Raw genomic sequence first — 57,039 nt, 5'->3', positions numbered from 1 at the left:
GAGCTGTGGTTCGTTCAGCGCCGGGAGTATTTCCGTATTTCCGCGCCTTTGCATCCCCCCTACTACTGCCAGGCGAAAATGCCGGACGACAACACGCTACGTTTTCGCTTGTTCGATCTCTCGCTGGGCGGCATGGGCGCATTGCTGGAAGCGACAAAACCCGCCGGATTAACCGAAGGCATGCGCTTTTCGCAAATTGAGCTGAACATGGGGCAATGGGGCGTTTTCCACTTTGACGCCCAGCTTATTTCCATCAGCGAACGCAGAGTGATTGACGGGAAAAATGAGACGATTACCACTCCCCGCCTGAGCTTTCGTTTTCTCAACGTCAGTCCGGCGGTGGAGCGGGAATTACAGCGGATTATTTTCTCTCTTGAACGGGAAGCGCGGGAAAAATCCAATAAAGTGCGTGAATAACCCCCGTGTGGGTTACATCGCATCCAGCGCTTGCTGGAGTTTCCAGATATAACGCGGCGCCTGTGGCGCAGGATGATTTTTGGCAACGTGCTCGAAAAACTCATCCGCGCTCAGATCGTTGATTTTCTCAATCGCTTTTTTGCGATCGGAAGAGAACGTGCGCAGCAGCGCGCCCGCGCCATTGGCATAAGAGACCACCAGCGCGTACTGCATCACCTGCGGATCGTTAATACCGGCCAGCGACCCGTGTTCCAGAATACTCAGGTACGCCGTCCCCATTGAGATATTCCGCTCCGGGTTTTTCAGTTCGCTGGTCGACGGTTCGCCGCTCCAGCCCATATGACGATAAACATCGCGCCCGGACGTCGAGGCCTTCAGTTGCATTAACCCAACCGCCCCGGATTTACTGACCACCGTCGGATTACCGCCCGATTCAATCGCGATGATCGCGGTAATCAGACGCGGGCTGACGCCCCAGGCTTCCCCGGCTTTTTCACTTATCGGCATCCACTGCATTGCCCGTTTAACCGGGACTTCAGCGTTCCAGGGCGGATTCTTGTAATCCTGCTTTGAACTACAGCCCGCCAGCAATACAACCAAAAAAGCAAACCATCTCAATTTCACGTCATCTATCCTTATAGCCGGAATTCGCCGCTGCGAGTGACAACGACATGCTCAATCGGCATGATATACATTTGGTTTTAGATGTCAGCAAGGAATTGCCATGTCCCTGTTTCACTTAATCGCCCCATCGGGTTACTGCATCAATCAGCAAGCGGCTTTACGCGGCGTACAACGGCTGATCGAATCTGGCCACCAGGTGGATAACGCCGCCGTCATTGGCCGCCGTGACCAGCGTTTTGCCGGTTCAGACGCCGAGCGTCTGGCGGATGTTAACGGCCTCGCCCGCCTGACGACGCCCGATACCATTGTGATGCCGGTTCGCGGCGGTTACGGCGCCAGTCGTCTGCTGGAGAGCATTGACTGGCTGGCGCTCATCGCACGGCAGCAGGCGAACCCGCTGCTGATCTGCGGCCACAGCGATTTTACGGTGATTCAGTCCGCCCTGCTGGCGCTGGGCAAGGTGATAACGTTTAGCGGCCCCATGCTGGCGGCGAATTTCGGCGCGGAGGAGATGAACACCTTCACCGAGCGCCATTTCTGGCGGGCCTTGTGCAACGCGCAGTTCACGGTGGAGTGGCAAGGTAACGGCCCGACATGTGAAACGGAAGGCACGCTGTGGGGCGGCAATCTGGCCATGCTGGTCTCCCTTATCGGCACCCCGTGGATGCCCGCCATTGAAAATGGCGTACTGGTGCTGGAGGATATTAACGAGCATCCTTTCCGCGTTGAGCGAATGCTTCTGCAACTGTATCACGCGGGGATTCTGGCCCGGCAGAACGCGCTGATATTGGGCAGTTTCAGCGGTAGCGCGCCGAATGATTACGATGCCGGTTACGATCTTGACGCGGTTTACACGTTTCTGCGTTCCCGTCTCTCCATCCCCGTCGTGACCGGTCTGGATTTTGGTCATGAGCAACGCACCGTTACGCTGCCGCTCGGCGCCCACGCGGTGCTAAAGAATGGCGAAAATGGCAGCCAACTCACACTCTCCGGCCATCCTGTCCTCAAATCATAAAAAAAGCCGTCGCCTGGGCTAAGTAAAACGCTGTTTCTGTCGTTATTATGTTAGGGTTTATTATTAGAAACAGCGTAATTCAGGAGTAACATAACGTTGGATGCCGCAGCCATTATTAGTCTTTTCATTTTGGGTTCAGTCCTCGTAACCTGTAGTATTTTATTAAGTTCATTCTCATCTCGTCTTGGCATCCCTATTCTGGTTATCTTTCTCGCGATTGGCATGCTCGCGGGTGTTGATGGCGTTGGCGGTATCCCGTTTGATAATTATCCTTTCGCGTACATGGTGAGTAACCTCGCGCTGGCAATTATTCTGCTGGATGGCGGGATGCGTACCCAGGCCAGCTCCTTTCGCGTCGCCCTGGGCCCGGCGCTCTCGCTCGCGACGGTAGGGGTACTGATTACCTCCGGTCTCACCGGCATGATGGCCGCCTGGCTCTTTCATTTGAATCTCATTGAAGGGCTGCTGATTGGCGCCATTGTCGGTTCAACGGATGCGGCTGCCGTTTTTTCTCTGCTGGGTGGTAAAGGGCTTAACGAACGCGTCGGTTCGACGCTGGAAATCGAATCCGGGAGTAACGACCCGATGGCGGTTTTCCTGACCATCACGCTGATAGAGATGATTCAGAAACATGAGACCGGCCTGAGCTGGCTCTTCGTGCTCGATATCATCCAGCAGTTTGGACTGGGGATCATGCTGGGGTTAGGCGGCGGATATCTGCTTCAGCAAATGATTAACCGGATTGCCTTGCCCACCGGGTTATATCCGCTGCTGGCGCTGAGCGGGGGAATTCTCGTTTTCGCCGTAACCACCGCGCTGGAAGGCAGCGGCATTCTGGCCGTTTACCTGTGTGGATTCCTGCTGGGCAACCGCCCTATCCGCAACCGGTTTGGCATCCTGCAAAACTTTGACGGTCTGGCCTGGCTGGCGCAAATCGCCATGTTCCTCGTGCTGGGACTGCTCGTTACGCCATCCGATCTGCTGCCTATCGCCGTTCCGGCGCTGGTGCTGTCGGTCTGGATGATTCTGGTGGCTCGCCCGCTCTCCGTTTTCGCGGGCCTGCTGCCGTTTCGGGGCTTTAATCTGCGTGAGCGGATCTTCATCAGTTGGGTAGGGCTGCGTGGCGCCGTGCCTATCATCCTGGCGGTTTTCCCGATGATGGCCGGGCTGGAGAATGCCCGACTGTTTTTTAATGTCGCATTCTTTGTGGTGCTGATATCGCTGCTGTTCCAGGGAACGTCCCTGACCTGGGCGGCCAAAAAAGCCAAAGTGGTGGTGCCTCCCGTCGGCTGGCCGGTTTCGCGTATCGGGCTGGATATTCACCCGGAAAACCCCTGGGAGCAGTTTGTCTACCAGTTGAGTGAAGATAAGTGGTGCGTCGGCGCCGCACTGCGCGATCTGCACATGCCGCAGGAGACCCGCATCGCCGCCCTGTTTCGCGACAACGTGCTGTTCCATCCGACCGGAAGCACCCGTTTACGCGAAGGCGACGTTCTGTGCGTTATTGGACGTGAGCGCGACCTTCCGGCGCTGGGCAAACTGTTCAGCCAGTCGCCGCCGGTCGCGCTGGATCAGCGTTTTTTCGGCGATTTTATTCTCGAAGCCAATGCGAAATTTGCTGACGTCGCCCTGATTTACGGTCTGGACGAGGGAACGGAATATCGCGATAAACAGCAGACGCTGGGGGAAATCGTGCAGCAGTTGCTGGGCGCTGCGCCGGTTGTGGGCGACCAGGTGGAGTTTGCCGGCATGATCTGGACGGTCGCAGAGAAAGAAGACAACGCCGTGCGTAAGGTCGGGGTTCGCGTCGCGGGGGATGAAATGGAATAATGGAGACGCTGCCGGATGGCGGCGTTGACACGCCTTATCCGGCCTACACTCTGTCTTCTGTAGGCCGGATAAGCACTGGCGCCATCCTACGGCGCCACAAAAAAGTTACGCCGTCACAACCGGAACACGCGGCGCCAGCGCGCACATCAGTTCATACCCCACCGTTCCCGCCGCAGAGGCGACATCATCAATCTTGATCTCTTTCCCCCACAGTTCCACAGACGTACCGATACCCGCCTGCGGACACGGCGTCAGATCCACCGCCAGCATATCCATCGACACGGTGCCAACCGTTCCGGTACGCACACCGTCCACCAGCACTGGCGTGCCGTTTGGCGCATGACGGGGATAACCATCCGCGTAGCCCGCCGCCACAATCCCGATGCGCTGCTCCTGAGTCGCGGTATAGCGTCCGCCATACCCAACCCGATCGTCCGCTTTCAGCGTCTGTACGCCAATAATCTGGCTGCTCAGGGTCATAACCGGTTTCAGCCCGGTATTGGCGATATCCCGCCACTGTCCTGACGGCGATGCGCCATACAGAATAATTCCGGGTCGCACCCAGTCAAAATGGGCTTCAGGATGCCACAGCGTAGCCGCTGAATTCGACAGCGAGCGACGGCATTCAAGCCCTTCCGTCGCATGGGCGATTTTCGTCATCGCCTGGTCGATCCCTTCCGGGTGCTCAGCATCGGCAAAATGCGACATTAACGTCATTTCGCCCACATTCGGCAGCGCCCGCAGTTGCTGCCAGACGGTCTGTACCCGCTCGGGTAAAAAACCCAGCCGGTTCATGCCGCTATTCACTTTGAGATAAACATCCAGCGGCGCGTTCAGGCGCGCGTTTTGCAACACTTTGAGCTGCCAGTTGCTGTGTATGCAGGTTGTCAGACGGTATGTGTCATATATGGCCAGCTCGTCGGCATGGAAGAACCCTTCCAGCATTAAGATCGGCCCTTTCCATCCCCGCTCTCGCAGCGTAATCGCCTCTTCGAGATTGAGCATGGCAAAGCCGTCGGTCGCCCCCAACGCCGTCCAGATACGCTCGATACCATGTCCGTAGGCATTGGCTTTCACCACCGACCAGACGCGAGCGTCCGGGGCGGCCTGGCGCACAATGCCAAGATTTTGTTTCATCGCCTGCAGGTCAAGGCTGGCCAGTATAGGGCGGGTCATCTCGCTTCCTTATTAGTTATGCGCGCCATGAAGATGCTGGGGTCGTGACGGCGTAAAGCCAGGGCTGTACCGCGCGACGCTCAGGTCGTCATAAGGAATAGCAGGTGTACGACCTGAAAGAATATCGCTCAGTAATTGCCCTGAACCGCAGGCCATTGTCCAGCCCAGCGTCCCATGCCCGGTGTTCAGCCACAGGTTTTTGAAGCGCGTCCGTCCGATCACCGGCGTACCATCCGGGGTCATTGGCCGCAGCCCGGTCCAGAACGTGGCTTGTTCCACATGCCCTCCGCGCGGGAAGAGATCGCGTACGACCATCTCCAGCGTTTCACGACGCGGTTGTAATAATTCAGTGTTAAAGCCAACAATTTCCGCCATTCCCCCCACGCGAATACGCTTATCAAAACGGGTAATGGCAATTTTGTAGGTTTCATCAAGGATAGTCGAAACTGGCGCGCCATCGTCCTGTGCGACCGGAATCGTCAGCGAATAACCTTTAAGCGGATAGACCGGAATATCGACGATCCCTTTGAGCATCGCCGTCGAGTAAGAGCCAAACGCCATCACGTAAGCATCGGCTTTGATGATGTCATCCCCGCACTTCACGCCGTAAATTTGTTCACCTTCGTACAGCAGTTTTTCCACCGGCGTGTTGAAGCGAAACGTCACGCCCGCCTGTTCCGCCATCTGCGCCAGGCGTTGAGTGAACAGCTGGCAATCTCCGGTTTCATCATTAGGCAAACGCAGGCCGCCGGTCAGTTTGTGCGCCACTTCCGCCAGCGCAGGTTCAACCTCCGCCAGGCGGCTGGATTCCAGTAGCTGATACGGTACGCCAGCATCTTCCAGAACGGCGATATCGCGGGTGGCGTTCTCATACTGTTGCGCGGTACGGAATAACTGCAATGTTCCGCCTTGACGCCCTTCATACTGAATGCCGGTTGAGGCACGCAGCGCTTTCAGGCAATCACGGCTGTACTCCGCCAGACGCACCATGCGCCCTTTGTTCTCCATGTAATGGCGGGTGTCGCAGTTACGCAACATTTGCCACATCCACTTCAACTGAAACTGCGTCCCGTCCAGGCGAACAGCCAGCGGCGCATGGCGCTGGAACATCCACTTGATGGCCTTCAGCGGCACACCCGGCGCCGCCCACGGCGCGGCATAGCCCGGAGAAATTTGTCCGGCGTTCGCCGCGCTGGTTTCCAGCGCCGGGCCAGGTTCACGATCGATGACGGTGACGTCATGCCCAGCCTGACACAGATACCAGGCGCTGGTTACGCCAACGACGCCACTTCCCAGTATGACAACTCGCATAGCCACTCCGTTAACAGTAAAAGAACAATCTTCTAATTACATCTTGATAACTCAGTTGAAAATATTATTCAACATATGGCTTTTTTATGGTGACGCACCTCACATCTGCCTCTGTTGTCAGGGATCTCTCTGCTTTGGCATCTCCTGCTGTGCGTCATTTTTATCCAGCATAAAATATCGCAGCCATGCCAGTTTCTGGCGTGCCGGCGCTGCGAAATCGCAAAGAAAAATTTTCTTCATCAGCACGTTTTTTAACACGGTGTTCTATGCTTGAAATGAGGTGCTCCAGACAGAGAGTGCCGCCAACAATGAGGGTGCGCGAATGGCTACGATTGATTCCATGAACAAGGACAGCACACGTTTGAGCGATGGACCCGACTGGACGTTTGATCTGCTGGATGTCTATCTGGCGGAGATTGACCGCGTCGCGAAACTCTACAAACTGGATACCTATCCGCACCAAATCGAGGTGATCACCTCTGAGCAGATGATGGATGCCTATTCCAGCGTCGGGATGCCGATCAACTATCCTCACTGGTCGTTTGGCAAAAAATTCATTGAAACCGAGCGCCTGTATAAGCACGGTCAGCAAGGGCTGGCCTATGAAATCGTCATTAACTCCAACCCGTGTATCGCTTATCTGATGGAAGAGAACACCATTACTATGCAGGCGCTGGTGATGGCGCACGCGTGCTATGGGCATAACTCTTTCTTCAAGAATAACTACCTGTTCCGCAGCTGGACTGATGCCAGTTCGATTGTCGATTACCTGATCTTTGCCCGTAATTACATTACCGAATGCGAAGAACGCTATGGCGTGGACGAAGTTGAAAAGCTGCTGGATTCCTGCCATGCGCTGATGAACTATGGCGTCGATCGCTACAAACGCCCGCAAAAAATTTCGTTGCAGGAGGAGAAAGCCCGGCAGAAAAGTCGCGAAGAGTATCTGCAAAGCCAGGTGAATATGCTGTGGCGTACTCTGCCGAAGAAAGAGGAAGAGAAAGCCGTCGCCGAAACGCGGCGTTACCCGTCTGAACCGCAGGAAAACCTGCTCTACTTTATGGAAAAGAACGCGCCGTTGCTGGAGTCATGGCAGCGCGAGATCCTGCGCATCGTGCGCAAGGTCAGCCAGTATTTCTATCCGCAAAAACAGACGCAGGTGATGAACGAAGGCTGGGCGACGTTCTGGCACTACACCATCCTGAATCATCTTTACGATGAAGGTAAAGTGACCGAGCGCTTTATGCTGGAGTTTTTACACAGCCACACCAATGTGGTGTTCCAGCCGCCGTACAACAGCCCGTGGTATAGCGGAATTAACCCTTATGCGCTTGGCTTCGCGATGTTCCAGGACATCAAACGCATTTGCCAGTCGCCAACGGAAGAAGACAAATACTGGTTCCCGGATATCGCCGGTTCAGACTGGCTGGAAACCCTGCATTTCGCGATGCGTGATTTTAAAGACGAGAGCTTTATCAGCCAGTTCCTGTCGCCGAAAGTGATGCGTGATTTCCGTTTCTTTACCGTGCTGGACGACGACCGGCACAACTATCTGGAAATTTCGGCCATTCACAATGAGGAAGGTTATCGCGAGATCCGTAATCGGCTTTCGTCACAGTACAACCTGAGCAATCTGGAGCCGAATATTCAGATCTGGAATGTGGATTTACGCGGCGATCGCTCTTTGACGCTACGCTATATTCCTCACAACCGCGCGCCGCTGGACAAGGGACGTAAAGAGGTGCTGAAACATGTGCATCGCCTGTGGGGGTTTGATGTCATGCTGGAGCAGCAGAATGAGGATGGCAGCGTTGAGCTGCTGGAGCGGTGTCCGCCGAGAATGAACAGCCTGTAGTTTAATTGCCGGATGGCGGTGTAAACACCTTATCCGGCCTACAAACAGCACATCACCGTAGGCCGGATAAGCAAAGCGCCATCCGGCGCAAACAAACAGCACATCACCGTAGGCCGGATAAGCGAAGCGCCATCCGGCGCAAACAATCAGCACAACCGCCGTAGGCCGGATAAGCAAAGCGCCATCCGGCGCAAACAATCAGCACACCACCGCAGACCGGATAAGCGAAGCGCCATCCGGCACAAACAAACAGCACATCACCGCAGGCCGGATAAGCGAAGCGCCATCCGGCGCGAACAAACAGCACACCACCGTAGGCCGGATAAGCGAAGCGCCATCCGGCGTATAACGATTAGCGGCCCTGAATGGCCAAATCGCCTGGCAAATTCTTCTGCATACGATGCCAAATCTCACCGCTGTCATGACCGTAACGGCGTACCGTTTCGTACACCTGGTCATGCGCGCCCTGTTCGCAAAGCGATGACAGCTTATGGTAGAAACCGAGCGCCAGGCTCCGGGCTTCCGGGTTGGCGAAATAGTGACGACCAATGCGGGTATACAGCCCTTTCATCCCGTTCAGGATCAGACCGTAAATCGGATTACCGGAGGCAAACGCCAGACCGCGGAAAATGTTGTAATCCAGCTCCGCGAACGCATCGGCGTAGTCGGCCACTTCATTCGCCGTCGCCAGTACCTCCTGCGCCTTATCAGGATGCTGACGAAACGCGGTGCGGATAAAAATCGTGGAGATATTGGTTCGCACCGACAGCAGATTATCAATCAGTTGCGGCACGCTTTCATGATCAAGACGCGCGAGCGTTTCAAGAATATTCAGCCCGGACGTTTCCCAGAAATTGTTCACCTTTGTCGGTTTGCCGTGTTGAATCGTCAACCAGCCGTCTCGCGCCAGGCGCTGCAATACTTCGCGTAACGTGGTGCGCGTCACTCCGATAAGTTCGGAGAGTTCACGTTCGGCAGGCAAAATAGTGCCAGGTGGGAAGCGGTTATTCCAGATACTTTCAATGATGTACTCTTCCGCGAAACCCGCCGGGCTCTGCGCCTTAATGACCATAGTGAGATTTCCATTACACAGCAAAACATAGTTACACTCATCATACCAGACGGGTTTCATGGCTGATAGCGGACAGGATGAAGAAAAAGGGGATCAAGGCTTCATTTTCTGGATAACGCCGCGCCATCACGTTAAGGACTTGCCTGCTTTTACCCTGACCGCTAAGCTTTGCGCCTAAACATAAAAACATGATTCTCACATTTACAGGTAAGGGAAACTGCCATGGAGCTCTCCTGGGGTCGCGCATTCTGGCGCAACTTTCTGGGCCAGTCGCCTGACTGGTATAAACTTGCATTAATCGCTTTTTTAATTGCTAATCCACTGATTTTCTTCATCAACCCATTTGTAGCGGGCTGGCTGCTGGTCGCTGAATTTATTTTCACGCTGGCGATGGCGCTGAAGTGTTATCCCCTGCTGCCAGGCGGATTACTGGCGATTGAAGCGGTCATCATTGGGATGACCAGCGCAGCGCATGTGCGCGAAGAGGTTGCCGCCAACCTCGAAGTGCTGCTGCTGCTGATGTTCATGGTCGCAGGCATCTACTTTATGAAGCAGTTGCTGCTGTTCATTTTTACCCGCCTGCTGCTTAGCATTCGTTCCAAGATGCTGCTGTCGCTCGCATTTTGTATGGCTGCCGCCTTCCTGTCCGCTTTCCTTGATGCCCTGACCGTTGTCGCGGTGGTCATCAGCGTCGCGGTCGGCTTTTATGGCATTTATCATCGCGTCGCCTCTGCGCGCGGCGAAGAGAACGATCTCCAGGATGACGACCACCTCGACCAGAACAGTAAAGCGGTGCTGGAACAGTTTCGCGGTTTCTTGCGCAGCCTGATGATGCATGCGGGCGTAGGCACCGCGCTGGGCGGCGTCATGACGATGGTCGGTGAACCGCAGAACCTGATTATCGCCAAAGCGGCGGGCTGGCATTTCGGCGATTTCTTCCTGCGCATGTCGCCGGTGACGGTTCCGGTGCTAATTTGCGGGCTGCTCACCTGCGTGCTGGTCGAGAAGCTCCGCTGGTTTGGCTATGGTGAAACGCTGCCGGAGAAAGTGCGTCATATTTTGCAGGAGTTCGACGATCAAAGCCGTCAACGTCGTACACGCCAGGACAAACTCAATCTGTTTGTACAGGCGATTATCGGCGTCTGGCTGGTGACGGCGCTGGCGCTGCATCTGGCGGAAGTGGGCTTAATTGGCCTGTCGGTCATTATTCTGGCCACGTCACTCACCGGCGTCACCGATGAACACGCGATTGGCAAAGCATTTACTGAGTCCTTGCCGTTTACCGCGCTGTTGACGGTTTTCTTCTCCATCGTGGCGGTCATTATCGATCAGCATCTTTTCGCCCCGATCATCCAGTTCGTTTTACAGGCTTCCGAACATGCGCAGTTAACGCTGTTCTACCTCTTCAATGGCCTGCTGTCGTCCATTTCCGATAACGTGTTCGTCGGGACGATTTACATCAATGAGGCCAAAGCGGCTATGGAAAGCGGCGCAATCAGCATGAAACAGTACGAACTGCTGGCGGTAGCGATCAACACCGGCACCAATTTGCCGTCCGTAGCGACGCCAAACGGCCAGGCGGCATTTTTGTTCCTGCTCACCTCTGCGCTGGCGCCGCTGATTCGTCTCTCTTATGGCCGTATGGTCTGGATGGCGTTGCCATACACGCTGGTGCTCACCCTCGTTGGTTTACTCTGCGTCGAGTTTACCCTCACCCCCATCACGGAGTGGATGACGCAATCTGGCTGGTTAGCTACATTCTCATAACATCAAACCGGGCAAATCACTGCCCGGTTTGACTTTTTGCATGATAATTATCCGATTATACTTTATTTCATTTCCCACTACTGGCGCATAAATTGAATTGGTTTACACTGCGGTGTCTACGCATGTTGCAGGGAAATAATTATGTTGCGATTTTTAAACCAGTGCTCACGGGGTCGGGGCGCGTGGTTACTGATGGCGTTAACTGCCTTTGCGCTCGAAATGGTAGCGCTGTGGTTCCAGCACGTCATGCTGCTCAAACCTTGCGTGCTATGTATTTACGAACGTAGCGCGTTATTCGGCGTGATGGGCGCGGGTCTGGTTGGCGCTGTCGCCCCTAAAACGCCGCTGCGTTATGTGGCGATAGCGATCTGGATTTACAGCGCCTGGCGCGGGTTGCAGTTGGCTTATGAACACACGATGATCCAGCTTCATCCTTCGCCGTTCATGACCTGTGATTTTGCTGCGCGCTTCCCGACGTGGCTGCCGCTGGATAAATGGCTGCCGCAGGTCTTCCTGGCTTCCGGCGACTGCGCCGAGCGTCAGTGGTCGTTTTTAACCCTGGAGATGCCGCAGTGGCTGTTGGGGATTTTTGCGGCGTATCTGGCGATCGCGATCCTGGTGTTGATTGCTCAACCGTTTAAGCCGAAAAGACGCGATCTCTTTAGTCGATAACAGAACGCTCCTTCGGGAGCGTTTTTTTCGCCTGACGGCGTTGCTTCCGGGCATCTATAAGATGTATATTAAATACATCTTATAGATGCCCCCACAAGGAGACGCCTTATGTCCCATTTACGCATCCCGGCAAACTGGAAAGTTAAACGTTCCACTCCCTTCTTCACCAAAGAGAATGTGCCAGCCGCACTGCTCTCCCACCATAACACCGCTGCGGGTGTCTTTGGGCAACTCTGCGTGATGGAAGGCACGGTCACTTACTACGGTTTCGCTAACGAAGATGCCAAAGAACCAGAACTCAAAGTGGTCATTAACGCCGGTCAGTTTGCGACCAGCCCGCCGCAATACTGGCACCGCATCGAATTAAGCGACGATGCGCAATTCAATATCAATTTCTGGGTTGAAGACGACAACCACGGCGATGAAATGTATCAGGCGAAAAAAGCGTAATTAACGCTTGCTGAACAATGGGCGGTTCAGTCCGCCCATGAAGGTTTGTTTAAGATGTGATCCTGCCAGTCCCGCACTTCAGATTCTTTCACCGCAATATGGCGCACGGAAATACGCTCGCCGTGCATCGCCGCTTTCGACCCGGTCAACAACGGATGCCAGCCCGGCAGCCCCTTTCCTTCCGCTAACAAGCGATAGGCGCAGGTCATCGGCAACCATTCAAAGGTAGGCAGATTATCGCGGGTGAGTTTAATGCAGTCTGGCTCGTACTCGAACCGACGTTCATAGTTACGACACTGGCAGGTTTTGATATTCAACTGACGACACGCCACGTTGGTGAAATAGATTTCGTCGGTGTCTTCATCCATCAGTTTGTGCAGGCAACACTGGCCGCATCCATCACACAACGACTCCCACTCGGCATCGGTCATGTCATCCAGGGTTTTACTTTGCCAGAAAGGTATGTCGCTCATCAGGGTATCCGCCATTGCTGTAAAGCTGCACCTTATAACCAGTCTGGCACGCTGATGCAAGTTTTGCCGCCCGAAAAGGCGGCAAGCAGAGATTACAGGACGCGCGTCGTCAGCGTTTGACCGTTAAAACTGACTTCCAGCTCGTCGCCGCTTTGCAACGGGCCGACGCCTTCCGGTGTGCCGGTCAGGATCACGTCTCCCGCCTTGAGCGTGAAGAAACGGCTCATGTAGGCGACGAGCGGTACGATGTGGTGGATCATCTCCGCCGTCGAGCCTTGCTGACGGATTTCGCCGTTCACTTTCAACCCGAGCGCGGTATTTTGCGGATCGCCATGAAACTCCGAAACCGGAATAAAACCTGACAGCGGGCAGGAATTATCAAACCCTTTTGCTTTTTCCCAGGGCTGACCGGCTTTTTTCATTTTGCCCTGAATATCCCGCAGCGTCAGATCGAGCGCCACGCCATAACCGGCAATCGCCTTGCGGACATGGTCTTCCGTCGCCTGGCGCAGAGTCGAGCCAATCAATATCGCCAGTTCGACTTCATGGTGAACGGCGCCCATGTCCGTCGGAATCGCCAGCGGCTGGCGCAGATCGCACAGCGCCGTTTCCGGTTTAATAAAAAGAACGGGTTCATCCGGCGTTGCGCTACCCATCTCCTTAATATGCTTTGCGTAGTTACTGCCTACACAAACCACTTTACTTACCGGGTAATCAAGCAGAGCACCTTGCCAGTTGTGATGTTGATACATTATTTTCCCCTAACGTAATCGTGGATTTCAGGAACTGCATCGGCAGGGCATTCGCGTTGCCGGATACAGTTTAACTTTTAGCGTCTGGTTTATTTTCGCCCGGCGCAGAAAGATGTTGTTTGAGTAAATCTTCCGGCGGTGGCGGCAGTTGTAAATAATACCCCTGGTCGGTTAACGCTTGTTTTACTTTCTCCAGGTCGGCATTCACTAATTTCTTACGCCCATCCAACGGCAGAATCATTGCCAGCGTTGGCTGCCCGAATCCCTTCATCAGATCTTCAGGAACCCGTGAGAAATCGTCTTTTTTTTCGACGTATAAATAGGTCTGGTCGCGTTTGCTACTTCGATAGATCACACAAAACATACTTTTACTCTGAATTAACGGGATGGTGACTTGCCTCAATATAATACTGACTATAACATGCCTTCTAGTCTTCGGAATATCGCCCCGCATTGGGGATGATAAATAGCAAATTGAGTAAGGCCAGGATGTCAAACACGCCAATCGAGCTTAAAGGCAGTAGCTTCACCTTATCAGTGGTTCATTTGCACGAAGCTGAACCCAAGGTTATTCGTCAGGCGTTGGAAGACAAAATCGCTCAGGCACCTGCTTTTTTAAAACATGCTCCCGTGGTCATTAACGTCAGCGGCCTTGAAAGTCCAGTAAACTGGCCTGCGCTGCAAGAGGTGGTGACGTCTACCGGTCTGCGTATTATCGGCGTTAGCGGCTGCAAAGACGCGGCGCTAAAAGCGGAAATTGACGAGATGGGTCTTCCTTTACTGACTGAAGGTAAAGAGAAAGTCGCTCGTTCCGCCCCGGTCGAAGCCCCGGCACCGAGCGCGCCGTCACAAAATGTTACCCCCATCACAAAAACGCGATTAATTGACGTACCGGTTCGTTCCGGTCAGCGCATTTATGCTCCACAATGTGATCTAATTGTTACAAGTCACGTCAGCGCTGGCGCAGAGTTAATCGCAGACGGCAATATCCACGTTTATGGCATGATGCGGGGTCGCGCGCTGGCAGGCGCCAGCGGCGATCGGGAAGCGCAAATTTTTTGTACCCATCTGACGGCAGAACTGGTGTCTATCGCAGGTGTTTATTGGCTGAGTGATAAAATCCCGGCAGAATTTTATGGCAAAGCGGCGCGTCTGCGGTTAGCAGATAACGCTTTGGCAGTTCAACCGTTGAATTGATCCCTTTTTAACAAGGAATTTCTATGGCACGCATTATTGTAGTTACTTCGGGTAAAGGGGGCGTTGGCAAGACCACCTCCAGCGCGGCCATCGCTACTGGTTTGGCCCAGAAGGGAAAGAAAACTGTCGTTATCGATTTCGATATCGGTCTGCGTAACCTCGACCTGATCATGGGATGTGAGCGTCGTGTCGTTTACGATTTCGTGAACGTGATTCAGGGCGATGCGACGCTAAACCAGGCGTTAATCAAAGATAAGCGCACTGAGAATCTCTTTATTCTTCCGGCATCGCAAACCCGCGATAAAGACGCGCTGACCCGTGAGGGCGTAGCAAAAGTTCTCGATGACCTGAAGACAATGGATTTCGACTTTATCGTCTGCGACTCTCCGGCGGGCATTGAAACCGGCGCGCTGATGGCGCTCTATTTTGCCGATGAAGCGATTATCACCACTAACCCGGAAGTCTCCTCAGTACGTGACTCTGACCGTATTCTGGGCATTCTGGCGTCAAAATCTCGTCGTGCTGAAAACGGCGAAGACCCGATTAAAGAGCATCTGCTGCTGACGCGTTACAACCCAGGCCGCGTTAACAGAGGCGATATGCTCAGTATGGAAGACGTGCTGGAAATCCTGCGCATCAAACTCGTGGGGGTTATCCCGGAAGATCAGTCAGTCCTGCGCGCATCCAACCAGGGAGAGCCGGTTATTCTCGACATCACTGCTGATGCGGGTAAAGCCTATGCAGATACCGTAGAACGTCTGTTGGGAGAAGAACGTCCTTTCCGCTTCATTGAAGAAGAGAAGAAAGGTTTCCTCAAACGCCTGTTCGGAGGATAAGTTATGGCATTACTGGATTTTTTTCTCTCGCGGAAAAAGAGTACAGCCAACATCGCTAAAGAGCGACTGCAAATCATTGTTGCGGAGCGCCGTCGCAGCGACGCCGAGCCGCATTATTTACCGCAGTTGAGAAAAGATATTCTCGAAGTCATCTGCAAGTATGTGCAAATTGATCCAGAAATGGTCACCGTACAGCTTGAGCAAAAAGACGGCGATATTTCAATTCTCGAGCTTAACGTGACATTACCGGAAGCCGAAGAGTCCAGATAATCTCTTTTCGGATAACGCAACGCGATAAAAAGGCAGAGTATTCTGCCTTTTATTTGCTGCTGTGCCATAAACAATAACGCGGCGGCGCTTATTCCAGGCTGAACTTCGGGTAACGCTCCTGAAAATAGCGGCGCAGAAATTCAACCGTAATGCGAATTTTTGCCGACGAGGAAAGACGGGAAGCGGAGACAGCCCAGATATTGGCAGGCTGATAATATTCCGGCAGAACCTGCACCAGATGACCGCTGGCAATGTTATCGCAGACATCCCACCACGACCGCAACGCAATGCCCTGCCCGTCCAGACACCATTGATGCACAATCTCACCGTGGTTGGAGGACAGTGACCCTGTCACTTTAATCGAATATTCCCGTTCTTTTGTGCGTAACTGCCAGATTCCAAAGGGATGGTCACGCTCTTTAATCACCAGACACGGAAAGGCTGCCAGATCGCTGAGCTGCTTCGGCGTGCCGTGCTGCGCCAGAAACGCCGGCGATGCGCATAAAATACGGTAATTGGTTCCAAGCTTATGCGCGATTAAATTAGAGGCAATCTCATCACCAATACGAATATCAAGATCGACCCCTTCATTCACCAGATCCACCAGCCGGTCCTCAACGTCGAACCGCAACTCCAGCTGTGGATACTGCTTCGCCAGCGCCGACAGCGCGGGCGCAACAATCCGCCGACCGAAGCCAAAACTGCTGATAATACGCAGCATACCTTGTGGGACTTGCCGCACGTCAGACAGCTCATCCATCATCTGATCCACATCCTGCAAAATGCGCTGCGCCCATTCGTAAATACGCTCGCCCTCTTCCGTGATCGTCACCCGCCGGGTCGTTCGGTGGAGCAGCACCACGTTCAGCGTCTGCTCCAGCAACGCCACCCGTTTGCTGATAAACGCCGGCGAAACGCCCAGCTCTTCCGCAACCGCGCTAAAACCCGCACGCCGGGCAACCCGCATAAAGACGCGTAAATCATTCAGGAGAGGCAGATTATTCATGATCTGTGTTTTATGTTTCACCAGTTGGAAGGATTAACTCTCAATCAGTCAATTATAGGATAAGGGGTAAGTCAATTTTGACTACTGATAAGTGAGAGCTGGTATGAAGAAAACCTGTCGTATTGCCGCTATTCCCGGAGACGGTATTGGTAAAGAAGTCCTGCCTGAAGGTATTCGCGTATTGCAGACCGCCGCCGAACGCTGGGATCTCTCGCTCAGCTTTGAGCCGATTGAGTGGGCCAGCTGCGAATATTATGCACATCACGGTACGATGATGCCTGACGACTGGCATGCGCAGCTAAAATCGTTTGATGCGATCTATTTCGGCGCCGTCGGCTGGCCGGATACCGTCCCGGACCATGTTTCATTGTGGGGATCGCTGCTGAAATTCCGCCGCGAATTTGACCAGTACGTTAACCTGCGTCCGGTACGTCTGTTTCCCGGCGTTCCCTGCCCGCTGGCCGGAAAAAAAGCGGGAGATATTGATTTCTACGTCGTGCGCGAGAACACCGAAGGGGAATACTCCTCGCTGGGCGGGCGCGTTAATGCCGGAACCGAGCACGAAGTGGTGATTCAGGAGTCGGTATTTACCCGGCGCGGAGTGGATCGCATTCTGCGCTACGCCTTTGAGCTGGCGCAAAGCCGACCGCGCAAAACGCTGACGTCCGCCACCAAATCCAACGGCCTGGCCATCAGTATGCCTTTCTGGGATGAACGCGTTGAAGCCATGGCGCAGCACTACCCGGAGATTCGTTGGGATAAGCAGCATATCGACATTCTGTGCGCCCGCTTTGTCATGCAGCCGGAGCGCTTTGACGTGGTTGTCGCCTCAAATCTGTTTGGCGATATTCTGTCCGATCTTGGCCCGGCCTGTACCGGCACCATCGGCATTGCGCCTTCCGCAAACCTGAACCCGGAACGCACATTCCCGTCGCTGTTTGAACCGGTACACGGCTCTGCGCCGGATATATACGGCAAGAATATCGCCAACCCTGTTGCCACCATCTGGGCGGGCGCCATGATGCTGGATTTCCTCGGCAATGGCGATACGCGCTACCGGGAGGCACATGACGGTATTCTCGCGGCCATTGAGCAAGTTATCGCCGACGGCCCGAAAACACCGGATCTGAAAGGCACCGCCTCCACCCGGCAGATGGCGGAGGCGATCTGTCAGGCGCTGCGCTAATGATGGAGCGGCCGGGTAGCGGCCATCATCCGTATTACAGCGGATATTCCTGCAACAGATTCCGCAGTTTTTCCGCCATCAGTTCCGCACGCCAGCCGGAGATAAGTTCCGGCTGCGTGGCCTGCGGTTTTAACTTCCAGTGCCAGTTAAGCAACTGGTTGATTTGCCGACGCGACGCCAGCAATTCCGCACTGACGTTGTGCCTCGCGCTAACGTCCGCCACCAGCGCTTTGATGGCTTTAAACGCCTTGCGATAGCCTGGCATATCCATCAGGTTCAGCAAGGGTTCCGGCAGCGTCTCTTCCGGCAGCGTCTGCGCCTTCTCCACTAACGCGATCAGCGTCTTACCGTGAAAACGAATTTCGCTGCCAGAAAGCCCCAGGCTGTCCAGTTCGCCCAGACTCCCCGGCATATAGCGCGCCACCGCCCACAGGTGCTCTTCGCGCACCACAAAGTTGACCGCCAGATCGCGCTCACGCGCCTTGCGCAGTCGCCAGTCGGCCAACAGTTGCAGGCAGGCCAGTTGACGGGTACGCAACTGCCAGGCATTGGTAATGTCACGCCAGGCCTCTTCCGGCGCCAGAATTTCCTGACGACGCTGCTGCATCAGACGGCACTCATCCAGCGCCGCAGGCAGCCAGCCGGATGCTTCGGTTTCGACCATCAGTTTTTTGGTGATCGGTAACAAATACCAGACGTCCGCCGCCGCATACTCGCACTGGCGTTCGGTTAACGGTCTTGCCAGCCAGTCGGTACGGGACTCGCTTTTATCCAGCGCGACGCCCGTAAACTCCTCGACCATCGCGGCAAAACCCCAGGACAAGGGGCGGCCACAAAATGCGGCAAGGATCTGCGTGTCGATCAGCGGTTGCGGTAGCTCCCCGAAGGTGTTGAGAAAAACCTCCAGATCTTCGCTGCCCGCATGCAAAAATTTGGTTATCGCGGTATCACGCAACACGGCGCGCAGAGGCGACCAGTCGGTAATGCCGTGAGGATCAATCAGGGCGACATGCTCGCCATCAAACAGCTGGATAAGCCCAAGTTGCGGGTAATAGGTACGCGTACGGACAAACTCCGTATCAAGGGCAATCGCCGGAAATGCCCGAACCGCTTCACATAACGTCGCCAGCGCGTCGTCCGTAGTGATCATTTGGTAATTCAAATCATATTCTCTTTAGTTTGCGCCAAAAAAAACGCCGGCTTAACCGGCGTCTGGCGACTTGCTTAAAGCTCAGGCTTTATTGTCTACTTTGCCACGCGCTTCGTCACGTAATTCTCGTCGTAAAATTTTTCCGACGTTCGATTTAGGCAGTTCGTCGCGAAACTCCACCAGCTTCGGCACTTTATACCCCGTCAACTGGCGACGACAGAAGGTAATCAATGCCTCGTCGGTCAACGCCGGGTCTTTCTTCACGACAAAGATTTTCACGCTTTCACCGCTGCTGCCCGAAGGCACGCCGACTGCCGCCACTTCCTGAACGCCAGGATGCTGCATCACCACGTCTTCAATTTCATTAGGATAGACGTTAAAGCCGGAAACCAGAATCATATCTTTTTTGCGATCGACGATGCGCAGGAACCCTTCGTCATCAATCACCGCGATATCCCCCGTGTAAAGCCAGCCGTCTTTGACGATTTCATCCGTCGCGTCCGGGCGCTGCCAGTATCCCAGCATCACCTGCGGCCCCTTCACGCACAGCTCGCCAGGCTCGCCTGTCGGCACCTCATTGCCCTCGTCATCCACCAGTTTTACATCGGTAGAGGGAACGGGCAACCCGATACTGCCGCTGTGATAATCGATATCATGCGGGTTCACGCTGACCAACGGCGCGCACTCGGTCAGACCGTAGCCTTCAAGCAAATATTGTCCGGTCAGTTTCACCCAACGTTCTGCAACCGCATGCTGTACCGGCATACCGCCGCCAGCAGAAAGGTGCAACGTAGAGAAGTCCAGTTGCTGGAATTCTTTGTTGTTCAGCAAGGCGTTAAACAGGGTGTTAACGCCGGTCATCGCGGTAAACGGATATTTCGCCAGCTCTTTCACCATGCCCGGAATGTCGCGCGGGTTAGTGATGAGCAGGTTTTGCCCGCCCAGTTCAATAAACAGCAGGCAGTTCATGGTCAACGCGAAAATGTGATACAGCGGCAGCGCCGTCACCACCAGCTCTTTCCCCTCATGCAGCAACGGCCCGTAGGTGCCTTTTACCTGCTCCAGGTTTGCCAGCATGTTGCGGTGCGTCAGCATCGCGCCTTTCGCTACGCCGGTTGTACCACCCGTGTATTGCAGGAACGCCAGATCTTCGGTGACCAGCTCAGGCTTCACGTACTGCATCCGATAACCTGCGTGTAGCGCGCGGCGAAAAGAGATCGCATCCGGCAGGTGATATTTCGGCACCAGACGCTTAATGTATTTCACGACAAAGTTAACCAGCGTACCTTTCGCGGTAGAAAGCTGGTCGCCCATACGCGTCAGAATTACGTGCTGTACGGACGTTTTATCGACCACTTTTTCCAGCGTGTGGGCAAAGTTAGAGACGATCACGATAGCCGCCGCTCCGCTGTCATTGAGCTGATGCTCAAGCTCACGCGGCGTATACAGCGGGTTGACATTCACGACGATCATCCCGGCGCGCAAAATACCAAACAGCGCGACCGGGTATTGCAGCAGATTCGGCATCATTAGCGCGACGCGGTCGCCTTTTTTGAGGCCCAGCCCTTCCTGCAAATAGGCCGCGAATGCCCGGCTGCGCTCTTCCAGTTTGCGGAAGGTCATCACCTCCCCCATATTGACGAACGCAGGCTGGTCGGCGTAACGCACGACGGCATGTTCAAATAATTCAACCAGGGATTGATAACGGTCAGGATTGATCTCCGCCGGGACATCAGCGGGATATCGGTTAAGCCAAACCTTCTTCAAAGCATCACCTCTAAAATGAGTGTTCGTCGTCATCGCAACCCCAGTTAATAAACAAGTCGTTAACATAATATTAACTCAGCGTACCAGTTTATTAATCACTCAACGAAAAGGTTGCGAAGCGCGTCACTATTTATTTTTCTTATGTCCGTATTAATGCAGAAACAGCGGACCAGCCGCTGTCTCTTTTATTGATAAAACAAGGGGTTATTCAGTTACGATCGTTTGAACCTGTGCGGGGCCTGGGTTATACCATCCCCAACCGCCATAGCCGTACGGCCAGCCTCGTCCACCGTAGAACCAGGGATCGATCGGCTGCGGCGGCATGACGATCTGCTGAGTAAGGTGCCAGCGTTTATAGCCCGTTGCCTGCATCAGCATAAACTTATACGGCGTACTGCCGACCTTACCGTCCACCGTGCCGGTAATCGGCCCGACGACCGTCACCAGTTGCCCACGGAAGTCTACCGGGTCAAGGAAGCCGTTCACGTCGGCATAAATCCGCCCTCGCGAAGCCTCACCGAGGATCGGACGCGCGCCGTTATCAAGCGGCACGCTGGCGATTTCCAGCCGCGTTTTTCCCTGCTGGTTTTGCACATCCACCACTTTACCGCCAAAACGCGCTTCCTGGCCGACGTACAGCTGCGGCGCATTCATAACCCGCACCAGATCCTGCTGCGGCGTGGGACTGGAACCTTTGATGGCATCCGGGACGGTAACGCAGCCACTCAGCGTTAACGCGACCACTCCCGCCAGAATTCCTTTCATTACCTGTTGTTGAACCGCCATAGTGCGACTCCTTTTTTCTCAGCACATATTCTCGTCATACTTCAAACTACCTGTGTGTAACAGCTACGTTCAAATTATTCAGGGTGATAATACTGAGATTCATTCTTTGCCCGGAAGTTTCTTCCACGCGACGTTGTTACGTAAATAAACCGGTTCGGCCTGTTCAACCGCGACGGTTTTCCCCGCTGCCAGCATCTGACTGGCGAGAGGCAGCATATCCTCCGCCGCCGGAAGCAGAACGTCGCCATCGCGCAAAGCCAAACCGCTGTCTTTACCCAGATCAGGCCATGCAGGCCAGCCTGTGCCAACAGTAGCCCACTCCCCGGAAAGCTGCTTCAACCGTTCGCTAACCAGCCCGGGATTTAACACGGCCTCGGTCTCTTCCCCGTGCCAGACGCCATTTTCATCACGCTGGTATTCCGCCCAGTAGACTTCGCCCATACGTGCGTCAATCGCCGCCAGCACGCGCGTCGCGCCGCTTTTACGCCAGGCGCCCTGCGCCATTGTCGCCAGCGTTGAAACGCCAGTCATCGGCAGGTTCGCGCCCAGCGCCAGCCCCTGCGCAATGCCAATGCCAATGCGCACGCCGGTAAAACTGCCGGGGCCGCGACCAAACGCCAGCGCGTCGATATCGGTAAGCGTAATGCTGTTGGCGGCCAGGATATCCTGCACCATCGGCAAAATACGTTGGGTATGTTCTCGTGGGCAAAGCTCAAAATGAGCGTTGATATTACCGTCATTCCACAGGGCAACGGAACACGCTTCTGTGGCGGTATCGATAGCCAGAATTCGCATGGGTCTTCGTGCTTAAATCAATAAAATGGCGCGCATCTTACCATACTCCGTAACAAATTACTCGGCCGTTGGTATGGCGAGAAATCTGACGGCGCGGGCGATGTCCCGGGTGCGCGGCGTGGGCGGCAGGCTCGCCAGGAAGGTGGCACCGTACGGTCGCATCACCAGCCGGTTATCACAAATCACCAACACCCCACGATCGTCAGAATCGCGAATCAGACGCCCCACCCCCTGTTTCAGCGTGATGACCGCGTCGGGTAGCTGCACTTCATCAAACGGATCGCCGCCGCGCAGACGACAATCCTCCATCCGCGCTTTCAGCAAGGGATCGTCAGGAGAGGTAAAAGGTAATTTATCGATAATCACCAGCGACAGCGTATCGCCGCGCACATCCACCCCTTCCCAGAAGCTGCTGGTTGCGACCAGTAGCGCATTACCGGCGCTGACGAACTGTTGCAGCAGTTGACCTTTGCTGGTTTCGCCCTGCAACAGGACGGGCAGCGTCATGGTGGCGCGGAACTGTTCCGCCAGATCGCGCATCATGGCATGCGACGTACACAGCATAAAGCAGCGGCCATTGTTGGCTTCGATGATCGGTCTTAACATTGCCGCCAGCTGTCGGGCAGAGCCCGGCTGGTTAGTTTGCGGCAGGTTACGCGGCACGCACAACAGCGCCTGGCGGGTATAGTCGAACGGACTGGGCAACAGCATCGATTCGGCCTGTTCAATGCCCAGCCGCGCCGTAAAGTGATGGAGATCGTCGTTCACCGACAGCGTGGCAGAGGTAAAAATCCAGCTGCCGGGTTTCTGCGCCATCACCTCTTTGAATTTATCCGCGACCGTAAGCGGAGTGAGCGCCAGCGTGAAATGGCGCGACGTGCATTCGTACCAGTAGCTGTACCCTGGCTGGTTGATCTCTTTTAAGCGTTTCAGCCGCGCGCGATACAAGGTCGCACGCTCGAAAGCGGCATCCAGCAATGCGGAACGCCCCAGAGAGAGTTTTGCCACGTCGTAGCAAAGCTCAAGCGTATCGTCGAGCAGCAATAGCGCGCGCTGTACCCGTGGGTCGGCCAGCAGCTCACGTAAATTTCCGCGATAGCCCGGCTCGCCCAGTTGCAGGCGAAAATCCTGCGCGCTCTGCGCCAGTCGGTCGGCGCATTTCTGCAACTGCTGAGTGTCTTTCAATTCCGTGCGGTAGGCGATGGTAAAATCTTTCGCCAGGTCGAGAAGCTGCCGGCTGGAGAGCGACTGGCCGAAATACTGGCTGGCGATATCAGGAAGCTGGTGGGCCTCATCGAAGATCATCACCTCCGCCTCCGGGATCAGTTCGCCAAACCCACTCTCTTTGACCACCATATCCGCGAGGAAAAGATGGTGGTTGACGATAACCACATCGGCGTCCATCGCCTTTTTACGCGCTTTAACCACAAAACAGTCTTTATACAGCGGGCAGTCGCTGCCCAGACAGTTATCATTGGTGCTGGTGACCAGCGGCCACGCCTGCGAGTCTTCCGCTACGCTGACGCAGGTACTGATGTCGCCGTCTTCGGTCTGATTCGACCACGAACGCAGCAAAATCACATCGCTTAAAATTTGTACCGGCAAATCGCCGCCCGCCAGCGCTTGCTGTTCGAGACGTTCCAGACAAAGATAGTTAGAGCGCCCTTTCAACAGCGCCAGTTTACCGGTGAATTTGAGGGCGTTTGAGACGGTGGGAAGATCGCGACTGTAGAGCTGATCCTGCAACGCTTTCGATCCCGTCGAGATGATCACTTTTTTTCCGGCGCGTAACGCCGGCGCGAGGTAGGCATAGGTTTTGCCTGTCCCCGTCCCGGCTTCGACAACAAGCGGTTGTGATTTTTCAATAGCATGCGTGACGGCAACGGCCATCTGCCGCTGTGGTTCGCGCGGTTTAAATCCCGGTATCGCTTTAGCCAACTGACCGTCTGCTGCAAAATCGTCCGTCACACTACCCCCTGTTGATTTGAACAGGGATTATGTCAGGACGCCGTCGCTTACGCCAGTTGAAGAGGTGACGGCAACGCAACATTATGGCAGTCTTGCCGCGTCGAACGGAAAGTTAACGAGGAATGATTTATGACTATCATACGTATTGATGCCGAAGATCGTTGGTCTGATGTAGTAATCCATAACAACACGCTTTATTACACCGGTGTGCCGGAAAACCTCGACGCCGATGCGTTTGAACAGACCGCCAACACGCTGGCGCAAATTGATGCGGCGCTGGAAAAACAGGGCACCCGTAAGTCACGTATTCTTGATGCCACTATTTTCCTGGCCGATAAAAGCGATTTTGCCGCCATGAACAAAGCCTGGGACGCGTGGGTCGTTGCCGGTCACGCGCCGGTACGTTGCACGGTGCAGGCCGGGCTGATGAACCCGAAATACAGAGTTGAGATCAAGATTATCGCCGCAGTGTAATGCGACGTTATTCGTCCTCATCCTCAAAACGCGCCACGATCCGCTCGCCGGTATGGGTGGCGCGCAGTTCATCCGCCACCTGCGCGATTGCCTGTCCGCTGCTCATTCCTTGCGACATCAGTTCCTGAATGCGCTCTACCGCTTTTTGTTGCTGCTCGTGGCTGAGTGAAGGTAAACCTGCAAACATTGTTAACTCCTGCTAAATTATCTGCGCTAATTATTTCATGCTACCCGGCACATAGCCAGTAGACCAGGACCGATGAAGACATTATCACCCGCTGTTATTATTTTACCGTGGCGCCCGGACGCCGCCGAGTACTATTTTGCCCCGCTGAGCCATCAGCCCTGGGCCATGCTGCTGCATTCCGGCCATGCTGAACATCCGCATAATCGTTTTGATATTCTGGTGGCCGACCCCGTGGCAACGCTGTCAACACACGGCGAAGAGACCCGCGTGCGCGATAAGCATGGCACAACCACGACCGCCGACGATCCCATGACCGTGTTGCAGGCGGCGCTGGCGTCTGCGGGCATCCAGCCGCCATATGACCCCAATCTGCCGTTTCAGGGCGGCGCGCTGGGGCTGTTAGGTTACGACCTTGGCCGCCGTTTTGAATCCCTGCCCACGCTCGCACAGCGCGATATCACCCTGCCGGATATGGCGATCGGCATTTACGACTGGGCCTTAATCGTCGATCATCGCAGACAGACCGTCTCTCTGCTGAGCCATACCGATGTTCACGCTCGCCTTGAGTGGCTGGCGCGCCAGCAGGTGCCGGTGCGAAAGCCCTTCGCGTTGACCTCCGCATGGCAATCAAACATGACCCGCGCGCAGTACGGTGAAAAATTCCGCCAGGTGCAGAGCTGGCTGCACAGCGGCGACTGTTATCAGGTTAACCTCGCCCAGCGTTTTCAGGCTGACTATCAGGGAGACGAATGGCTGGCCTTCGTGCGGCTTAATCACGCTAACCGCGCCCCGTTCAGCGCGTTTTTGCGCCTGGAGGACGGTGCGATTCTGAGCCTTTCTCCCGAGCGCTTTATTCAGTCCGAAGAGGGGCACATTCAGACTCGCCCAATCAAAGGCACCCTTCCCCGGCTGGACGACCCGCAGGCGGATCGCCAGCAGGCGCTAACGCTCGCGATGTCGGCAAAAGACCGCGCAGAAAACCTGATGATTGTCGATTTGATGCGTAACGACGTCGGCCGCGTTGCCGTTCCGGGGTCGGTCAAGGTTCCCGAGCTGTTTGTGGTTGAACCCTTCCCGGCGGTACATCATCTTGTCAGTACCATTACCGCCCGTTTGCCCGATAATTTACATGCCACCGATCTGCTGCGCGCCGCTTTTCCTGGCGGTTCGATTACCGGCGCGCCAAAAGTCCGGGCGATGGAGATCATTGACGCGCTGGAGCCGCACAGGCGCAACGCCTGGTGCGGCAGCATCGGCTACCTGAGTTTTTGCGGCAACATGGACACCAGCATCACGATCCGCACGCTTACCGCTGTAGACGGGCATCTCTATTGCTCTGCGGGCGGCGGCATCGTAGCGGACAGCCAGGAGGACGCGGAATATCAGGAGACGTTTGATAAAGTGAATCGAATTTTGCAGCAACTGGAGAACTGAGTCGTGGAAAACAGCAGCCTGACCCTTGATGATTTTTTATCACGCTTTCAACTTTTGCGCCCGCAGGTGAATGGTGAGACGTTAAACCATCGTCAGGCTGCCGTGCTGATCCCGGTGGTTCGCCGCGCCCGGCCGGGTCTATTGCTGACTCAGCGTTCAGCACGCCTGCGCAAACACGCCGGTCAGGTCGCGTTCCCCGGCGGCGCCGTTGACAGCAGCGATGCGTCGCTGATTGCCGCTGCGCTGCGTGAAGCGCAGGAAGAGGTGGCAATCCCGCCGGAATCCGTCGAAGTGATTGGCGTGCTGCCGCCCGTAGACAGCGTCACGGGTTTTCAGGTTACGCCGGTGGTCGGCATTATTCCCCCGAATCTGCATTATCACGCCAGCGAAGATGAGGTGGCCTCTGTCTTTGAGATGCCGCTTTCAGAAGCCCTGCGTCTGGGGCGTTATCATCCGCTGGATATTTATCGACGCGGCGATTCACATCGCGTATGGCTTTCGTGGTATGAGCATTATTTCGTCTGGGGAATGACCGCCGGAATAATTCGTGAGCTGGCGCTGCAAATTGGCGTGAGACCCTGACTATACTTATCTTTACACGCGCAGAACACAACTTGAGATTCCCGTCCCAACATTAGTAAATACGTGGTTATCCATTAGTTTAATTCATGTGAATAGTTAAGCCGATCGCCGCGTTCCCTCTTACACTATGCGCAGTTATTACATCGTAACCGGGAAGCCCGGTCACCCTGTCAGGAGTATTATCGTGATTAGTCTATTCGACATGTTTAAGGTGGGGATTGGTCCCTCATCCTCCCATACTGTAGGGCCTATGAAGGCGGGTAAACAGTTCGTCGATGACCTGGTCGAAAAAGGATTACTGGATAGCGTTACCCGTGTCGCCGTCGACGTGTATGGTTCACTGTCGCTCACGGGTAAAGGTCACCACACCGATATCGCCATTATTATGGGTCTGGCGGGTAACGAACCTGCCACCGTGGATATTGACAGCATCCCTGGTTTTATTCGCGACGTTGAAGCGCGCGGTCGCCTGTTACTGGCGCAGGGCCAGCACGAAGTGGATTTTCCCCAGGATAACGGGATGCGTTTTCACAATGGCAACCTGCCATTGCATGAAAATGGAATGCAGATCCACGCGTACAATGGCGAAACCGTCATTTATAGCAAAACGTATTATTCCATCGGTGGCGGCTTTATTGTCGATGAAGAGCATTTTGGTCAGGACGCCGCCAATGAGGTCAGCGTCCCTTATCCGTTTAAATCGGCGACCGAAATGCTGGAATATTGCAACAGCACCGGTCTGTCGCTCTCCGGGATGGTGATGCAGAACGAACTGGCGCTGCACAGCAAAAAGGAAATCGAAGAGTATTTCGCCAACGTCTGGCAGACCATGCAGGCGTGTATCGATCGCGGGATGAATACTGAAGGGGTTCTGCCGGGGCCGCTGCGCGTTCCGCGTCGTGCTTCCGCACTGCGTCGCATGCTGGTTTCCAGCGACAAACTGTCCAGCGATCCGATGAACGTCATTGACTGGGTCAATATGTTTGCGCTGGCGGTGAACGAAGAAAACGCCGCAGGCGGGCGTGTCGTTACGGCGCCGACCAACGGCGCTTGCGGAATCGTGCCTGCGGTGCTGGCTTACTATGACCACTTCATTGAACCCGTCAGCCCGGATATCTACACCCGTTACTTCCTGGCCGCTGGCGCTATCGGCGCGTTGTACAAGATGAACGCCTCGATTTCCGGCGCCGAAGTCGGCTGCCAGGGAGAAGTCGGCGTCGCCTGCTCAATGGCGGCGGCAGGACTGGCGGAGCTGCTTGGGGCCAGCCCGGAGCAGGTGTGCGTCGCCGCGGAAATCGGCATGGAGCACAACCTGGGGCTGACCTGTGACCCGGTTGCCGGTCAGGTTCAGGTGCCGTGTATCGAGCGTAACGCGATTGCTTCGGTAAAAGCGATCAACGCGGCGCGTATGGCAATGCGCCGTACCAGCGCACCGCGCGTCTCGCTGGATAAAGTCATTGAGACCATGTACGAAACCGGCAAGGACATGAACGCGAAGTACCGCGAAACATCACGCGGCGGGCTGGCGATTAAAGTCCAGTGTGATTAACAAAACATAGCCTGCCACTTCGCCCATCTCCCACTGATGGGCGAATTTTTCTCATCAATCTCGTCTGCGGTAAATTTCCCCACTACACTTGCTGTGTTGCAATTGGCTTTTGTGACCAACGGCTTATCAGGCGGCCCGCATGCAAACAGCACAACGGATCATTAAAAATTATCGCCGCAATCGTTTCATCGTCTGCACGGTCTGTGCGCTGATCACGCTTATCCTCACATTGAGTATCCGATTTATTTCGGAGCGAAATATAAATCAGCACCGCACCGAAACGTTCGCCGCTCACGCCGTAGAGACGCTGGATGAAGTGCTCCGCCCTCTACAGGCCGGGCGCGATCTCCTGCTGCCCCTGGTAGGACAACCCTGCCCGGCCGCGCATTTTCCCCTGCGTAAGCAGGTCGCCAGACTGCAAACCGTGCGTTCCATTGGTCTGGTTCAGAACGGTATTCTCTACTGCTCCAGTATCTTTGGCTCACGCGACGTGCCGATTCACCAGCTACAACCCGATCTACCCGCGCCAAATAACCTGTTGCTGCTGTCTACCGATCAGTCCCTGCTCAAAGACAGCCCGATTCTGATTCAGTGGTATCCGTCATCGCCTGATGGCAAAAACGGGCTCTTTGAGATCGTCAATATTGATCTTCTGGCGATGATGCTGCTTGAACCGCAACAGCCGCAGATCGCCAGCGCAAGCCTGACGGTCGGCAACCGCCACTTACTCTATGGTCAGGGGGTGGTGGAGGCGCTACCCGCCCTGAACGGTGAAAAACGTTATCAGCGCGCATCCCAGCACTTCCCCTTCACCATCAGCGTGACGGGGCCCGGCGCTGGCGAGCTGGCGCTACGCCACCTGCCGACGCAGCTGCCGCTGGCGGTGATGCTGAGTTTACTGGTGGGATACCTTGCCTGGCTGGCAACGGCCAGCAGAATGAGTTTTTCATGGGAGATCAATCTCGCCCTTGCCGCCCGTGAATTTGAACTGTTTTGCCAGCCGCTGTTAAATGCCCGTACGCAGCAATGCGTGGGGGTTGAGATCCTGCTGCGCTGGAATAACCCGCGACAGGGATGGATTTCTCCCGATGTTTTTATCCCTATCGCTGAAGAACACAACCTGATCGCCCCCCTTACCCGCTATGTCATTGCGGAAACCATTCGGCAGCGGCATTTCTTCCCGATGAACAGCCAGTTCCATATCGGCATCAACGTTGCGGCCAGCCATTTTCGTCATGGCATGTTATTAAAAGATCTCAATCATTACTGGTTCAGCGCCCATCCTGTTCAGCAACTTGTGCTTGAGCTGACGGAACGGGATGCCTTACTGGACGTCGATTATCGGCTGATGCGTGAACTTCACCGCAAAGGGGTGAAGCTCGCCATTGATGACTTTGGCACCGGCAACAGCTCGCTGTCATGGCTGGAGAAATTGCGCCCGGACGTGCTGAAGATCGACAAATCATTTACCGCGGCGATCGGTACTGATGCGGTGAACTCCACGGTGACCGATATCATCATCGCGCTGGGGCAAAGGCTGAATATTGAACTGGTGGCGGAAGGCGTTGAAACGCGAGAGCAGGCGCAATATTTGCGGGGACACGGCGTTCAGGCGTTGCAGGGATTTCTGTTCGCAAGGCCTATGCCGCTTCACGATTTTCCTCAGTGGCTGGCGGGCAGCGCACCGCCGCCCGCCCGGCATAACGGACACATGACGCCCGTTATGCCGTTTCGTTAGATCCCGGTTTTACCGGGGAACGGCGCTTATTCGTCTTCGTGGTGAGCAGGTTGTTCTTTAACAATACGAACCAAATCAACACGGTAGTCGTTCGCTTCGACAATCGTGATATGAAGCGGCGCAACGTCGATAACATCGCCCACCTGCGGGATATGACCGTTTACGGCGATAACCAATCCAGCGACGGTAGCGATGTCTTCCTCGTCGTTCACCAGGTTATCGACATCCAGCGCCTGTTGCAGGGCATGCAGATCCGTTCCCCCCTTCACCAGCCAGCCGCCCGCTTCGGTAATGATCTCTGGCGTTTCGTCGGCATCCGGGAACTCACCGGCAATCGCTTCCAGCACGTCCAGCGGCGTAACCAGCCCCTGCACGACGCCAAACTCATTGGTGACGATGACGAAGCTGCCGCGAGCGCGACGCAGGACGCCCAGCAGATTAATCGGGTCCAGCGTTTCCGGGACGACAATCGCTGGTGATTCCGAAGCAATCGCGGCCACATCCACGCCTTCTTCCAGCGCCACCAGCAGTTCTTTCGCGCGAACAATACCGATGATCTCATCCAGTTCGCCGCGACACACCGGGAACAGGCTGTGCGGAGAAGAGAGTAACTGTTCGCGGATTTCATCCACGCTCAGGTCAGCATCCACCCAGCTGATTTCACCGCGAGGCGTCATGATGCCGCGCAGCGAACGGGACGCCAGGGTCAGCACGCCGTTGATCATATAACGCTCTTCTTCAGCAAACGCGCCTTCAGGTACAGGCACCGTCACCGGGCTGTCAGACTCGTGCTGCGCGCTCGCCTGACGTTTACCGCCCATCAGTCGCAGGATGGCGTCTGCGGTGCGTGCACGTAGCGGTAACGTTGACTGATGGCGAATAAAGTTACGACGCGCAATCTGGTTGAACAATTCGATGACGATTGAGAAACCGATAGCAGCGTACAGATACCCTTTCGGAATATGGAAGCCAAAACCTTCCGCCACCAGGCTCAGACCGATCATCAACAGGAAGCTCAGACAGAGCACTACAACCGTCGGATGCTGGTTGACGAAACGGGTAAGCGGCTTAGACGCCAGCAGCATCACCGCCATCGCAATCACCACGGCAGCCATCATCACCGGCAGATGGTTAACCATACCCACGGCGGTAATTACCGCGTCAAGGGAGAAGACGGCATCAAGGATAACGATCTGCGTTACCACGACCCAGAAACTCGCATAGCCTTTGCCGTGCCCCGAGTCATGCTCGCGGTTTTCCAGGCGCTCATGCAGCTCCGTCGTGGCCTTAAACAGGAGGAAGAGACCCCCGATGAGCATGATCAGATCGCGCCCTGAGAAGGTGAGATCCCAGACGGTAAAGAGTGGTTTCGTTAAGGTCACCATCCACGAAATGATGGACAGCAGGACCAGGCGCATCACCAGCGCCAGCGACAAACCGATAAGACGCGCCTTATCACGCTGCTTTGGCGGCAGCTTGTCAGCCAGAATCGCGATAAAGACCAGGTTATCAATACCCAGAACAATTTCGAGGATAACAAGCGTGAGCAAACCCGCCCAGATTGAGGGGTCCATTAAGAATTCCATGACAAGCTCCTGCTTAAGGAATAGCGAACAGGCGAGAAAGCAATATGCGAATTAAGGTTGCGGCCAAAAGAGCCAGACAGACAGGCCTGATACGGCCTCAAAGTGAAATGACGTCGGTGACGATCCATACGGCGGGCTACTGCCCTATACTCCTTACTAATTAAACGGAAGCTAAACATAACAGAGACAATGTCTTTTTGGCAAAGATTTACCTTCCTTTGCAATGAGATGTTACAGGGATATTTTACACTACGAAATTTCTCTGATGTGAAAGCTAAATTGCGGATCTTCATCACATAAAATATTTTTTTCGCTATCTAAAATAATTCCCGGAAATAACTGTTTTTTCATTATAACCCTTATCTGAATCGATTCGAGTGCGGACGGCGATTCAAAATACATCTGTCACGTTGATGTGTTAACGATAATAAAGGAGGTAGCAAGTGACCATTGCTATTGTTATAGGCACACATGGTTGGGCTGCAGAGCAGTTACTTAAAACAGCAGAAATGCTGTTAGGCGAGCAGGAAAACGTCGGCTGGATCGATTTCGTTCCAGGCGAAAATGCCGAAACGCTGATTGAAAAGTACAACGCTCAGTTGGCAAAACTCGATACCAGCAAAGGCGTGCTGTTTCTCGTTGATACATGGGGAGGCAGTCCATTTAATGCTGCCAGCCGTATTGTCGTCGACAAAGAGCACTATGAAGTCATTGCTGGCGTCAATATTCCGATGCTGGTGGAAACGTTCATGGCCCGCGATGACAATCCGAGCTTTGACGAATTAGTCGCTCTGGCGGTAGAAACCGGTCGTGAAGGCGTGAAAGCGCTGAAAGCGAAACCGGTTGAAAAAGCCGCTCCGGCGCCGGTTGCTGCGCCAAAAGCGGCGGCGCCCGCTAAACCAATGGGACCCAACGATTACATGGTAATCGGTCTCGCCCGTATTGATGACCGTTTGATTCACGGCCAGGTCGCCACCCGCTGGACCAAAGAGACCAACGTCACCCGCATCATCGTCGTGAGTGATGAAGTAGCGGCGGACACCGTACGTAAAACGCTGTTAACACAGGTGGCACCTCCGGGCGTAACGGCGCATGTGGTAGACGTTGCCAAGATGATTCGTGTCTACAACAACCCGAAATACGCAGGCGAACGTGTGATGCTGCTGTTCACCAACCCTACCGATGTGGAACGTATCGTTGAAGGCGGCGTGAAAGTGACTTCCGTAAACATTGGCGGTATGGCTTTCCGTCAGGGTAAAACGCAGGTTAATAACGCCGTTTCCGTCGACGAGACCGATATCGACGCCTTTAAAAAGCTCAACGAACGCGGTATCGAGCTTGAGGTTCGTAAAGTTTCCACCGATCAGAAACTGAAAATGATGGATTTGATTGCCAAAGTGGCGAAATAACCACCCGGCATTTAATTAGCATTCACACTTAAGTCTGTATAGCAATAGGAGAAGTACAATGGAGATTACCACTCTTCAGATTGTGCTGGTGTTCATCGTCGCATGTATCGCGGGTATGGAGTCGGTACTTGATGAATTTCAGTTCCACCGTCCATTGGTGGCCTGTACGCTAATCGGTGCCGTTCTTGGGGACATGAAAACCGGTATTATCATCGGTGGTACCCTGGAAATGATCGCGCTTGGCTGGATGAACATCGGTGCTGCCGTTGCGCCTGATGCCGCGCTGGCTTCCATTATTTCAACCGTGCTGGTTATCGCCGGTCATCAAGGCATTGGCGCAGGTATCGCGCTGGCGATTCCACTGGCGGCCGCAGGTCAGGTGCTGACCATCATCGTACGTACCATCACCGTGGCATTCCAGCACGCGGCGGATAAAGCGGCCGATAGCGGCAACCTGACGGCGCTGTCCTGGATCCACGTATCCTCCCTGTTCCTACAGGCAATGCGTATCGCGATTCCGGCGGTTATCGTGGCGATTTCTGTCGGCACCAGTGAAGTTCAGGGCATGCTGAATGCGATCCCGGAAGTCGTGACCAGCGGTCTGAACATCGCCGGCGGCATGATCGTGGTTGTCGGTTACGCAATGGTCATCAACATGATGCGCGCGGGCTATCTGATGCCGTTCTTCTACCTCGGCTTCGTCACTGCGGCATTCACTAACTTCAACCTGGTTGCTCTGGGCGTAATTGGCGCGGTGATGGCCATCCTCTACATCCAGCTGAGCCCGAAATATAACCGCGTAGCCGGTGCGCCAGCTCAGGCTGCTGGTAACAACGATCTCGATAACGAACTGGACTAACAGGTGAACGAAATGGTTGATATGACTAAAACTACCACTGAGAAAAAACTCACTCCGAGTGATATTCGTGGCGTGTTCATCCGTTCTAACCTGTTCCAGGGGTCATGGAACTTCGAACGTATGCAGGCGCTGGGCTTCTGCTTCTCCATGGTGCCGGCGATCAAACGCCTGTACCCGGAAAACAACGACGCGCGTAAACAGGCGATCAGACGTCACCTGGAGTTCTTCAACACCCATCCTTACGTTGCCGCTCCGGTACTGGGCGTTACGCTGGCGATGGAAGAACAGCGCGCCAACGGCGCGGAGATCGACGATGGTGCCATCAACGGTATCAAAGTTGGTCTGATGGGGCCGCTGGCAGGCGTGGGCGACCCGATCTTCTGGGGTACTGTTCGTCCGGTATTTGCCGCGCTGGGCGCGGGTATCGCGATGAGCGGCAGCCTGCTGGGACCGTTGCTGTTCTTCATTCTGTTTAACCTGGTGCGTCTGGCGACCCGTTACTACGGCGTGGCTTACGGCTACCGTAAAGGCGTCGATATCGTTAAGGATATGGGCGGCGGCTTCCTGCAAAAACTGACTGAGGGGGCGTCAATCCTCGGCCTGTTTGTCATGGGGGCGCTGGTTAACAAGTGGACGCACGTCAATATTCCGCTGGTGGTATCACGCATCACTGACCAGACGGGTAAAGAAAACGTCACCACCGTGCAGACCATTCTCGATCAGTTGATGCCGGGTCTGGTTCCGCTGCTGCTGACCTTCGCCTGCATGTGGCTGTTGCGTAAGAAAGTGAACCCGCTGTGGATCATCGTTGGCTTCTTCGTCATCGGTATCGCCGGTTACGCTTGCGGCCTGCTGGGTCTGTAATTCTGTTGTACACTACCGGGGCCCTTTGGCCCCGGTTTTTTATCTGGAGGATTAATGACTGTCACGGACCTGGTGCTGGTTCTTTTTATTGTCGCGTTACTGGCTTACGCCATCTACGATCAGTTCATCATGCCCCGCCGTAACGGCCCCACTCTGCTTGCAGTGCCTCTGCTGCGTCGTGGTCGTGTTGATAGCGTTATCTTCGTCGGCCTGGTCGCCATTCTTATCTACAACAACGTTACCAGTCACGGCGCGCAAATTACCACATGGTTATTATGTGCACTGGCGCTGATGGGGTTTTATATTTTTTGGGTTCGCGCCCCCAGGATCATCTTCAAACAGAAAGGTTTTTTCTTCGCCAATGTCTGGATAGAATATAACCGTATTAAAGAGATGAATTTATCGGAAGATGGCGTACTGGTGATGCAATTAGAACAACGGCGCCTGCTTATTCGCGTACGAAATATCGACGATCTGGAAAGAATATATAAGCTTCTTGTTTCATCTCAATGAGTTACAGATATAGCCTGAACTATGTTTTAAGTATATTCGCGAACAAAAAAACATAGCTAAGGCTATATTCATCCCGCCTGATTTGTTATTTATTTTAACGTTTTATTGATAATTAAATCTAAATGAAAATCGTTTTCAATTAGAAGTCAAATAATATTTCGCCATTGTTGTTTTATATTCTCAAAATATGTTAATGTTGCGCCGTCATTTGGGGAGTAGCCGATTTCCAGACTCAGGAAATGTACGTGTCAACATACTCGTTGAAAAACGTGGCGCGTACGGACTGATATCACTCTATTTTCAGTCAGGCGAGACCATATGCACATCAACTGCTATGCATAGCTTATGAACGCCATGTTCAGGTATGCATGTTCGCTGGGGGCAGTGATGTGTTTTATGGAACCCCGGTCAGGACGCTGTTATGAATATCACCGCAACTGTTCTTCTCGCTTTCGGCATGTCAATGGATGCTTTCGCGGCATCGATTGGTAAAGGCGCCACGCTACACAAACCTAAATTCTCCGAAGCCCTGCGCACCGGCCTTATTTTCGGCGCGGTTGAAACGCTCACCCCGCTGATCGGCTGGGGGTTGGGTATGCTGGCCAGTAAATTCGTGCTGGAATGGAATCACTGGGTTGCGTTCATCCTGCTGGTGTTTCTGGGGATTCGTATGATTATCGAAGGCGTTCGTGGCGGTAATGACGAAGATGACGAGCCGTTACGCCGCCACAGTTTTTGGCTGCTGGTCACTACCGCTATCGCCACCAGCCTGGATGCAATGGCCGTTGGCGTCGGTCTGGCGTTCTTGCAGGTGAACATTATTGCGACCGCGCTGGCTATCGGCTGTGCCACGTTAATCATGTCCACGCTGGGCATCATGGTGGGGCGCTTTATCGGCCCGCTGCTCGGAAAACGGGCGGAAATTCTTGGCGGGGCTGTACTTATCGGTATCGGCGCCCAGATCCTCTGGACACACTTCTACGGTTAACGCTCACGTTGCCAGATGTGAAGGCTGAAATCCGTCTGGCAATCAAACTGCTGGCAAGCCGCCAACCGCTCCCATACGTCAGGTTTTGCACGCCAGGCGAAAGGCGTCATCTGGAGCAACGCAACGGCCTCATTACCGCGCAACCGCATCTCATACCCTAACGCCATGCTTTGCTGCAACGTAAACCCTTCAAGCTGCTCAGTATGCGGGGCATGTAAGCGCACTTCATCATAGATCAGCCCTTTTAGCGCCATCAGATGGCGCGGCCCCGGCGTAACGGTAATTACCCAACCACCCAGTTTTACCACTCGCGCTAACTCTTCAGCCTTACAGGGGGCATAAATCCTGACAATCGCATCCATAGAGGCGTCGGCGAAAGGCAGACGATGGCTTGACGCCACACAAAACGTCACCTGCGGATAACGTTTCGCCGCCGCTTTAATGGCGACTTTCGCGACATCCAGACCAAATGTGGTGCCTGACGCCAGCGTTTCGGCGAAGGCATGTGTGTAATACCCTTCACCGCAGCCGATATCCAGTATCGACGTTGCATTCTCGTCCAGCCGTTCGGCAAGTATCCTGACGATGGCATCGCGCAACGGCTGATAATGCCCGGCATCAAGGAATGCCCGACGCGCCTGCATCATTTCGGCGCTGTCGCCCGGGTCCCGTGACCGTTTATGCTGCACGGGCAACAGGTTGACGTATCCCTCTTTCGCCACATCAAACTGATGCCGTTGTGGGCAGATAAAACTGTTTTTCACCTGCGCAAGTGGCTGATGACAAAGGGGACAAGAAAACGACATGACAACTCCGGCCGGTAATTTTAGGGCGCAAGTGTAACGCGAATTGCGCCCCGGGAAAATAACTTACAGCGAGGGGGACGACAGGCGGTTGCCGTGCATCACTAACAGGTGATCGGAGTCGGCGGGCATACCGTCCGGTTTAACGTTTTCCAGGCGCAGAACATCACCCATAATCTGGCTGAACACCGGCGCCGACACCGCGCCGCCATAGTAAGATCCGTTTTGCGGATTGTTAATCACAACCACCAGCGCAAACTGCGGATCGCTGGCCGGAGCCACGCCCGCCGTATAGGCCACGTATTTATCGACATACTTACCGTCATCGCCGATTTTCTTCGCCGTACCGGTTTTTACCGCCACGCGATAATCTCTGACTGCGGCTTTGGTTCCTCCCCCGCCGGGGAGCGCGACGCTCTCCATCATATGCTCAACCTGATGCACCAGTTCGGCGGGCATCACACGCGTCCCCACAACGGGCGGATCAATACGCGTAATGGAAAGCGGTCGGTAGATACCAAAACTGCCGATGGTGGCATATACGTGCGCCAGCTGGAGCGGCGTCACCATCAGACCGTACCCGAAGGCAAACGTCGCCCGATCCAGATCGCTCCAGTAACGACGCTGCGGCAGTAAGCCGCTGCTCTCCCCGGTGAGCCCCAGTCCCGTAGACTGCCCAAAGCCAAAGCCTTTATACGTATCCAGCAGTCGTTGAACCGGCATAGCGAGCGAGAGACGCGACACGCCGGTATCACTCGATTTTTGCAGGATTCCGGTCAAACTCAGCTCCGGGTAATACCCCACGTCACGAATCCGGTGGCCGTCAAGATTAAACGGATGCGTATCAATCACGCTGTCGGGCTGGACAATGCCCTGCTGAAGCGCCGTCATGATCACCAGCGGCTTGACCGTGGAACCCGGTTCAAAGGTATCGCTGATGGCACGGTTGCGAAAATCATCCAGCACGGCGCCTTCCCGGTTATTCGGATTAAAGTCCGGGAAGCTTGCCATCGACAGAATTTCCCCCGTCGCGATGTTGACCAGTACCGCCGCGCCGGACTCCGCTTTGTTCCAGGTGACGGCGTTATCCAGCGCATCCTCCGTCACTGTCTGTAGACGTTCATCAATACTGAGCTGAAGCTCATGCGCTGGCACAGGATTTGTTTCGGTTATGTTCTCGATAACATGACCAAACTTATCTTTGCGAACAAGGCGGGAACCGGGTTTCCCCGTCAGTTGGGCATTAAAACTTTTCTCAATCCCCTCAATCCCCTGCCCGTCAATGTTGGTAAAGCCAATCAGGTTGGCTGCCACATGCCCTGCCGGATAAAAACGCCGGGACTCTTCACGCAGGTTAATGCCAGGAAGATTGAGCTTATCGATCCATTCGGCCTGCTGCGGCGAAATCTGGCGCGCCAGATAGATAAACCGCCCGGCAGGATTGCTGTTTACCCGCTCAGCCAGCGTAGCCAGTGAAAGATGCAGCGTCTGCGCCAGCGCCTGCCAGCGTTGGTTATACCCCACGCCGCCTTTACTGACGATCGTCTTCGGATCGGCCCAGACCGCATTGACCGGCACACTAACGGCTAACGGACGCCCTTCTCTGTCGGTAATCATGCCGCGTGGCGACGCCGTGGTGACCTCACGTAACGAACGCCTGTCCTCTTGTTTAACCAGATTTGTCGGCGTGATGATCTGTAACCACGCCACGCGTCCCAGCAATAACCCCATACTCAGCAAAATCGCCACGCACAGCAGTACAAAACGGATGGGAGCAAAATTACGCACGGCGCCGTCGCTTTTCTTTTTCACCTGGTCTCCAGCAAGGTCGTTTTTCAGGTGATTGATTTAACGGGAATTGACGAGGGAAAGCGGGAAAAACAATGCTACGAACATCGCGGCTTTGCAACAAAGCGCTAACAGAAGTGTATTCAGAAATATTTTGAAGGAACCTGAATTAAAAAGCCCCGCACTGGCGAGGCTTTATATCTGAGGTTGATGCGCCTTGGCGCTTCAAATCAGTGGTGTCGATCAGATAGCTGTTACGTTAACAGCAGCCGGACCTTTCTGGCCGTCCTGAATTTCGAACTCAACGTTCTGGCCTTCAGCCAGAGTTTTGAAGCCGTTACCCTGGATAGCGGAGAAGTGTACGAACACATCTTTGCTGCCATCAGCCGGAGTAATGAAGCCAAAACCTTTAGACTCGTTGAACCACTTAACTTGACCTTTAATCTTTGCCATTTGCAAAATTCCTTAGAGTGTTTTCTTCGCCCGCAGGCATAACATAGATAAAACTGAGACATTACTGCTTGAGGCACTAATATAAGGTTCGGCAGAGAAGCGGTATTCAACGTCAACGTGTTTACTCAGGACTTCTTTACTGAAAATGCCACACATAAACAGAACTGTACCTCGTTTAACCCAAAACGTGTTATCACATACAACGTTAATTATGGCAAGCCATTTTTAAACGTGTCTCGATCAGTCGCACAAATCCAGAGAGATATCAAAGATCAACTGCACAGTTATGCGGCACAGTTCCCGACGATATATTATCGCTTCTCCAGGCGCCTTTCGACAGGCTTACGCCCGTACAGCGGCTTTTCTACCATAGCTCAATAACTTCGGTTGTTCCAGGTCATGCGTTGATCTTATCGATACGGTAAACAGATATCACTTTTTATGCTTTGTAATGCATAAATTGTCACAACGCAAAAAAACCAATATTGTTTAAAAATGCGAAGTATTCGACCATTTTTCATCCGTTTCACTGATAGCCAATACGTGCTTTGGTTGTGCACCAAAATAATGAAAGAATGATGACAATGCACAAAAAAAGTGAGAGAAACGTTTCGCTATTAATAAAAACGATCGCTATCACAAAAGCGACATAATCACATTATTAGCGTATGGATAAATATATTTAAGGAGAGATTAAGTTAAAGCATTAAATGATCAATGAAATAACAGACCTGGTATACACAGGGTTACATTAATGAAAACAGGATGGGCCTGCCTGAAGGAATGGCTGGCAGACGCGCATCCTGTCTCTGCTTGTCGTTACCGTTCAGCGACCAGACGGATGATATCGTCATCCTCTTCCTGAGGTTTCGCTTCAGACTCGGCCTCAGCGACTTTTTCAGGCTCGTTAGCTTCGCACAGACGGCGTAGCAAGGCATTTTGCCGCTTTTGCTGATCCAGCAGCGCTTCAAGCAGCTCAATCTGCTCATTTGTTCTTGAACTTGCCCGGTTCACAAAAAACCACAGGACCAGCCCGACAATCAGAACCACCACCGATACAATCAAAGACGTAAAAGTCAGTACGCCAGAATTCAGAACTTCGTTCATGTTACCACCTCAATGTAGACGCCGTATTTTACCACTGCTACACGGGAAGGTAATCAACTGTTGTAAAAATGCTATCACCAGGGGATAAATTTATTGATGGCACAAATTCCGTTGAAAAATTGTACATCCTGATCGCACATTATGTTGAACACCTGCGCCCACAGCAGCAGACATACCAACGCAACAATAATCAGGATTACCCACCGAAACTTTTTCACTCCGCTCTCCGCATCCACATCTTATGCCATCAAATTACCACGCGTTATCTAAACCGGAACTAACTGGAGCGACATTATATACTTTTAGGAATGATACACTTGTTTCAGTGGGCGTTCAGGCTACCCTTATTCTAACCAAAAAAAGAAAAGAGGTAGTAATGCGTTTGATCATTCGCGCGATTGTTTTGATTGCTCTGGTATGGATTGGTTTATTGCTCAGTGGCTATGGGGTTCTGATTGGCAGCAAGGAGAACGCCGCCGGTCTGGGTCTGCAATGTCAATATCTGACCGCTCGCGGCACCAGTACAGCGCAATATGTCCATACTGACAGTGGCATCATTGGTCTGTCAGACTGTCCTGTATTCAGAAAAAGCGCCGTGGTGGTCGATAACGGCTAATCTGGCATCACATCCATTCATCTGCATAAATATCAGGCATAACGTGGTTATGCCTTTTTAATGCGTTTTTTAGCAGGAGAAACCTCTCTCCCGCCCCTTTTCAGGGCAATAAAAAAGCCAGCAGGTATCTTCTACCGGCTGGCTTCTGAACGCCTCAGGGCACGCTCACCTCAGAATGGATAGTCGTTGTAACCCATCTGCTCAGAGATTTTACGCGCTGCCGTGTGCAGCATAGCGACATACTCATGCAGACGTTCTTCGGAGAAACGCAGCGTCGGGAACGAAATGCTCAGACCGGCGATCACCACGCCAAAACGGTCGAACACCGGAACGCCAATACAGCGCAGACCTTCTTCCTGCTCTTCGTTATCTTCGCCGTACCCCTGCTCGCGCACCTGATCCAACATCGGCAGTAACGCCTCGGTGCTGGTAATCGTGCGCGCGGTGCTACGTTTGTACTCCACGCCATCCAGTATCTGTTTGACTTCATCACGGTCGCGCCATGCCAGCAGCACTTTACCAATTGCGGTGCTGTACAGCGGGTTACGGCGGCCAATGCGGGAATACATGCGCAAATTGTACATGGAGTCGATTTTATGAATGTAGACAATGCTGTCTTCATCCAGCGCACCGAGGTGAATTGTCTCTTTGGTCAGACGGGAAATTTCACGCATCTGAATATCAGCGCTACGGATCAGATCAACGTTTTGCAGCGCACGGGCGCCCAGCTCAAACAATTTCAGGGTCAGCGAATATTTTTCAGATTCACCTTCCTGCGCGACATAACCCAGCGTTTTCATCGTTTGTAAAAAGCGATAAACGGTGCTTTTAGACATCATGACACGTTGCGACAGCTCGGTGATCCCTATTTCGCGCTCTTCACCCAGCGCTTGCAGAATGCCAAAAACCTTCAGCACAGAAGAAACAGAATCAGGTTGTTTATCCAGATCTGCGATAGCCATTTATCACCTCATTGCGAGTGTTTTATAAAAATCAGAACCGGTTTTTATTATAATTTCACGTCATGGCGGTCGCAATCCATCTTTGCTTACTTAGTTACAAATCTGCGACATAACCCCGCGATATCAATGCTAAAATCATTACTCTGATCATAATCCCCCGAAAGACATTGACTCTCTATGGACAAAATCCAGGCCGATGGCCTGCCATTACCCCAGCGTTACGGCGCCATTTTAACCATCATTATTGGTATCTCGATGGCCGTGCTGGATGGCGCAATCGCGAATGTCGCGCTCCCTACCATTGCAACCGATCTCCAGGCGTCCGCCGCCCGATCGATCTGGGTTGTTAACGCCTACCAAATCGCGATCGTGGTTTCTCTCTTATCGCTCTCGTTTCTGGGGGACATGTTCGGCTATCGACGCATCTATAAATACGGCCTGGTCATTTTCCTGTTTTCGTCGCTGTTTTGCGCGCTGTCGGACTCCCTGGAAATGCTGACGCTTGCGCGCGTCGCGCAGGGGTTTGGCGGCGCCGCGCTGATGAGCGTGAACACGGCGCTGATCCGGCTTATCTATCCGCAACGCCACCTTGGGCGCGGAATGGGCATCAACTCCTTCATCGTCGCGGTGTCTTCGGCTGCGGGGCCGACCATTGCGGCAGCAATCCTGTCGATAGCGTCATGGAAATGGCTGTTCCTGATTAACGTTCCGTTAGGCATTATCGCATTGCTGTTGGCTATGCGTTTCTTACCCCCAAACAGTGCTCGTAGCGCCAAACCGCGCTTCGACTTGCCCAGCGCAGTGATGAACGCCTTAACCTTCGGCTTGCTGATCACCGCTCTCAGCGGATTCGCACAGGGGCAACCTTTAACGCTGATTGGCGCAGAACTGGCGGTTATGCTTGTCGTCGGTTTCTTCTTCATTCGCCGCCAGCTCTCACTCCCGGTGCCTTTGTTACCGATTGACTTACTACGCATTCCGCTCTTTTCTCTGTCGATCTGCACCAGTATTTGCTCTTTCTGCGCGCAGATGCTGGCGATGGTTTCCCTTCCCTTCTATCTGCAAACGGTACTGGGGCGTAGCGAAGTCGAGACCGGGTTATTGCTGACGCCCTGGCCGCTGGCGACAATGGTGATGGCGCCGCTGGCGGGCTACTTAATTGAACGGGTTCATGCCGGGCTGCTGGGCGCGTCAGGACTGATAATTATGGCCACAGGACTTTTTGCGCTGATGCTGCTGCCAGCCTCGCCGTCAGATATCAGTATCATCTGGCCGATGATCCTTTGCGGAGCCGGTTTTGGCTTATTCCAGTCGCCCAATAACCACACGATTATCACCTCTGCGCCACGCGATCGCAGCGGAGGGGCCAGCGGGATGCTGGGCACGGCGCGTCTTCTGGGCCAGAGTACCGGCGCAGCGCTGGTTGCGCTCATGTTGAATCAGTTTGCGGACAACGGTACGCATATTTCCCTGATGACGGCGGGCATCCTGGCGACCGTAGCCGCCATTATCAGCGGCTTGCGCATCACTCAACCCCGCTCCGTGGCGTAAAAAAAAAAGCGCATCAGATGATGCGCTTTTTTAGAATGCCAGGCATACCGCCTTACTTCAGGTACTCGCCGCTACGCAGCGCTTCAATACGCTTATCCAGCGGCGGGTGAGTCATGAACAACTCGCTCAGTGACTTCGACTTGCCGTTGATGCAGAACGCCATCATGCTGTTGGCTTCCTGCGGCTCATAGCTGGTTTTCAGGCGCTGCAACGCGGCAATCATCTTTTCACGGCCGACAAGCTTCGCAGAACCGGCGTCCGCATGGAATTCACGGTGACGTGAGAACCACATGGTGATAATGCTTGCCAGTATCCCGAACACCAGTTCAAGAACCATCGCCACCGCGAAATAGATCATTGGGTTGCCGTTGCTGCTTTCACCCTCATCACGGTTTCCACCGAGGAAGCCCGCGGCGATCTGCGCGATAATACGCGAGATGAAGATCACAAAGGTGTTCACAACCCCCTGAATCAGCGTCATGGTGACCATATCGCCATTAGCGATGTGGCTGATCTCATGCGCGATAACGGCTTCGGCTTCATCCGGGCTCATGTTTTGCAACAAGCCGGTGCTCACCGCAACCAGCGATGCATCACGGCGCGCGCCGGTCGCAAACGCGTTGATATCCGGCGCATGATAGATAGCCACCTGCGGCATAGCGATTCCGGCCTGACGCGCCTGCGTCGCCACCGTGTTCATCAGCCAGCGTTCTCTTTCATTACGCGGTTGCTCAATGACTTCCCCACCCACGGACTTTAACGCCATCCATTTGGACATCAGCAGCGAAATGAAGGAACCACCAAAACCAAACAGCAGCGCCATAATCAGCAAGCCTTGTACGCTGCTTGACTGTATCCCTGTCAGGCTCAGCACCAGCCCGAAAACGACCATCACGGCCAGGTTCGTCAGCAGGAAGAGCGCGATTCGCATCATAATTTTCTTTTAACCTCAACTTAACAAAACGCACTATGCGATACCCACATCGTATGGGTCTTGTGGCTATTTTCAAGCATCTGCGGGCGGTAAGTCACCAGAAAGACACAACTTTACATTTTGTTGCATAAGACTGACGGCTTAATGCGCTTGTTAAAAAAACAGGCACAATTTCTTGTGCCTGCTTGACGCTATTTGCTGGTTGCGGGTTGCTCCGCGGGCTTCTCTTTCTCAAGATGCGCCAGATCCAGCGCTATCCGTACCGTTTCATCCAGATACGGATCCGGCTCTTTATAATCCTTCGGCAGATCGTCCAGTTTCTTCAGAAGCGGCTTGCCTTCACGTTTAAACCGATCGTTGATACGCGCCAGACGCAGAGCATCGTCTTCGTTATTCTCTTTTTCGCGCTGGGCGAAATTGAGAGAGGCGATATTGCGCTTATCTTTCATCGCGTTAAAACGGGCAATGTCCTTCAGGATGTACTGGAACTCAGGATCGTTCGCGATGCGCGCGTTATGCTCTTTCAGCAGTTCCGGGCCAAACGGCGTTAAATCATCTGACTTCACGTACGTTGCCGCATCAATGCTGTCCCACGGCAAGGCGTTGTCTTCAAACTTCTCGCCGGTTTCCGTCTCTTCATTCCCCGTCGGCATGACGATATCCGGCGTGACGCCTTTACGCTGCGTGCTGCCGCCGTTAACACGGTAGAATTTCTGAATGGTGTACTGCACGGAGCCCAGCGCAGGCCATTCAGGACGCAGCATCTGATCATAAATACGGTTCAGAGAGCGGTACTGCTGTACGGTGCCTTTACCGAAAGTCGGTTCACCGACAATCAATGCGCGACCGTAATCCTGCATCGCTGCGGCAAAAATCTCCGACGCGGATGCGCTGAAGCGATCGACCAGTACCACCAGCGGGCCTTTGTAATACACCACGCCATCGGTATCGGCGTCTTCACGCACTTTACCGTTGTTGTCACGAACCTGAACAACCGGGCCAGACGGGATAAACAGACCGGACAGCGAAACCGCTTCGGTCAGCGCGCCGCCGCCGTTGGTGCGCAGATCGATAACAATGCTGCTCACGTTCTGTTTTTCCAGTTTCTGTAGCTGGACTTTGACGTCATCCGTCAGCCCCACATAGAACCCCGGAATATCCAGCACGCCGACTTTCTCTTTACCGACCGTTTTCACCGTCATTTTAACGGCGCGGTCTTCAAGACGAATGCGTTCGCGCGTCAGCGTAATGGTTCGCGTTTTCGTGCCCTTACCGGCAGGCAGAATTTCAAGACGAACTTTGCTGCCTTTCGGCCCTTTGATCAGCGCCACCACGTCATCAAGACGCCAGCCGATCACATCAACCATTCCTTTCCCCGTCTGGCCTACGCCTACAATGCGATCGCCTACGCTTATCGCCTTGCTTTTTGCCGCCGGGCCGCCGGCAACCATCGAGTTGATGACCGTGTAGTCATCGTCCATTTGCAGAACCGCGCCAATACCTTCCAGAGACAGGCTCATTTCAGTATTGAACTGTTCGGTATTTCGCGGAGAAAGGTAGTTGGTATGCGGGTCGATTTCGCGCGCAAATGCGGTCATCGCCAGTGAGAACACGTCTTCACTGTTGGTTTGCGCCAGACGGCGAATCGCAGATTTGTAACGACGCGTCAGCGTTTCGCGAATTTCTTTATCGTTCTTGCCCGTCAGCTTCAGGCTAAGTTCGTCGAATTTCACCTTGCCATCCCACAACGCGTTCAGCTCAGCCTCATTTTTCGGCCAGGGCGCTTTGCTGCGGTCAAGGTTAAACGTGTCGTTACCGGTGAAATCCATCGGGCGTTCCAGCACGCTTAACGCGTACTGATAACGTTCGAAACGGCGTTTTTGCGCCAGGTTATAGAGGTCATAGAAGACATCCAGTTTACCTGTACGCAGCTCATCGCCGAGGACAGTTTTGCTTTTCGCAAACTGCTCCACATCACTCGCCAGCAGCACATTGTGGCTGTAGTCGAGCAGATTAAGATAGCGATCGAAAATCTTTGCCGAAAACGCCTGATCCAGGTTGAACTGACGATAGTGGGAACGTGTAAAGCGCGAAGTCACGCGCTCACTCACGGTCGCATGCTGCGTTTCTTCCTTCAGAACGGGAATTTGATCGGCGCGCGTAATGTCATCGACGGCGAAGGACTGGCCTGCTATTGCAAGCAAGCCAGCTAACGCGGTAAGCCTAAAAAAAGTGTTCATGCCAGGCCTGGCCTCCGTTTCAGAACACCAGGTGTTCTGCGCGTACAATCAAAGACATACCCGAATTCAGCTGCACACGGACGCCATCTTTGGTGACTTCTAATACGGTGGCATCCATCGCATTGTTGCCTGCTTTCACCTTCAGTGACTGCCCTACCGTCAGCGCTGAAATATCAGACACCGGGGTATGCTGTTCTTCGCGTGGTGCGCGTGGTGCTTTAGCCGCCGGTTTTTCAGCGCGAGGAGTACGCGGAGTCGTCTCTTTACGACGTGGCGCAGGACGCGGTTTACGCTCACGGCGCGGAGCGTCTTCTTTTTCGCCTGCCGCAGCGGCAGCTTCGCGTTTTTTCGCCTGCTGTTCCGCACGTTGCGCCTGGACGCGTGCTTTCGCTTCTTCAAGCTGCTTACGCGCATGTTCAACGTGCTGCTCATCCAGCTCACCGCAAGGGTTGCCGTCGAGATCGACACGCGTTGCGCCCGGCTTAACGCCGTACAGGTAACGCCAGCTTGAAGTATAAAGACGTAAAGCGGAACGAAGTTGTGTCTTGCTGAGGTTCATTTCGCCCTCAACACGCTCTACCAGATCCTGAAAAATGCCAATTTTCAGCGGGCGCGCTTCGCCTTCCGCACTAAAACACTGTGGAAAACGTTCGGCCAGAAACGCGATAACTTCTTTACTGCTATTCAACTTAGGTTGATTTTCCATGAAATTTCCTGATTACAACGGACGTAGCCAACAAGCCGCAGGCATGAACAGGCGTCATTATAATGACGCCATCAGTAATTGCTACGTTATCCGTTGATTATCCTGCAACGGTCGCAAAGAATTTTTTGTAATCCGTCGTTGCAAGCACGGTTTCAAGCCGCGCGACAAGCTCACGCAGGCCTTGCTCATCCTCTTCGGTAAAGCGGCCAAATACCGTGCTATCAATGTCCAGCACGCCGATTATCTGATTGTCTACCGTCAGAGGCAGCACAATTTCAGCATTGCTGGCGCTATCGCAGGCGATGTGTCCGTCAAACGCATGAACGTCCTCAATGCGCTGCACCTGGTTCTGCGCGACCGCCGTACCACAGACGCCGCGTCCAACCGGGATCCGCACACAGGCGAGTTTCCCCTGGAACGGCCCCAGCACCAGCGTGTCGTTTTCCAGCAGATAGAACCCCGCCCAGTTGACGCCCGAAAGGCGCTCAAACAGCAGCGCGCTGGTATTTGCCAGGGTAGCGAGAAAACTGGTTTCACCTGCCATTACTGCCTGAAAGTCGCGGTTAAGATCCGCGTATAGCTCTGTTTTGCTCATTATATAGTCACTTAGTTGTCTTACTCTAAAACTACAGCCTATTAAAATAAGCATTAAATGCGTTAATGCTCAAGATCATTCCCGTCATGAGTTAAGATTACATTAATCTAACACTTTGATTCACGATACATGGCCCTGAACACCCCGCGACTCACGCCAACAAAGAGAATAACGGTCTGGTCTATCAGTGAAGCGTTGCCCCGCGCCCATTATCAGCGCTGCCCCCAATGCGACATGCTGTTTAGCCTGCCGAAAATGCAATCGCACCAGAGCGCATATTGCCCACGTTGCCAGGCCAAAATTCGCGATGGACGCGACTGGTCACTGACGCGTCTGGCGGCGCTGGCCGTTACGATGCTGCTGCTGATGCCCTTTGCCTGGGGCGAGCCGCTATTGCGTATCTGGCTGTTAGGGGTGCGTATTGACGCCAATGTGATGCAGGGCATCTGGCAGATGACCAGGCAAGGCGATCCGCTTACGGCCGCCATGGTGCTCTTCTGCGTGGCGGGCGCGCCGTTAATTCTGGTCACCGCCATCGCTTATCTATGGTTCGGTAATATTCTCGGCATGAATCTGCGTCCGGTATTGCTGATGCTGGAGAGGCTCAAAGAGTGGGTGATGCTCGACATTTATCTGGTCGGTATCGGGGTCGCCTCGATCAAAGTGCAGGATTACGCCTTCCTGCAACCCGGCCTGGGGCTTTACGCCTTTGTGGCGCTGGTGATCCTCAGTATTCTGACGCTGTCGCATCTCAATGTGGAGCAACTCTGGGAGCGCTTTTACCCACAACGCCCCGCCCGACGCCCGGACGAAAAACTTCGCGTCTGTCTCGGATGCCACTTCACCGGTTATCCTGACTCACGGGGACGTTGCCCCCGTTGCCATATCCCGCTACGCCTGCGCAGAAATCAGAGCATACAGAAATGCTGGGCGGCGCTGCTGGCCTCTGTCGTCCTGCTGCTGCCCGCAAACCTGATGCCGATATCCATTATTTACGTGAATGGCGGGCGTCAGGAGGACACGATTTTATCGGGCATTATGTCGCTGGCGAACAGCAATATCGCCGTGGCGGCCGTGGTCTTTATCGCCAGTATTCTGGTGCCATTTACCAAAGTTATTGTGATGTTTACACTGCTGCTCAGCATCCATTTCAAATGTGAGCAAGGGCTGCGTACGCGCATCCTGCTGCTGCGGATGGTGACCTGGATCGGCCGTTGGTCCATGCTGGATCTCTTTGTTATTTCGTTAACGATGTCGCTGATTAATCGCGATCAGATACTCGCTTTTACTATGGGACCGGCTGCGTTTTATTTCGGCGCAGCGGTAATATTGACTATTCTTGCAGTGGAATGGCTGGATAGCCGCTTACTTTGGGATGCACATGAGTCAGGAAACGCCTGCTTCGCCGACTGAAGCGCAGATAAAAACAAAACGTCGTATTTCCCCTTTCTGGCTGCTGCCGTTTATCGCATTGATGATCGCAGGCTGGCTGATTTGGGGAAGTTATGAAGATCGCGGCAACACCGTGACGATCGACTTTATGTCGGCGGATGGCATTGTTCCGGGGCGGACGCCTGTGCGCTATCAGGGCGTTGAAGTGGGTACGGTGCAGGACATCAGCCTGAGTAAAGACCTGCGCAAGATAGAAGTGCGCGTCAGCATTAAGTCAAACATGAAAGATGCCTTGCGCGAGGAGACCCAGTTCTGGCTGGTGACGCCAAAAGCGTCGCTGGCGGGCGTTTCGGGTCTGGACGCGCTGGTCGGCGGGAACTATATCGGCATGATGCCCGGCAAAGGAGCCGAGAAAGATCACTTTGTCGCGCTTGATACCCAGCCGAAATACCGTCTGGACAACGGCGACCTGATGATCCATCTTCACGCGCCTGACCTTGGCTCTCTTAACAGCGGGTCGCTGGTCTATTTCCGCAAAATTCCGGTGGGTCGGGTATATGACTATGCCATCAATCCCAACAAACAGGGCGTCACCATTGACGTACTGATTGAGCGTCGGTTCACAAACCTGGTGAAAAAAGGCAGCCGTTTCTGGAATGTCTCCGGCGTCAATGCGGATGTCAGCCTTAGCGGCGCGAAGGTGAAGCTGGAGAGCCTGGCGGCGCTGGTAAATGGCGCAATCGCGTTTGACTCGCCCGACGATTCGCAGCCTGCAACCGCAGATGACGCATTTGGCCTCTACGAAGATTTAGCCCATAGCCAGCGCGGCGTCATCGTCAAACTTGAACTTCCCGGCGGCGACGGCCTGAAAGCCGACTCCACGCCGCTGATGTATCAGGGGCTTGAAGTGGGCGAGCTCACCAAATTAACGCTCAACCCCGGCGGGAAAGTCACGGGCGAAATGACGGTTGACCCCAGCGTGGTAACACTCCTGCGTGATAAGACGCGTATTGAGCTGCGCAGTCCAAAGCTGTCGCTGAGCGATGCCAGTATCAGTTCGCTTTTGACCGGCAAAACGTTTGAACTGGTGCCAGGCGAAGGCGAACCGCGCAGTGAATTCGTCGTGGTGCCTGGCGAAGAAGCCCTGCTCCATGAACCAAATGCGCTGACGTTAACCCTGACCGCCCCGGAAAGCTACGGTATTGACGCCGGTCAACCGCTGGTTCTGCATGGCGTGCAGGTGGGCCAGGTCATTGAACGTAAGTTATCCAGTAAAGGCGTTGCGTTCACGGTGGCTATCGATCCGCAACATCGCGCCCTGATTCAGGGTGACAGCAAATTTGTGGTCAACAGTCGCGTGGATATCAAAGTCGGTCTCGACGGCGTGGAGTTTCTCGGCGCCAGCGCCAGCGAGTGGGTGAGCGGCGGCATTCGTATTTTGCCCGGCACAAAAGGCGAAATGAAATCCAGCTACCCGCTGTACGCCAATCTGGAAAAGGCCGTGGAAAACAGCCTCAGCGACCTCCCCACGACCACGGTGAGCCTCACTGCTGAAACGCTCCCGGATGTACAAACGGGGTCAGTGGTGCTGTACCGTAAGTTTGAGGTAGGTGAAGTAATCACCGTGCGCCCACGCGCTAACGCCTTTGATATCGATCTGCATATCAAACCGGAATACCGCAACCTGTTAACCAGCAACAGCGTATTCTGGGCGGAAGGCGGGGCGAAGGTACAGCTTAACGGCAGCGGCCTGACCGTGCAGGCCTCTCCCCTGTCGCGTGCGCTGAAAGGCGCTATCAGTTTCGATAATCTGAGCGGCGCAAGCGCCAGCCAGCGTAAAGGCGACAAACGAATACTCTACGCCTCGGAAACCGCCGCCCGCGCGGTGGGTGGGCAAATCACCCTGCACGCCTTTGACGCCGGTAAACTCGCGGCGGGTATGCCGATTCGTTATCTCGGCATCGACATCGGCCAGATCCAGACGCTGGAGCTGATTACCGCGCGCAATGAGGTCCAGGCGAAAGCGGTGCTCTACCCGGAGTATGTCCAGACCTTTGCCCGAAGCGGTACGCGTTTCTCGGTGATCACGCCGCAAATCTCCGCCGCGGGCGTGGAGCATCTCGATACGATTTTGCAGCCCTACATTAACGTGGAACCCGGACGCGGCAATCCGCGTCGTGATTTCGAATTGCAGGAAGCAACCATTTCCGACTCGCGCTATCTTGATGGTCTGAGCATCGTCGTGGAGGCTCCTGAGGCAGGTTCGCTGAACATCGGCACGCCAGTGCTGTTCAGAGGTATCGAAGTGGGCACGGTAACGGGAATGACGTTAGGTTCGCTGTCTGACCGCGTGATGATTGCTATGCGCATCAGCCAGCGTTATCAGCATCTGGTGCGTAATAACTCCGTCTTCTGGCTGGCCTCCGGCTACAGTCTGGACTTTGGCCTGACCGGCGGCGTGGTGAAAACCGGCACCTTCAATCAATTCATTCGCGGCGGCATCGCGTTTGCAACCCCGCCAGGGACGCCGCTGGCGCCGAAGGCGCAGGCGGGTAAACACTTCCTGCTGCTGGAAAGCGAACCGAAAGAGTGGCGCGAATGGGGCACCGCCTTGCCACGTTAACTCCCCCGCTCCGGCGTGCTCGCGCCGGAGCATTTATGCTACACTGCGCGCCTGTTTTATTGCCGGTGGTACCCAAGTGGCTCAACACGCTGTTTATTTCCCTGATGCCTTTCTGACGCAAATGCGCGAAGCAATGCCTTCGACACTCTCTTTTGACGATTTCCTCGCCGCCTGCCAGCGCCCGTTACGTCGCAGCATTCGCGTGAATACGCTAAAAATTTCTGTGACCGACTTTCTTGCCCTGACGGCGCCCTATGGCTGGTCGCTGACGCCTGTTCCCTGGTGCGAGGAAGGTTTCTGGATCGAACGCGATGATGAAGAATCGTTGCCGCTGGGCAGCACCGCCGAACATCTGAGCGGCCTGTTTTATATTCAGGAAGCCAGCTCAATGTTGCCGGTCGCCGCGCTGTTTGCTGAAGGGAATACGCCGGAACGCATTATGGATGTTGCTGCCGCGCCGGGTTCGAAAACCACCCAGATTGCCGCGCGGATGAATAATCAGGGCGCCATTCTGGCGAATGAATTCTCCGCCAGCCGGGTCAAAGTGCTGCACGCCAACATCAGCCGCTGTGGGATCAGTAATGTTGCCCTAACCCATTTTGATGGCCGCGTCTTCGGCGCCGCGCTCCCGGAGACATTCGACGCTATCTTGCTGGACGCGCCCTGTTCAGGTGAAGGCGTGGTGCGCAAAGATCCCGATGCGCTTAAAAACTGGTCTGTCGAAAGCAACCTGGATATTGCCGCCACACAGCGGGAACTTATCGACAGCGCATTTCACGCTCTGCGCCCTGGCGGTACGCTGGTCTACTCCACCTGCACGCTAAATCGCGAGGAGAATGAGTCCGTCTGTTTGTGGCTGAAAGAGACCTACCCGGAAGCGGTTGAATTTCTGCCTTTAGGCGATCTGTTCCCGGAGGCGGAGCGCGCGCTGACGGCAGAGGGTTTTTTACACGTTTTCCCGCAGATTTACGACTGCGAAGGTTTCTTTGTCGCCCGTTTGCGTAAAACCGCAGCCATTCCCCCGCTTCCCGCGCCTGGCTATAAGGTCGGCAAGTTTCCGTTCGCGCCGATGAAGGGGCGTGAGGCGACGCAAATCACTCAGGCGGCTAACGCCAGTGGACTTCAGTGGGGAGAAAACCTGCACCTCTGGCAGCGAGATAAAGAGGTGTGGTTATTCCCGGCAGAGATTGAAGCGCTGATCGGAAAAGTCCGCTTTTCCCGCCTGGGCATAAAACTGGCGGAAAGCCATAATAAAGGTTATCGCTGGCAGCATGAAGCGGTGATCGCCCTCGCCGATCCACATCATGCCAACGCATTCGAGCTGTCTCATCAGGAGGCGGAAGAGTGGTATCGGGGGCGGGATGTCTACCCGCAAACCGCGCCGTCTGCCGATGATGTGCTGGTCACGTTCCAGCATCAGCCCATTGGTCTGGCGAAACGGATTGGTTCCCGGTTGAAGAACAGTTACCCACGCGAACTGGTTCGCGATGGCAAACTCTTTACCGGCAACGACTGAAAGCGGTCAAAAATAGCGCACTTTTTTACTGGCGCTTTTGCTGAAGTTGGCTACGCTGAAATTTGGGCGATCAAACTGGTCGTACCACAATCAGCGAACTAACGGAGAGCACGATGATGAAAACCAGTGTGCGCATTGGCGCTTTTGAAATCGACGATGCCGAGTTACATGGCGAATCGCCGGGGGACCGAACGTTAAGCATTCCCTGTAAATCCGACCCAGATTTATGTATGCAACTGGATGCCTGGGATGATGAAACCAGCATTCCCGCCATTTTAAACGGAGAGCACTCTGTTCTATTCCGCACCCGTTACGATCGTAAGTCCGATGCCTGGGTCATGCGTCTTGCCTGACTCAAAAAGAACCCGTCGCCAGACGGGTTATTTATTTCACCCTTTCCCCCTTGCGACAACCTCTCCTACACTATCGATACGGCAGGACAATTTGAGGATGGAATGTTCGCACTGGTACTTTTTGTTTGCTACCTGGACGGCGGCTGTGAGGACATTGTGGTGGATATCTACAATACTGAGCAGCAGTGCCTGTATTCGATGGACGACCAGCGGATTCGTCACGGCGGTTGTTTTCCGGTCGAAGACTTTATTGACGGCTTCTGGCTACCCGCTCGCCAGTACAGTGATTTTTAATTACTGAAGTTGAACCAACGTTAGTTCCCCGCCAAATACCGCGCCGGTATCAATATAGTGCAAATTATCGATATCAACGCGATGACGCAGCGGCGTATGACCAAACCAGAAGTGATCGGCCCCGGCAATGCCGTTTCCCTGACCCGCATGCCGCTCGCTCAACCGGGAACGACGCCATAGCACCTGGTGTAAATCCACCTCTTTTTGCCAGGCATAGACCTGATGCGGATAATCAGCATGCGCCACAACATGCATGCCGTTCTGGCAGTGCAATTCCAGAATCCAGGGTAAACGCTGACAGTCGTCGAGCGCTTTCCTCGCCAGGCGCTGCTGGTTTGCCGACAATGCGGCATACCAGTCGCCGCCGTTCATAAACCATAACGATAACTGCGAGGCGGCCAGCGCGTCTAACGCCATCTGCTCGTGATTCCCTCTGACGGCAACCACCCACCGTTTGTGCAGAAGTTCCAGACACCGCAAGCTGTCAGGCCCACGGTCGATCACATCCCCCACCGACACCAGCAGATCCTGCCACGGATCAAACCGACACTGTCGTAGTTTCTCCATCAACTGCGAAAAACAGCCGTGGAGGTCGCCGACAATCCAGACATGCCGCCACTGACTCCCCTCAATTTTCTGATAGACGTTTTCCGGCTGTTTCATTGGTTCACCATCAGTAAAAATGAACCTGACATACTTAACCATAGCAGGAAATCTTCAGTCGCAGGCCGCCTCTCCTGAGACCATTAATCATTTTTATAGCAATAATTTAACCTGCAATAATTCTTGTTGATTTCAATAAAATCATATAAATGCCAATTTATGTAAAAGTGTAATGATAATTATTTTTATTATCATTTTCATGCATTATCTTATTGACTTTGCTTTTTTTAACAAAGGAAGTTCGATAATGCGTATTAAACCTCTCGCTTCACTTGTCTTATCTTGTCTGGGCGCCACAAGTTTTAATGTTTTTGCAGAAGATGTCATGGTCGTCACCGCATCGGGATACGAGAAAAAGATCACCAATGCGGCAGCCAGTGTTTCTGTTATTTCACAACAAGAATTACAGACCAATAAATATAATGATCTTGGCGATGCTCTCAGGGCCGTTGAGGGAGTGGACGTTGAAAGCAGTACCGGAAAAACAGGGGGGCTTGAAATAAGTATTCGTGGGATGCCTGCCAGTTATACCCTTATTCTTATTGACGGTATTCGTCAGAATGGAACATCGGATGTAACACCGAATGGCTTTTCTGCAATGAATACCAGTTTTATGCCCCCACTTTCAGCCATTGAACGTATAGAGGTTATACGCGGGCCCATGTCTACACTTTATGGGTCAGACGCCATTGGCGGCGTGGTGAATATTATTACCAAAAAAAGCACCGATAAGTGGAGCACGGCCATTAATACGGGAGTGAACCTACAGGAAAGTAATAAATGGGGAAACAGCACAACCGCAAATTTCTGGTCAAGCGGTCCCCTGGTGCCTGGCTCGCTGGATATGCAGGTCCGTGGAAGCACAACCCAGCGACAAGGCTCCAGCATTACATCACTGAGCGACACCGCAGAAACACGCGTTCCTTATCCCACTGAGTCGCAAAACTACAACATCGGCGCGAGATTTGACTGGAAAGCCAGCGCAAACAATACGCTATGGATGGATCTCGACACATCCCGACAGCGTTATGATAACAGCGACGGTCAGCTTGGTAGCCTCACGGGCGGATATGATAAAACGCTCCGCTATGAGCGCAATAAAGTGACGTTAGGACATGACACCGCCTTAACGTTTGGTACATGGAAATCGTCTCTTAACTGGAATGAGACAGAAAACAAAGGACGGCAGCTGGTTTCCTCCGCTCTGACACCCGATCAAGCCTGGAGAGCGGGTGACGATCGTGAACTGAAAAATACCAATGTTATTCTCAACTCGGTGCTTCTCACGCCGCTGGGAGAATCACATTTACTGACGGTGGGTGGCGAATACTGGGACGCACGAATGAAAGATGGCGTCGTTCTGGCCAGTTCAGGTGAAAAGTTCCATCAAAAAAGCTGGGCGACTTACCTTGAAGATGAGTGGCATATTCTGGATTCTCTGGCGCTTACCGTAGGGAGTCGCTATGAACATAACGACGTATTCGGCGGTCATTTCAGTCCTCGTGGCTATCTGGTCTGGGATATGACAGATGAATGGACGCTCAAAGGGGGAATCACAACCGGTTATAAAGCGCCTTCTCTTAGCCAGTTACATAACGGCATCAGCGGTGTTTCTGGTCAGGGAACAATCAATACCGTCGGTAATCCAGATTTAAAACCTGAAGAAAGCACCAGTTATGAAACCGGACTTTATTACGATAATAGCAATGGGTTCAATGCCAATATAACCGGATTCTACACTGAATATCGCAATAAAATTGTTTCTTATTCGATTGATGACAATACCAGTAGCTATACCAATAGCGGAAAAGCGCGTACCGATGGTGTCGAATTTGCAACATCGTTCCCGCTCTGGTTGGATAATTTGAGTCTGTCGCTCAACTAT

The 57,039-nt window shown here is 53.9% G+C and carries 58 protein-coding genes (2 of these 58 running past the window's edge); 29 read left to right on the top strand and 29 right to left on the bottom strand.

The features are described from left to right. Window positions 1–417, top strand: the 3' portion of a protein-coding gene (ycgR, locus tag OGV83_RS13995) for a flagellar brake protein YcgR (protein ID WP_047463290.1). It extends 318 nt beyond the left edge of the window; the window shows 417 of its 735 coding nt (coding positions 319–735); its start codon lies off the left edge, out of view; its stop codon occupies window positions 415–417. Between the two features lie 12 nt (window positions 418–429). Here ycgR and emtA read toward each other — a convergent pair whose 3' ends face one another. After that, a complete protein-coding gene (emtA, locus tag OGV83_RS13990; protein WP_012132090.1) occupies window positions 430–1,041 on the bottom strand; it encodes a membrane-bound lytic murein transglycosylase EmtA in 612 nt (203 codons plus the stop codon). A gap of 100 nt (window positions 1,042–1,141) precedes the next feature. On the opposite strand from emtA, the gene ldcA reads away from it, so the two are divergent. Both ldcA and OGV83_RS13980 read left to right on the top strand, forming a co-directional pair. Next, complete coding sequence (ldcA, locus tag OGV83_RS13985) at window positions 1,142–2,056, top strand: muramoyltetrapeptide carboxypeptidase (protein ID WP_286463824.1); 915 nt, start codon at window positions 1,142–1,144, stop codon at window positions 2,054–2,056. Window positions 2,057–2,152: 96 nt separating this feature from the next. After that, complete coding sequence (locus OGV83_RS13980) at window positions 2,153–3,886, top strand: potassium/proton antiporter (protein ID WP_047463283.1); 1,734 nt, start codon at window positions 2,153–2,155, stop codon at window positions 3,884–3,886. A 105-nt stretch (window positions 3,887–3,991) separates the two neighbouring features. On the opposite strand, the gene dadX is transcribed toward OGV83_RS13980, so the two are convergent. Beyond that, the gene (gene dadX, locus OGV83_RS13975) at window positions 3,992–5,062 is read right to left on the bottom strand and encodes a catabolic alanine racemase DadX (RefSeq protein ID WP_286463823.1); all 1,071 of its coding nucleotides are present in this window, start codon (window positions 5,060–5,062) and stop codon (window positions 3,992–3,994) included. A 12-nt stretch (window positions 5,063–5,074) separates the two neighbouring features. Next, window positions 5,075–6,373 (bottom strand): D-amino acid dehydrogenase, encoded by a 1,299-nt coding sequence (locus OGV83_RS13970; RefSeq protein WP_114847804.1) that lies wholly within the window; start codon window positions 6,371–6,373, stop codon window positions 5,075–5,077. Between the two features lie 322 nt (window positions 6,374–6,695). Between OGV83_RS13970 and OGV83_RS13965 the strand changes: the two genes are divergently transcribed. Continuing rightward, entirely contained in the window at window positions 6,696–8,228 is a 1,533-nt protein-coding gene (locus OGV83_RS13965) for a SpoVR family protein (protein ID WP_024130273.1), read from the top strand. Between the two features lie 103 nt (window positions 8,229–8,331). Here the strand turns inward: OGV83_RS13965 and OGV83_RS13960 are convergent, their stop codons facing one another. Continuing rightward, the gene (locus OGV83_RS13960; RefSeq protein ID WP_275155663.1) at window positions 8,332–8,535 is read right to left on the bottom strand and encodes a hypothetical protein; all 204 of its coding nucleotides are present in this window, start codon (window positions 8,533–8,535) and stop codon (window positions 8,332–8,334) included. 45 nt (window positions 8,536–8,580) lie between these two features. Beyond that, window positions 8,581–9,300 (bottom strand): fatty acid metabolism transcriptional regulator FadR, encoded by a 720-nt coding sequence (gene fadR, locus OGV83_RS13955; protein ID WP_024130272.1) that lies wholly within the window; start codon window positions 9,298–9,300, stop codon window positions 8,581–8,583. A 222-nt stretch (window positions 9,301–9,522) separates the two neighbouring features. On the opposite strand from fadR, the gene nhaB reads away from it, so the two are divergent. The 3 genes from nhaB (at window position 9,523) to OGV83_RS13940 (ending at window position 12,189) form a co-directional block, all read left to right on the top strand. Further along, a complete protein-coding gene (gene nhaB, locus OGV83_RS13950; protein ID WP_114847803.1) occupies window positions 9,523–11,067 on the top strand; it encodes a Na(+)/H(+) antiporter NhaB in 1,545 nt (514 codons plus the stop codon). 141 nt (window positions 11,068–11,208) lie between these two features. Next, window positions 11,209–11,739: a disulfide bond formation protein DsbB gene (gene dsbB / locus OGV83_RS13945; RefSeq protein ID WP_024130271.1), complete on the top strand. Its 531-nt coding sequence runs from the start codon at window positions 11,209–11,211 to the stop codon at window positions 11,737–11,739. A gap of 108 nt (window positions 11,740–11,847) precedes the next feature. Continuing rightward, window positions 11,848–12,189, top strand: a complete 342-nt coding sequence (locus OGV83_RS13940; RefSeq protein ID WP_115625611.1) for a TehB family protein — start codon at window positions 11,848–11,850, stop codon at window positions 12,187–12,189. 26 nt (window positions 12,190–12,215) lie between these two features. Here the strand turns inward: OGV83_RS13940 and ycgN are convergent, their stop codons facing one another. The 3 genes from ycgN to OGV83_RS13925 form a co-directional block, all read right to left on the bottom strand. Continuing rightward, window positions 12,216–12,662, bottom strand: a complete 447-nt coding sequence (ycgN, locus tag OGV83_RS13935) for a cysteine cluster protein YcgN (protein WP_047464034.1) — start codon at window positions 12,660–12,662, stop codon at window positions 12,216–12,218. A gap of 92 nt (window positions 12,663–12,754) precedes the next feature. Further along, window positions 12,755–13,414, bottom strand: coding sequence for a fumarylacetoacetate hydrolase family protein (locus OGV83_RS13930; protein ID WP_049008376.1), 660 nt, complete (start codon window positions 13,412–13,414; stop codon window positions 12,755–12,757). 70 nt (window positions 13,415–13,484) lie between these two features. Further along, the gene (locus OGV83_RS13925) at window positions 13,485–13,778 is read right to left on the bottom strand and encodes a YcgL domain-containing protein (RefSeq protein ID WP_024130270.1); all 294 of its coding nucleotides are present in this window, start codon (window positions 13,776–13,778) and stop codon (window positions 13,485–13,487) included. Between the two features lie 125 nt (window positions 13,779–13,903). On the opposite strand from OGV83_RS13925, the gene minC reads away from it, so the two are divergent. From minC to minE, 3 genes are read left to right on the top strand one after another with little or no spacing between them, the layout of a single operon-like run. Next, window positions 13,904–14,611 (top strand): septum site-determining protein MinC, encoded by a 708-nt coding sequence (gene minC / locus OGV83_RS13920; RefSeq protein ID WP_153257653.1) that lies wholly within the window; start codon window positions 13,904–13,906, stop codon window positions 14,609–14,611. Window positions 14,612–14,634: 23 nt separating this feature from the next. Further along, window positions 14,635–15,447, top strand: coding sequence for a septum site-determining protein MinD (gene minD / locus OGV83_RS13915; protein WP_047463261.1), 813 nt, complete (start codon window positions 14,635–14,637; stop codon window positions 15,445–15,447). 3 nt (window positions 15,448–15,450) lie between these two features. Further along, window positions 15,451–15,717: a cell division topological specificity factor MinE gene (gene minE, locus OGV83_RS13910; protein ID WP_003859937.1), complete on the top strand. Its 267-nt coding sequence runs from the start codon at window positions 15,451–15,453 to the stop codon at window positions 15,715–15,717. 88 nt (window positions 15,718–15,805) lie between these two features. On the opposite strand, the gene OGV83_RS13905 is transcribed toward minE, so the two are convergent. Beyond that, window positions 15,806–16,723, bottom strand: coding sequence for a LysR substrate-binding domain-containing protein (locus OGV83_RS13905; protein WP_049008374.1), 918 nt, complete (start codon window positions 16,721–16,723; stop codon window positions 15,806–15,808). Between the two features lie 103 nt (window positions 16,724–16,826). Here OGV83_RS13905 and OGV83_RS13900 point away from each other — a divergent pair, with 103 nt between their 5' ends. Further along, on the top strand, window positions 16,827–17,909 hold the full coding sequence (locus OGV83_RS13900) for a tartrate dehydrogenase (protein WP_275155661.1): 1,083 nt from the start codon (window positions 16,827–16,829) through the stop codon (window positions 17,907–17,909). 34 nt (window positions 17,910–17,943) lie between these two features. Here the strand turns inward: OGV83_RS13900 and rnd are convergent, their stop codons facing one another. From rnd to yoaA, 5 genes are all read right to left on the bottom strand, one after another. Beyond that, window positions 17,944–19,071, bottom strand: a complete 1,128-nt coding sequence (gene rnd / locus OGV83_RS13895) for a ribonuclease D (RefSeq protein ID WP_286463819.1) — start codon at window positions 19,069–19,071, stop codon at window positions 17,944–17,946. A gap of 69 nt (window positions 19,072–19,140) precedes the next feature. Further along, window positions 19,141–20,826, bottom strand: coding sequence for a long-chain-fatty-acid--CoA ligase FadD (gene fadD / locus OGV83_RS13890; RefSeq protein WP_080750364.1), 1,686 nt, complete (start codon window positions 20,824–20,826; stop codon window positions 19,141–19,143). Between the two features lie 204 nt (window positions 20,827–21,030). After that, window positions 21,031–21,612, bottom strand: coding sequence for a Slp family lipoprotein (locus OGV83_RS13885; RefSeq protein WP_047463245.1), 582 nt, complete (start codon window positions 21,610–21,612; stop codon window positions 21,031–21,033). A gap of 99 nt (window positions 21,613–21,711) precedes the next feature. Further along, window positions 21,712–22,407, bottom strand: coding sequence for a tRNA (adenosine(37)-N6)-threonylcarbamoyltransferase complex dimerization subunit type 1 TsaB (gene tsaB, locus OGV83_RS13880; protein ID WP_047463242.1), 696 nt, complete (start codon window positions 22,405–22,407; stop codon window positions 21,712–21,714). A 57-nt stretch (window positions 22,408–22,464) separates the two neighbouring features. Beyond that, window positions 22,465–24,375, bottom strand: a complete 1,911-nt coding sequence (gene yoaA, locus OGV83_RS13875) for a DNA repair helicase YoaA (RefSeq protein WP_012132066.1) — start codon at window positions 24,373–24,375, stop codon at window positions 22,465–22,467. Window positions 24,376–24,504: 129 nt separating this feature from the next. On the opposite strand from yoaA, the gene OGV83_RS13870 reads away from it, so the two are divergent. Then, complete coding sequence (locus tag OGV83_RS13870) at window positions 24,505–24,849, top strand: RidA family protein (protein ID WP_012132064.1); 345 nt, start codon at window positions 24,505–24,507, stop codon at window positions 24,847–24,849. 7 nt (window positions 24,850–24,856) lie between these two features. Here OGV83_RS13870 and OGV83_RS13865 read toward each other — a convergent pair whose 3' ends face one another. Next, window positions 24,857–25,036, bottom strand: coding sequence for a YoaH family protein (locus OGV83_RS13865; RefSeq protein ID WP_012132063.1), 180 nt, complete (start codon window positions 25,034–25,036; stop codon window positions 24,857–24,859). 72 nt (window positions 25,037–25,108) lie between these two features. Here OGV83_RS13865 and pabB point away from each other — a divergent pair, with 72 nt between their 5' ends. From pabB to pdeD, 4 genes are all read left to right on the top strand, one after another. Beyond that, the gene (pabB, locus tag OGV83_RS13860) at window positions 25,109–26,470 is read left to right on the top strand and encodes an aminodeoxychorismate synthase component 1 (protein WP_286459885.1); all 1,362 of its coding nucleotides are present in this window, start codon (window positions 25,109–25,111) and stop codon (window positions 26,468–26,470) included. Window positions 26,471–26,473: 3 nt separating this feature from the next. Then, entirely contained in the window at window positions 26,474–27,052 is a 579-nt protein-coding gene (locus tag OGV83_RS13855; RefSeq protein ID WP_047463238.1) for a CoA pyrophosphatase, read from the top strand. A 184-nt stretch (window positions 27,053–27,236) separates the two neighbouring features. Then, the gene (gene sdaA, locus OGV83_RS13850) at window positions 27,237–28,601 is read left to right on the top strand and encodes an L-serine ammonia-lyase (RefSeq protein WP_024130267.1); all 1,365 of its coding nucleotides are present in this window, start codon (window positions 27,237–27,239) and stop codon (window positions 28,599–28,601) included. A 139-nt stretch (window positions 28,602–28,740) separates the two neighbouring features. Next, complete coding sequence (gene pdeD / locus OGV83_RS13845) at window positions 28,741–30,339, top strand: cyclic di-3',5'-guanosine monophosphate phosphodiesterase PdeD (RefSeq protein WP_110494143.1); 1,599 nt, start codon at window positions 28,741–28,743, stop codon at window positions 30,337–30,339. Window positions 30,340–30,365: 26 nt separating this feature from the next. Here pdeD and yoaE read toward each other — a convergent pair whose 3' ends face one another. Then, window positions 30,366–31,925 (bottom strand): CNNM family cation transport protein YoaE, encoded by a 1,560-nt coding sequence (yoaE, locus tag OGV83_RS13840; RefSeq protein WP_200096863.1) that lies wholly within the window; start codon window positions 31,923–31,925, stop codon window positions 30,366–30,368. Further along, a complete protein-coding gene (locus OGV83_RS21645; RefSeq protein WP_371320444.1) occupies window positions 31,913–32,053 on the bottom strand; it encodes a protein YoaL in 141 nt (46 codons plus the stop codon). The genes yoaE and OGV83_RS21645 overlap by 13 nt, the downstream gene beginning before the upstream one ends. A gap of 315 nt (window positions 32,054–32,368) precedes the next feature. Here OGV83_RS21645 and manX point away from each other — a divergent pair, with 315 nt between their 5' ends. The 5 genes from manX (at window position 32,369) to mntP (ending at window position 36,558) form a co-directional block, all read left to right on the top strand. After that, the gene (manX, locus tag OGV83_RS13835) at window positions 32,369–33,334 is read left to right on the top strand and encodes a PTS mannose transporter subunit IIAB (RefSeq protein ID WP_047463231.1); all 966 of its coding nucleotides are present in this window, start codon (window positions 32,369–32,371) and stop codon (window positions 33,332–33,334) included. A 58-nt stretch (window positions 33,335–33,392) separates the two neighbouring features. Then, window positions 33,393–34,193 carry a PTS mannose transporter subunit IIC gene (manY, locus tag OGV83_RS13830; protein ID WP_012132054.1) on the top strand — a complete coding sequence of 267 codons (801 nt, stop codon included), beginning with the start codon at window positions 33,393–33,395 and terminating at the stop codon, window positions 34,191–34,193. A 12-nt stretch (window positions 34,194–34,205) separates the two neighbouring features. After that, window positions 34,206–35,057 carry a PTS mannose transporter subunit IID gene (manZ, locus tag OGV83_RS13825; protein WP_012132053.1) on the top strand — a complete coding sequence of 284 codons (852 nt, stop codon included), beginning with the start codon at window positions 34,206–34,208 and terminating at the stop codon, window positions 35,055–35,057. 54 nt (window positions 35,058–35,111) lie between these two features. Further along, on the top strand, window positions 35,112–35,570 hold the full coding sequence (locus OGV83_RS13820; protein ID WP_012132052.1) for a DUF986 family protein: 459 nt from the start codon (window positions 35,112–35,114) through the stop codon (window positions 35,568–35,570). Between the two features lie 421 nt (window positions 35,571–35,991). Then, window positions 35,992–36,558, top strand: a complete 567-nt coding sequence (mntP, locus tag OGV83_RS13815; RefSeq protein ID WP_286463818.1) for a manganese efflux pump MntP — start codon at window positions 35,992–35,994, stop codon at window positions 36,556–36,558. Here the strand turns inward: mntP and rlmA are convergent. The 6 genes from rlmA to mgrB all read right to left on the bottom strand — a co-directional run bounded on the left by rlmA (window position 36,555) and on the right by mgrB (window position 40,927). Next, the gene (rlmA, locus tag OGV83_RS13810) at window positions 36,555–37,364 is read right to left on the bottom strand and encodes a 23S rRNA (guanine(745)-N(1))-methyltransferase (RefSeq protein WP_286463817.1); all 810 of its coding nucleotides are present in this window, start codon (window positions 37,362–37,364) and stop codon (window positions 36,555–36,557) included. The two genes, mntP and rlmA, sit on opposite strands and share 4 nt — an antisense overlap. 63 nt (window positions 37,365–37,427) lie before the next feature. Continuing rightward, window positions 37,428–39,173, bottom strand: a complete 1,746-nt coding sequence (gene ftsI2, locus OGV83_RS13805) for a peptidoglycan DD-transpeptidase FtsI2/PBP3(PARA) (RefSeq protein ID WP_047463226.1) — start codon at window positions 39,171–39,173, stop codon at window positions 37,428–37,430. Between the two features lie 219 nt (window positions 39,174–39,392). After that, window positions 39,393–39,602, bottom strand: a complete 210-nt coding sequence (gene cspE, locus OGV83_RS13800) for a transcription antiterminator/RNA stability regulator CspE (RefSeq protein ID WP_001062678.1) — start codon at window positions 39,600–39,602, stop codon at window positions 39,393–39,395. Between the two features lie 12 nt (window positions 39,603–39,614). After that, on the bottom strand, window positions 39,615–39,758 hold the full coding sequence (locus OGV83_RS13795; RefSeq protein WP_001537930.1) for a DUF2627 domain-containing protein: 144 nt from the start codon (window positions 39,756–39,758) through the stop codon (window positions 39,615–39,617). A gap of 663 nt (window positions 39,759–40,421) precedes the next feature. Further along, a complete protein-coding gene (locus OGV83_RS13790; RefSeq protein WP_012132046.1) occupies window positions 40,422–40,709 on the bottom strand; it encodes a YebO family protein in 288 nt (95 codons plus the stop codon). Between the two features lie 74 nt (window positions 40,710–40,783). Next, window positions 40,784–40,927, bottom strand: a complete 144-nt coding sequence (mgrB, locus tag OGV83_RS13785; RefSeq protein ID WP_024130265.1) for a PhoP/PhoQ regulatory lipoprotein MgrB — start codon at window positions 40,925–40,927, stop codon at window positions 40,784–40,786. A 158-nt stretch (window positions 40,928–41,085) separates the two neighbouring features. Here mgrB and OGV83_RS13780 point away from each other — a divergent pair, with 158 nt between their 5' ends. After that, complete coding sequence (locus OGV83_RS13780) at window positions 41,086–41,325, top strand: YobH family protein (protein WP_024130264.1); 240 nt, start codon at window positions 41,086–41,088, stop codon at window positions 41,323–41,325. 170 nt (window positions 41,326–41,495) lie between these two features. Here the strand turns inward: OGV83_RS13780 and kdgR are convergent, their stop codons facing one another. After that, entirely contained in the window at window positions 41,496–42,287 is a 792-nt protein-coding gene (gene kdgR, locus OGV83_RS13775) for a DNA-binding transcriptional regulator KdgR (RefSeq protein WP_012132042.1), read from the bottom strand. Window positions 42,288–42,464: 177 nt separating this feature from the next. On the opposite strand from kdgR, the gene OGV83_RS13770 reads away from it, so the two are divergent. After that, window positions 42,465–43,838, top strand: a complete 1,374-nt coding sequence (locus OGV83_RS13770; protein ID WP_047463223.1) for an MFS transporter — start codon at window positions 42,465–42,467, stop codon at window positions 43,836–43,838. A 52-nt stretch (window positions 43,839–43,890) separates the two neighbouring features. On the opposite strand, the gene htpX is transcribed toward OGV83_RS13770, so the two are convergent. The 4 genes from htpX to msrC form a co-directional block, all read right to left on the bottom strand. Beyond that, entirely contained in the window at window positions 43,891–44,772 is an 882-nt protein-coding gene (gene htpX / locus OGV83_RS13765) for a protease HtpX (protein ID WP_012132039.1), read from the bottom strand. 191 nt (window positions 44,773–44,963) lie between these two features. Next, the gene (gene prc / locus OGV83_RS13760) at window positions 44,964–47,012 is read right to left on the bottom strand and encodes a carboxy terminal-processing peptidase (protein ID WP_012132038.1); all 2,049 of its coding nucleotides are present in this window, start codon (window positions 47,010–47,012) and stop codon (window positions 44,964–44,966) included. 19 nt (window positions 47,013–47,031) lie between these two features. Next, window positions 47,032–47,718: an RNA chaperone ProQ gene (gene proQ / locus OGV83_RS13755; RefSeq protein ID WP_012132037.1), complete on the bottom strand. Its 687-nt coding sequence runs from the start codon at window positions 47,716–47,718 to the stop codon at window positions 47,032–47,034. Between the two features lie 97 nt (window positions 47,719–47,815). Beyond that, window positions 47,816–48,313, bottom strand: a complete 498-nt coding sequence (gene msrC, locus OGV83_RS13750; RefSeq protein ID WP_012132036.1) for a free L-methionine (R)-S-oxide reductase MsrC — start codon at window positions 48,311–48,313, stop codon at window positions 47,816–47,818. 129 nt (window positions 48,314–48,442) lie between these two features. Between msrC and yebS the strand changes: the two genes are divergently transcribed. The 5 genes from yebS to OGV83_RS13725 all read left to right on the top strand — a co-directional run bounded on the left by yebS (window position 48,443) and on the right by OGV83_RS13725 (window position 54,491). Further along, on the top strand, window positions 48,443–49,726 hold the full coding sequence (gene yebS, locus OGV83_RS13745) for a membrane integrity lipid transport subunit YebS (RefSeq protein WP_024130263.1): 1,284 nt from the start codon (window positions 48,443–48,445) through the stop codon (window positions 49,724–49,726). Continuing rightward, window positions 49,695–52,328, top strand: coding sequence for a PqiB family protein (locus OGV83_RS13740; protein WP_110494141.1), 2,634 nt, complete (start codon window positions 49,695–49,697; stop codon window positions 52,326–52,328). The genes yebS and OGV83_RS13740 overlap by 32 nt, the downstream gene beginning before the upstream one ends. Window positions 52,329–52,404: 76 nt before the next feature. After that, the gene (gene rsmF / locus OGV83_RS13735; protein ID WP_115181545.1) at window positions 52,405–53,844 is read left to right on the top strand and encodes a 16S rRNA (cytosine(1407)-C(5))-methyltransferase RsmF; all 1,440 of its coding nucleotides are present in this window, start codon (window positions 52,405–52,407) and stop codon (window positions 53,842–53,844) included. 116 nt (window positions 53,845–53,960) lie between these two features. After that, window positions 53,961–54,197 carry a YebV family protein gene (locus tag OGV83_RS13730; protein WP_024130262.1) on the top strand — a complete coding sequence of 79 codons (237 nt, stop codon included), beginning with the start codon at window positions 53,961–53,963 and terminating at the stop codon, window positions 54,195–54,197. 102 nt (window positions 54,198–54,299) lie between these two features. Continuing rightward, on the top strand, window positions 54,300–54,491 hold the full coding sequence (locus OGV83_RS13725; protein WP_012132031.1) for a YdfD/YebW family protein: 192 nt from the start codon (window positions 54,300–54,302) through the stop codon (window positions 54,489–54,491). On the opposite strand, the gene pphA is transcribed toward OGV83_RS13725, so the two are convergent. After that, entirely contained in the window at window positions 54,492–55,154 is a 663-nt protein-coding gene (gene pphA / locus OGV83_RS13720; protein WP_047464032.1) for a protein-serine/threonine phosphatase, read from the bottom strand. A 247-nt stretch (window positions 55,155–55,401) separates the two neighbouring features. On the opposite strand from pphA, the gene OGV83_RS13715 reads away from it, so the two are divergent. After that, window positions 55,402–57,039, top strand: partial view of a TonB-dependent receptor gene (locus tag OGV83_RS13715; protein WP_200096870.1) — the 5' portion only. 450 nt of this gene lie beyond the right edge of the window; only the first 1,638 of its 2,088 coding nucleotides appear in the window; the start codon lies at window positions 55,402–55,404; the stop codon falls past the right edge of the window.

It is taken from the genome of Citrobacter sp. CK189 (assembly GCF_030333505.1).
Classification (GTDB): domain Bacteria; phylum Pseudomonadota; class Gammaproteobacteria; order Enterobacterales; family Enterobacteriaceae; genus Citrobacter_B; species Citrobacter_B koseri.
The sequence above is the reverse complement of the archived record's forward strand: the minus strand, read 5'-3'. Positions and strand labels throughout refer to the sequence as shown.

What these genes read in the sequence shown, in the direction of transcription:
- ldcA (WP_286463824.1), top strand. Translation starts at nt 1,142, where the DNA reads ATGTCCCTGTTTCACTTAATCGCCCCATCGGGTTACTGCATCAATCAG.
- dadX (WP_286463823.1), bottom strand. Translation starts at nt 5,062, where the DNA reads ATGACCCGCCCTATACTGGCCAGCCTTGACCTGCAGGCGATGAAACAA.
- OGV83_RS13970 (WP_114847804.1), bottom strand. Translation starts at nt 6,373, where the DNA reads ATGCGAGTTGTCATACTGGGAAGTGGCGTCGTTGGCGTAACCAGCGCC.
- OGV83_RS13965 (WP_024130273.1), top strand. Translation starts at nt 6,696, where the DNA reads ATGGCTACGATTGATTCCATGAACAAGGACAGCACACGTTTGAGCGAT.
- fadR (WP_024130272.1), bottom strand. Translation starts at nt 9,300, where the DNA reads ATGGTCATTAAGGCGCAGAGCCCGGCGGGTTTCGCGGAAGAGTACATC.
- nhaB (WP_114847803.1), top strand. Translation starts at nt 9,523, where the DNA reads ATGGAGCTCTCCTGGGGTCGCGCATTCTGGCGCAACTTTCTGGGCCAG.
- dsbB (WP_024130271.1), top strand. Translation starts at nt 11,209, where the DNA reads ATGTTGCGATTTTTAAACCAGTGCTCACGGGGTCGGGGCGCGTGGTTA.
- OGV83_RS13940 (WP_115625611.1), top strand. Translation starts at nt 11,848, where the DNA reads ATGTCCCATTTACGCATCCCGGCAAACTGGAAAGTTAAACGTTCCACT.
- ycgN (WP_047464034.1), bottom strand. Translation starts at nt 12,662, where the DNA reads ATGAGCGACATACCTTTCTGGCAAAGTAAAACCCTGGATGACATGACC.
- OGV83_RS13930 (WP_049008376.1), bottom strand. Translation starts at nt 13,414, where the DNA reads ATGTATCAACATCACAACTGGCAAGGTGCTCTGCTTGATTACCCGGTA.
- OGV83_RS13925 (WP_024130270.1), bottom strand. Translation starts at nt 13,778, where the DNA reads ATGTTTTGTGTGATCTATCGAAGTAGCAAACGCGACCAGACCTATTTA.
- minC (WP_153257653.1), top strand. Translation starts at nt 13,904, where the DNA reads ATGTCAAACACGCCAATCGAGCTTAAAGGCAGTAGCTTCACCTTATCA.
- minD (WP_047463261.1), top strand. Translation starts at nt 14,635, where the DNA reads ATGGCACGCATTATTGTAGTTACTTCGGGTAAAGGGGGCGTTGGCAAG.
- minE (WP_003859937.1), top strand. Translation starts at nt 15,451, where the DNA reads ATGGCATTACTGGATTTTTTTCTCTCGCGGAAAAAGAGTACAGCCAAC.
- OGV83_RS13905 (WP_049008374.1), bottom strand. Translation starts at nt 16,723, where the DNA reads ATGAATAATCTGCCTCTCCTGAATGATTTACGCGTCTTTATGCGGGTT.
- OGV83_RS13900 (WP_275155661.1), top strand. Translation starts at nt 16,827, where the DNA reads ATGAAGAAAACCTGTCGTATTGCCGCTATTCCCGGAGACGGTATTGGT.
- OGV83_RS13885 (WP_047463245.1), bottom strand. Translation starts at nt 21,612, where the DNA reads ATGGCGGTTCAACAACAGGTAATGAAAGGAATTCTGGCGGGAGTGGTC.
- tsaB (WP_047463242.1), bottom strand. Translation starts at nt 22,407, where the DNA reads ATGCGAATTCTGGCTATCGATACCGCCACAGAAGCGTGTTCCGTTGCC.
- OGV83_RS13870 (WP_012132064.1), top strand. Translation starts at nt 24,505, where the DNA reads ATGACTATCATACGTATTGATGCCGAAGATCGTTGGTCTGATGTAGTA.
- OGV83_RS13865 (WP_012132063.1), bottom strand. Translation starts at nt 25,036, where the DNA reads ATGTTTGCAGGTTTACCTTCACTCAGCCACGAGCAGCAACAAAAAGCG.
- pabB (WP_286459885.1), top strand. Translation starts at nt 25,109, where the DNA reads ATGAAGACATTATCACCCGCTGTTATTATTTTACCGTGGCGCCCGGAC.
- pdeD (WP_110494143.1), top strand. Translation starts at nt 28,741, where the DNA reads ATGCAAACAGCACAACGGATCATTAAAAATTATCGCCGCAATCGTTTC.
- yoaE (WP_200096863.1), bottom strand. Translation starts at nt 31,925, where the DNA reads ATGGAATTCTTAATGGACCCCTCAATCTGGGCGGGTTTGCTCACGCTT.
- OGV83_RS21645 (WP_371320444.1), bottom strand. Translation starts at nt 32,053, where the DNA reads ATGGATCGTCACCGACGTCATTTCACTTTGAGGCCGTATCAGGCCTGT.
- manY (WP_012132054.1), top strand. Translation starts at nt 33,393, where the DNA reads ATGGAGATTACCACTCTTCAGATTGTGCTGGTGTTCATCGTCGCATGT.
- manZ (WP_012132053.1), top strand. Translation starts at nt 34,206, where the DNA reads ATGGTTGATATGACTAAAACTACCACTGAGAAAAAACTCACTCCGAGT.
- OGV83_RS13820 (WP_012132052.1), top strand. Translation starts at nt 35,112, where the DNA reads ATGACTGTCACGGACCTGGTGCTGGTTCTTTTTATTGTCGCGTTACTG.
- mntP (WP_286463818.1), top strand. Translation starts at nt 35,992, where the DNA reads ATGAATATCACCGCAACTGTTCTTCTCGCTTTCGGCATGTCAATGGAT.
- rlmA (WP_286463817.1), bottom strand. Translation starts at nt 37,364, where the DNA reads ATGTCGTTTTCTTGTCCCCTTTGTCATCAGCCACTTGCGCAGGTGAAA.
- cspE (WP_001062678.1), bottom strand. Translation starts at nt 39,602, where the DNA reads ATGGCAAAGATTAAAGGTCAAGTTAAGTGGTTCAACGAGTCTAAAGGT.
- OGV83_RS13795 (WP_001537930.1), bottom strand. Translation starts at nt 39,758, where the DNA reads ATGTGTGGCATTTTCAGTAAAGAAGTCCTGAGTAAACACGTTGACGTT.
- OGV83_RS13790 (WP_012132046.1), bottom strand. Translation starts at nt 40,709, where the DNA reads ATGAACGAAGTTCTGAATTCTGGCGTACTGACTTTTACGTCTTTGATT.
- OGV83_RS13780 (WP_024130264.1), top strand. Translation starts at nt 41,086, where the DNA reads ATGCGTTTGATCATTCGCGCGATTGTTTTGATTGCTCTGGTATGGATT.
- kdgR (WP_012132042.1), bottom strand. Translation starts at nt 42,287, where the DNA reads ATGGCTATCGCAGATCTGGATAAACAACCTGATTCTGTTTCTTCTGTG.
- OGV83_RS13770 (WP_047463223.1), top strand. Translation starts at nt 42,465, where the DNA reads ATGGACAAAATCCAGGCCGATGGCCTGCCATTACCCCAGCGTTACGGC.
- htpX (WP_012132039.1), bottom strand. Translation starts at nt 44,772, where the DNA reads ATGATGCGAATCGCGCTCTTCCTGCTGACGAACCTGGCCGTGATGGTC.
- prc (WP_012132038.1), bottom strand. Translation starts at nt 47,012, where the DNA reads ATGAACACTTTTTTTAGGCTTACCGCGTTAGCTGGCTTGCTTGCAATA.
- proQ (WP_012132037.1), bottom strand. Translation starts at nt 47,718, where the DNA reads ATGGAAAATCAACCTAAGTTGAATAGCAGTAAAGAAGTTATCGCGTTT.
- msrC (WP_012132036.1), bottom strand. Translation starts at nt 48,313, where the DNA reads ATGAGCAAAACAGAGCTATACGCGGATCTTAACCGCGACTTTCAGGCA.
- yebS (WP_024130263.1), top strand. Translation starts at nt 48,443, where the DNA reads ATGGCCCTGAACACCCCGCGACTCACGCCAACAAAGAGAATAACGGTC.
- OGV83_RS13740 (WP_110494141.1), top strand. Translation starts at nt 49,695, where the DNA reads ATGAGTCAGGAAACGCCTGCTTCGCCGACTGAAGCGCAGATAAAAACA.
- OGV83_RS13730 (WP_024130262.1), top strand. Translation starts at nt 53,961, where the DNA reads ATGAAAACCAGTGTGCGCATTGGCGCTTTTGAAATCGACGATGCCGAG.
- OGV83_RS13725 (WP_012132031.1), top strand. Translation starts at nt 54,300, where the DNA reads ATGTTCGCACTGGTACTTTTTGTTTGCTACCTGGACGGCGGCTGTGAG.
- pphA (WP_047464032.1), bottom strand. Translation starts at nt 55,154, where the DNA reads ATGAAACAGCCGGAAAACGTCTATCAGAAAATTGAGGGGAGTCAGTGG.